This is a genomic window from Phenylobacterium sp. (assembly GCF_004299445.1).
Lineage (GTDB): Bacteria > Pseudomonadota > Alphaproteobacteria > Caulobacterales > Caulobacteraceae > Phenylobacterium.
Window position 1 is genome coordinate 1 of record NZ_SCTC01000032.1, and the last position, 56,743, is coordinate 56,743.

Consider the following 56,743-nt stretch of genomic DNA (forward strand, 5'->3'; position numbering starts at 1 on the left):
CGGGCTGGCGCTCGACATGCTGCCGGTGGCCGATGGCAGCGACTATGGCGGCAGCCTGCGAAACCCCGCGGGCTGGAACAACGTCTACGGCTTTCGGACCACCATCGGCCGGGTGCCGGTGGCGGGCCGCGAGGTCTGGCTGCCGTCGATGGGCGTGAACGGGCCGATGGCGCGCAATGTCGGCGACCTGGCGCTGCTGCTGTCCGTTCAGGCCGGGTTCGACCCTAGGGCGCCGCTGTCGATTGACGGCGCCGGCGACGTCTTCCGCGCCTCGCTGGCCGGCGACCTCAAGGGCAAACGGATCGCCTGGCTGGGCGACTTCGGCGGGGCGATTCCCAACGATCCCGGCGTTCTGGAGCTGTGCCGCGGCGCGCTCAGGACGTTCGAGGCGATCGGCTGCCACGTCGAAGAGGCCTTCCCGGACTATCCCGTCGAGCCGGTCTGGCAGGCGTTCATCCGACTGCGCGGCTGGCAGTCGGGCGGCAACCTGCTCGAGATCTACAACGATCCCGCGCGCCGCGACCTGCTGAAGCCCGAGGCGGTGTTCGAGGTCGAGACGGGCGCGAAGCTGTCGGCCTACGAGGCCACGGCCGCCTCGCTGGTGCGCAGTGAGTGGACGCGGGCGGTCGCCAGGCTGTTCGAGCGGTTCGACTACCTGTTGCTGCCGACCGCCCAGGTGTTCCCCTTCCCGGCCGAACAGCACTGGCCAAAGACGGTGAGCGGGCGGAGCATGCGGACCTACCACGAGTGGATGCAGGCGGTGTGCCTGGTCACCATGGCGGGCTGCCCGGCCTTGGCGGCGCCGGCGGGGTTCAGCGCCGAGGGGCTGCCGATGGGCATCCAGATCATAGGTCCCCAGCACCAGGAGTTGGCGTGCCTCAAGCTCGCCGCCGCCTATGAGGCCGCTGCGCCCATCACGCTGAAGCGTCGCGCCCCGGCGCTGCGCGCAGGTGGGTAGGAGTGGATTCGACAAACCTCGTCGGAGGACTAGACTTCCCTGTCCCTCTGAAGACTCGGGACGCATTCATCCTTCATGCCCGCCTCCGCGCCCCCGGCGATCGCCGCTGAGCTTTCCCGACTGCTGGCCCACAGCCACGCCCCCTATTCCGGCGTGCGCGTCGCCGCGGCGGTGGAGTGCGGGAGCGGCGACATCCACTACGGCGTCAACGTCGAGAACGCCGCCTATCCGCAGGGTCTCTGCGCCGAGGCCAGCGCGATCGCCGGCGCGGTAACCCGAGGCGAGACATTGGTGAAACGTGTCTGGGTCGCCTCCTCGCTGCCCGGCCACATCTGGCCCTGCGGCGGATGCCGTCAGAAGATCTGGGAGTTCGCCGCGCCGGGTTGCGAGATCGTGAGCGTCGCCGAGGGCGGCGCCTGTGAGATCCACACGATCGAGGCGCTGCTGCCACTGGGCTTCCGGCTCGACCCCCAGCGCTGATGCCGCCCGAAACGAAGCTCGAGTGGGAGACGCCATTCGGACCGATCTGGTTCTGGCGTCGCGATACCGGACAGCCGGTGCTGCTCTTGATCACCGGGACCTTCGCCAACGCCAATGTTCTGGACCAGTTGGACGAGACCCTGGTGGGCGTCGACGTCTGGCGCGCCCATCTGCCCGGCAACCACTGCCCGCCGCTGGCGGTGAACACCGTGGGCCTGTTCGCCGCGGCCTACGGGCATGCGATCCGCGACGCGCTGGCCGGCCGCGACGTGGTGGTGGCAGGGCTGTCGGTGGGCGGGCTTGTCGCCCTGGGCCTGCGGGCGGCCAACATCCGAGGGCTCGTGGTCGTCGAGCCGCCGCTGCTGACCGAGGGTGTCTGGCCTCTGCGCATCGTACGCGAGCAGGCCCCACCCGGGCACGACGACTTCCTCTGGCAGGTGCTGGGCATCGCGCCTGACCGGCTTGAGCCGCGCGATTACAGCGCCTTGCTCGCCAACCTGGAGCTGCCCACCCGCATCCTGGTGGGCGGTGAGATGGGCCCGCCGCGGCGCGATTTCGACATCATGCCCAGCCTCGTCTCGCCGGCCTGCCGCGCGTTGCTGGAGGCCCACCCGAAGGTGACCGTGATCGAGGCGCCCGGCGCCGGCCACAACGTGCCGGCGCGCGCCGTCCTCACCTTCGCCCACGCCCTCGAAGCCGCCTGCCGCGACGCATTCGGCCCGCAGGTGCGCTTCCAGCCGGCGAACCGACCCCGCGGCTAGGCCTTCGTCGCCGCCACGTAGCGATCGATCACGCTCTCCAGCACCGACAGCGGCGTGCCGCCTGTCGTCACCACGGCGTCGTTGTAGTCGCGAAGGTCGAAGCGCGGCCCCAACGCGGCCTTCGCCTTCTCGCGCAGGCGGACGATCTCGTTGTGGCCGGTCTTGTAGGCGCAGGCCTGGCCCGGGCTCGCGCAGTAGCGGTCCACCTCGCTGGTGCAGGCGCCGACCGAACGTCCGGTGGCCGCGGCCAGCACCTCGATCGCCTTCTCGCGGCTCCAACGCAGGTCGTGCAGGCCGGTGTCGACCACCAGGCGCGCGGCGCGGAATCGCAGCGCCTGCAGATAACCCAGCCGCCCCATGGGATCGTCGGCGTAGAGGCCAACCTCGTCGGCCAACTGCTCCGCGTACAGCGCCCAGCCCTCGGTAAAGGCGCCGAAGTTCATCAGCGACGCGATGGTGTGCACCTCGCCCGACCGCTCGGCGAGGTAGGCGCCCTGCCAGGCATGACCCGGCAGCGCCTCGTGCATCGACAGGCTGGCCAGGGTGTATCGGGGCCAGGAGGCGGTGTCCTTGAGGTTCACGTAGTAGATCGCCGGGCGCGAGCCATCGAGGGCGGCGAAGTTCATGTAGCCCAGCCCCGCCCCGTCCTGGATCTCGGGCGGAACGCGGCGCACCTCGACCGGCGCTTTCAGGCCCAGCTTCGAGAACTTGGGGATGAACGGCCGGATGGCGGCGATCGTGCCCTCGATATAGGCGATCAACTCGCGTCGGCCCGCGTCGGTATTGGGATACACCAGCTTGGGATCACGGGTCAGCGCGCTCATGCGCTCCCCCACGGTCCCCTGGGTGTAGCCCTGCCCCCTGAGAATGCCGTCCATCAGCGCGTCGATCTGCGCGCCCTGGTCCAGGCCGGTCTTGTGGATCTCGGCCGGGGTGCGGTCGGTGGTGGTGTTGTACTTGAGGCTCCAGCGGTAGTAGTCGGCCCCGTCCCGGAACTTCCACACACCGGCGTCGTGGGTGGCGCGGGGCTGCTGCGACTTCAGCACCGCGATCTGCCGCTCCAGCGCCGGGAACACCTTCTGGGCCACGATGGCCGTGGCGCGGGCCTGCCAGTCGCCGTCGATGCCCTTGGCCTTCGCGCGCTGGGTCAGCGAGGTGGCCAGTCGCGTGGCCGCCGCGTCCTGGGCCCGGAGCTCGGTCCCGGTGCCCAGTGCGGTGGCCAGCAGGAAGTCGGGCAGGATGACCCCCTTGCCGGCCGCGTCCTTGATGCGGTCACTCTCCTGGTCGAGGGCCGCGCCGTACTGTTCCAGCCGCGCCAGGTAGGCCTCGGCGTCGTCGCGGGTCTCGATGGGGTGCTGGCTGTTCAGGAACTCGCCGGTGTTGACCACCGTGCCGTCCTGCTGGCTGACGACGTAGGGGTTCGCGTAGTCGCGGCCATAGGCGAAGCGGCCCCCCTCGGCCCCCACGTCCTGAGCGTAGAGCACGCTGTCGTAGCGGGTGATGTCGCGCCCGGTCAGGCTGGCGCGGGGGATGGCGCGAAGGCGCCGCGCGCGGTCGGCATAACCCGCGAGCTGCCTGGTGCGGCCGCCCGAGGAGACATCGTCCAGGCGGCGGCGCAACGCGGCCCGCGGCCCGTTGTCCTTGCCGATGCCGGTGGCCGTCTGCGGCGCGTCGGCGAGGATCTCCTCCACGAAGGCGTCCAGCAGCGTGGCGAGGCGGGGATCCGAGACCCCCTCGCCGGCCGCGGCGAGCGCGCCGATGGGGGAGGCGGCGGCGCCGGCGGCGAGAGAGGTGGCCAGAAGCCGGCGACGGTCGATCATTGCGCGCTTTCCCGAAACTGAAGGCGGGAACCCTAGCGGGACGCTCGGATCACGCAACGGCCTTGCGGCAGACGGGCGTCGCGGCGAGGCGACCGCCCCTTTGGCGGCGTGGCTCAGAACACCATGGGCGCGACGACCAGGGCGACCAGCATCGCCGAGTTCCAGAACACCATCCGCGCCACCTGGCGCTGGCGATTCGGCGACTTGCGCGCGGGCTGGACGTCCCGCGTGGCGACGACGCGGAAGGCGCCTTCGATGATCTCGGGGGCGGCGGCGGAAGCGGACATGGGGGGCTCCGGGGGGTGTTTCGGTCTCATCACGCCCCTAGGACGTTCGAGAGGTTGGATATGCGACACGCCGGCGCCCCTCAATCAGCGAGATCGCATAGGGGCTATGCGCTTTTCGTGCAGCTTCGAAGGAACCAGTGGGCGTGGAGCGCGTCAGGTCCGTAGAATGAACCCCGGAGGCGACGTTGCCCGCTCATGAGGCGCTTGCCGTGACAGGCCCGCATTCCGCCGCAGCCCGCTTGCCCGACTCTCTTGCGCCACCCACCTTAGTCCCATGAGCGATCGCCCGTCGGGCGCAGCTCCGTCACGGCTCGTGGCGGTGCTGGGGCCCACCAACACCGGCAAGACCCACCTCGCGGTGGAGCGCATGCTGGGCCATTCGTCGGGCATGATCGGCCTGCCGCTGCGGCTGCTGGCGCGCGAGATCTATGATCGCATCGTCAAGGTCCGGGGCGCGCGCTGCGTCGCGCTCATCACCGGCGAGGAAAAGATCGTCCCGCCGCGGGCGCAGTATTACGTCTGCACCGTCGAGGCGATGCCTCTGTCGGTCGAGGTGGAATTCCTGGCCGTCGACGAAATCCAGCTGTGCGCCGATCCCGAGCGCGGCCACGTCTTCACCCACCGCCTGCTGCACGCGCGCGGCAAGTACGAGACGATGCTGCTGGGCGCGGGCACGATGGCGCCGCTGGTCCGCCGCCTGCTGCCGCACGCCGAGATCCAGACCCGCGACCGGTTCAGCAAGCTCATCTACGCGGGCCCGAAGAAGCTCACCCGCCTGCCCCGCCGCTCGGCCGTGGTCGCGTTCAGCGCCGACCAGGTCTACGCGATCGCCGAACTCATCCGCCGCCAGCGCGGCGGCGCGGCCGTGGTCATGGGCTCGCTCAGCCCCCGCACGCGCAACGCCCAGGTCGCCCTCTACCAGTCGGGGGAGGTCGACTTCCTGGTGGCCACCGACGCCATCGGCATGGGCCTGAACATGGACGTCGACCACGTGGCCTTCGCCGGCCTGCGCAAGTTCGACGGCCGCCGCACGCGCTTCCTGCATCCCCAGGAGGTGGGCCAGATCGCGGGCCGAGCCGGCCGCTACCAGAAGGACGGCACATTCGGCGTCACCGGCGAGGCCGACGAGATGGACCCCGACCTGGTCGAGTCCGTCGAGAATCACAGCTTCGAGCCGGTTCCGGGGGCCGAGTGGCGCAACTCCAGGCTCGACTTCGGCTCGCTCCCGGCGCTGCTGAAGAGCCTCGAAATGCGTCCCGATCGGCCCGGCCTGACGCTGTCGGCCGAGGCGCTCGATGAGATCACCCTCAAGGCGCTGGCCGAGGACGAGGTGATCCAGACGCGGGTACGCGACCGCACCAACCTGGCCAGGCTGTGGGACGTCTGCCAGACGCCCGACTTCCGCAAGGTGGCGCCCGACGAGCACCGGGCCTTGGTGCGGGCCTTCTTCCTGCAGCTCACCGAGAAGCGCCGGCGGATCGGCGACGACTGGATCGCGCGCCAATATGAGCAGCTGAACCGCACCGACGGCGAGATCGACACCCTGGCCAGCCGCCTCGCCAGCGTGCGGACCCTGGCCTATGTCGCGAACCGGCCCGACTGGCTGGTCGATCCCGGCGCGTGGCAGACCCAGACGCGCGGGCTGGAAGACCGCCTCTCAGACACCCTGCACGAGAAGCTGATGGCCCGGTTCGTCGACCGGCGGACCAGCGCCCTGATGCGGGGCCTGCGGGTGCGCGAGGAGATGCTGGCGGGTGTCGGCGCGGACGGGGCGGTGACGGTCGAGGGGCACTACGTCGGCCGCCTGTCCGGCGTGAGCTTCGAGCCGGCGAAGGGCTCAAACCTGCTGGAGGAAAAGGCGCTGCGCGCCGCCGCCCAGCATGCCGTGGGCCCCGAGATCGCCCGGCGGCTGGGCCAGCTCGCCGCCGAGCCCGACGAGGCGTTCTCGCTCAGTCCCGACGGCGCGGTCCTGTGGCGGGGCGAGATCGCGGGCGTCCTGGCCGGCGGCGAGCCGTTCCGGCCGCGCGTGCGGCTGCTGGGCGAGCTGGGGCCCGAGCCCGCCCGCCAGCGCGCGGGCCAGCGGCTGGAAGCCTTCGTGGCCGGCGAGGCGGGCCGACGTCTGGGGGCCCTGCGCAAGCTGGAGGCGGCTGTGGCGGAAGGGCGCATCAAGGGCCTGGCCCGGGGGCTGGCGTTCCAGCTCGCCGAGGCGGGCGGCGTGCTCGACCGCGCCGCCGTGCGCGCCGAGGTGCGGGCCCTGAGCCAGGTCGAGCGGCGCGTGCTGCGGGGCCTGGGCGTGAAGATCGGCGCCTTCTCGCTCTACCTACCCGGCCTGCTGCGGCCCGAGGCGCGCGCGCTGACCGAGGCCCTGGCGCGCCGCGAGGCCGCCGGGTGGCGCCCCGCCGCCGACAGACCGGGCCACCTGCCCCGGCCCGCCCCTGCGCCGCGCGCGCTGGCCGCCTTCGGCCTGCGGGCCGTGGGCGCGCTGGCCGTGCCGGTGGAGCAGTTGGAACAGCTGGACGAGATCCTGCGCGGCGCGACGAAGGCGGGCGGCGGCGTCGTGTTGCCCGACGCCGCGCGTGAGGCCCTTGGGTGGAGCGTCGAGGACACGGCGGCCATCCTCAAGGGCCTGGGCTTCGCGGCGATCCGCAGGCCCGGCGAACCGGTCGCCTGGCGCCGGCGGGGCGAGCGCGAGTTCGCCGTCGAGCGTCGCCCGGTCGCGCCCCATTCGCCGTTCGCCGCCCTGGCCGCGCTGAAGGACGCGCCCGCCCCGCCGCCCACGCGGAGGCGTCGCCGCAGAGCCGCCTCCAAGTGACCCTCCTTCGCCGAGGCTACGGAGGGTTCGCGCCCGTCCTGCAAAGCTCCGCGAGGCGCGAAGCAGGATGAGCGAGGGTCCGTTCAAGGAGGTTGGGGCCTGCCGCGCCGACGTCTGGCTCTGGCGCGCCCGCTTCTTCAAGACCCGCGCGCTGGCCGCCAAGTTCCTCGAGGGCGGCCGCGTGCGCCTGACCCGGCCAGGCCTCGACGCGCACCGAATCGACAAGCCCGCCCGGCCCATCAAGGTCGGCGACCAGCTGGTCTTCGCCCTGGGCGGCCGCCTGATCGCCGTGCGCGTGGAGGCCATGGGTGATCGCCGCGGCCCCGCAGCCGAGGCCCGCGCGCTCTACTCGACGTTGGAGGAGAGCTGAGTCGCGGAAGCGCCGCCCGCCCGCGTCGGACCGCGCGGCCTATCCACGCTGAGAGAATTCCTGCGCACCCGTCGCATTGACAAGAGACGGTCGCACCGTGAAAAACCGGCGCCCCGAACCGGGGACCGCTGCCGGAGCTTCAAGCCCACGCCATGACCTACATCGTGATGGATCCCTGCATCAAATGTAAGTTCATGGACTGCGTGGAGGTATGCCCCGTCGACTGCTTCTACGAGGGCGAGAACTTTCTGGCGATCAATCCGGACGAGTGCATCGACTGCGGCGTCTGCGAACCTGAGTGTCCTGTCGACGCCATCAAACCCGATACGGAAGATGATCCCGACGGCAAGTGGCTGCGGGTGAACAGCGAATACTCGCGCGTGTGGCCGAACATCACCGTCAAGGGCGAACCGCCTGCCGACGCAGAAGCTTTCGAGCGCGAAACGGGCAAGTTCGAGAAATACTTCTCCGAGAAGCCGGGCCGCGGCTCCTGAGCGCGCCTCCGGCCGGCCGCGTCCGGGGTCGGTCCAACCCTTTCATTCCGCACGTTTTTGTGTTAATGTCTCCGACGACACGACACGAAGGCTTCGCCCGGGTCGGTCTGTAACTAGAACAGCCGACCGGCGTCCTAAGCCGGCACGGGCGAAGGGTCGTCTTAAGAGGTCAGCTTCCGTTTCACAGTAACGACGCCGCCGCGAACTGTTCCGCGGGAGGGGTGGTTTTGTGCATTCCCGGAAGCCGCGACCAGGAGTTCCGCGCCCAGCGCGGACGCATATGAGAGGTATCTCGGATGAGCAAGAGCGGTCACGAATTCTCGGTTGGCGATCACGTCGTCTACCCGGCCCACGGGGTCGGCCAGGTGCAAGGGATCGAAACCCAGGAAGTCGCCGGTCTGAAGCTTGAAGTCTACGTCATCACCTTCGACCACGAGAAAATGACGCTGCGTGTTCCCACCGCCAAGGCCAAGACTGCGGGCCTGCGCTCGCTGGCCGAGACCGGCGTGGTGTCCAAGGCGCTGACCACCCTGAAGGGCCGCGCCCGCGTGAAGCGCACCATGTGGTCGCGCCGCGCTCAGGAGTACGAAGCCAAGATCAACTCGGGCGACCTGATCTCGATCGCCGAGGTGGTGCGCGACCTGCACCGCGCCGAGAACCAGCCCGAGCAATCCTATTCCGAGCGCCAGCTCTATGAGTCGGCCCTCGACCGCATGGCCCGCGAAGTCGCCGCCATCGAGCGCATCGACCGCGAAGCGGCGATCGCCATGCTGAACAAGTCGCTGGTGAAGACCGCCGCCGTCGCGGCCTGATCGTCCCGACAAAACCAATCGCAAGACGCCCGGCCTCACCGCCGGGCGTTTTCGTTTGAGGTTTAGCGCGGCCCTGCGCTACCAACCGCCGGCGCGGGCCTCGTAGCTCAGCCGGATAGAGCAGGGCTTTCCTAAAGCCAAGGTCGGGGGTTCGAGTCCCTCCGAGGCCGCCAGCGCAACCTCCGAACCGTCCGTCAGGCCGTCTTGCGCGGCGTCATCACCAGCCAGGGCGTGAGCCGTTCGCGCCACTCCCAGGTCGCCAGCAGGATGTCGAGCTCGCTCAGATCGTCCAGCCAGGGCGGCGGGTCGAACGCCTTCGGGCGCGTGCGGACCTCCACGATCTCGTGGGTCGGCTCGAACCGCTTCAGCATCGTCGCGCGCGCCGAAGCCCGGAAGAGATCGTGAGTCTCCACCACGATCTTCATGCCCGCCAGCGCGGGGCCGAGGGCCGGATCGAGGATATCCACCTCGGCGCCCTCGGCGTCCACGAGCACCAGCGTGTTGCGCCCGGCGAACGCCTCGAAGTCACGCGGCCCGAACTCGCCCCCGATGATGACGCGGTCCGATACCTGGTTGCGCGCCGCCAGCTCCGCGCACGCGGCGCGGGCGGTCTCGCTGATGTCGTGCGCGTAGACCTGTAGCGCGGGAAACCGGCGCGCGAGCCCCACGGCGTAGTAGCCTTCCGCGCATCCGACATCGACGACACAGTCGACGCCATCGCCGATCAGCGCCTCCAGATGCGGGTGAAGCTCGGCTTCGTAGACGCCCAGGAGGCGCGCGATGAGGGCGCCCTCCGTCGCAGCCTCCACGTAGCTCATGCCGGCGAAGATCCCGGCCCGGATCGTCGAGCCGTGATACCGCAGGTACGTCCGCTCCAGCAGGTGCGAACGCCACTTCGCCAGGGTGCGCAGGACCTCGTCCAGGTGCTGGATCTCGGCGCCTGCCGGCCAGCCGTCGCACATTTCGCGGACCCGCGCCGCGACGGTCTGGGTGAGCGGACCTGCCATGCCTGTGTTCCTGAGCTGCTTCGCACGTTTGGAAAACGACCCGCGAGTGCGGGATCGTCACGTCCGCGCCGCGCCGACGGCGGGGGCGAGGTTGGTCACTTGCGCGGAGCCCCGTCCGTCTTGGCCCGCCGCGCCTGCTGAGCCTCGAACTTCGCCCGGCTGTCGGGAAAGATGCCGTCCAGCAGGTCGGGATCGCCCGGGCGGCGCATCCACTCGGCCGGGAAGTCGGCGGCCGGCGCCCCATCCGTGCGGCGGAAAACCACGCCCGGACCGGCGCGCTCTCCGAACGGGATCGCGTGGCGCCCGCCCGCGGCGGCGAGGCCAAGGTAGAGCCGCTTGCGCAGGTCGAGCTTGCGGTCGAACTGGGCCGGGTCATCGATGAGGTTGGTCATCTCGCCGGGGTCCGCTTGGAGGTCGTACAGCTCCTCCAGATCCCAGACGCCGTGATACTGGATGTACTTGTAGCGCCCGTCGCGGATCGCGAACGTCGTTGGCGTCATCGGGAAGTTCCATTCCCAGTAGTACTCGTAGATCAGCTCCTGCGGCCACGCCGCGGTCGCGATCGCGCCCGTCGCCAGCGGCAGGAAGCTGCGCCCCTCGAAGTGCGCGGGCGCGCGCACCCCGGCCAGGTCCAGGATCGCCGGGGCCATGTCCAGGTTGCGGACCATGCCGGGCTCGACCTTGCCTGCCGGCAGCAGGCCCGGCGCCCAGACCACCATCGGCACGCGGATCGAACCTTCATAGGCGTTGCGCTTGTCGATCAGGCCGTGGTCGCCGGTCAGGAAGCCGTTGTCGGAATAGAAGATGACCGCCGTCTCCTTCGCGAGCCCGGCGCGGTCCACCCACGCCAGGACCCGGCCCAGGCTTTCGTCGACGGCCGACAGGGTCCGATAGACCTGCCGGGTGTTCTCCGTGATCGCCCGGGTGCTGTGGTACGGGAAATCGACCCCGTGCCAGCTGTTGCGCTGATTGCGCACCCACATGGGCTTGCCGGCGTAGTTCTCGGGCGTATCGGCGGCGCTGGCCGGCAGGCGGATATCAAGGTCCTTGTACTGGTCGCGGTGGCGCGGCGCGGGCTGGGCATCAGAGTGCACCGCCTTGTGCGACAGGTAGAGGAAGAACGGCTTCTTGGCGTCCCGGCCGTGCTCCAGCCAATCCATGGCGTAGTCGGTCAGCTCGTCGGTGATGTAGCCCTTCTGCGCCACCTCGCGGCCATCGACGTTCAGCCGCCCCGTGGGCGTCGGCCAATAAGTCCCCTGCCCCGGGAAGCTGACCCAGTGGTCGAAGCCCGGCCGCGGCGCGGCGCTGGCCTGGCCCATGTGCCACTTGCCCAGGAACGCGGTCTGGTAGCCGGCCTTCTGCAGGTAGCTGGGGAAGAAGGTCAGGCCCGTCTCCGAGGCGTTGTTGTTGTCGACGATGCCGTGGTTGCGGCTGGACAGGCCAGTGAGCAGGGTCGCGCGGCTGGGCGAGCACAGCGCAGACGTCACCACCGCATTCGGGAAGTAGACCCCCTCGCGGGCCAGCCGGTCGATGTTGGGCGTCTGCAGGCCGGGGGTCAGGAAGCCCATGGCGTCGAAGCGCAGGTCGTCGACCAGCACGAAGATCACGTTGCGTGGCTTGGGCGCGGCGACCGCCGCCCCCACCGACAAAACCGACACCAGGGCGGCGACGCCCAAACTCCGGCGAAGGCGCCTCAGCATACCGCCCAACCTGCCTGCGCCCTCTTCCTGCGGCTTCGACACGTCACCCCTCCCCCTGCCGTCCGGAGCACAGCTTGCCGCAACTTCGAGGGCTCGGCGCGTTCTTCTTGACGCGGCCCGGCGCGGCTCCAATACCGGGCCCATGCCGTTCACCGCTGCAAACGCCCTGGCCGACGCCACCCTGCCCGAGCTGCCGAACCACTATCGGGGCAAGGTGCGGGACAGCTACGACCTGCCCGACGGGCGGCGGATCATGATCGCCTCGGACCGGTTGAGCGCCTTCGACCGCGTGCTGGCGGTCATCCCCCACAAGGGCCAGGTGCTGACCCAGATGGCGCGCTACTGGTTCGACCACACCGCCGACATCTGTCCGAACCACGTGCTGGAGTACCCTGACCCCAACGTCGTGGTGGGCCGGCGCCTGACCATCCTGCCGGTCGAGATCGTGGTGCGGAACTACCTGGCCGGCACGACCGGCACCTCGATCCTGACCCTCTACAAGCAGGGACAGCGCGACATGTACGGCCACACCTTCCCGGACGGCCTGCGCGACAACCAGCGTCTCGCGCAGCCGATCATCACGCCGTCCAGCAAGGCCTTCGACGCCGGCCATGATGAGCCGATGACGCCCGACGAGATCCTGGACCAGGGGCTGCTGACGGCGGCGCAGTGGGAGACCGTGTCGGCCTACGCGCTGGCGCTGTTCGACCGTGGCCAGCGCATGGCCGCCGAGCGCGGCCTGATCCTGGTCGACACGAAATACGAGTTCGGGACCGATACCGACGGCCGGATCGTGCTGGCGGACGAGATTCATACGCCCGACTCCAGCCGCTACTGGATCGCCGAGACCTACGAGGCGAAGTTCGCGGCCGGCGAGCGCCCCGACTCCTTCGACAAGGACTTCGTGCGCAGCTGGGTGGCGGCGCGGTGCGATCCCTACGTCGATCCGATCCCCGAGATCCCGGCCGCGATGATCGAGGAGACGTCGAAGGTCTACATCCGGGCGTTCGAGGCCATCACCGGCCTGCCCTTCGAGCCTCCCGCGGACGAGCCGGTGCTGGACCGTGTCCGCCGCAACCTGGCCCGCTACTTCGCCTAGAGACTGTCCGCTTCAGATGGGATCGTCTGAACCGGATGAACAGGCTCGATCTCTTTGATTCAGAGTGCGTTTCGGGGCGAAACCGGCCTCTGCTTTCGCCAAACGCGCTCTAGGCGCCTTTGCCCCGCTCGGCCGAGGGTTTAATCTGTCCCCGAGCAAGAGGATGAAGGCCATGAGCGACGCTGTCGGCCCCGGCGACCTGGTTCTCTGCGTGAACGCCGCCCCGAACCACGCGACGGGGCGCCCCACGCCCCTTCAGGCCGGAGAGACCTACCGCGTGTACGGGGTCATGGAATTCGGCTGCCCCTGCGGCCGTTCCGACGCCCTGATCGACGTGGGCATCGATTTCGCCTGGTGCCAGACGCGCTTCCGCCTGCTGCCCAAGCCCAAGGCCCAGGCGAAGACCCGGAAGGTTTCTGCGCCCCGGGAAAAGGAAACGATCCGCTAGCCCTAGACGCCCTCGACCGCGCGGCGCCAGCCGTAAGGGTCGGGCGCATTGCCGCGCTGGATGGCGGTCAGTTCCTGGCGCAACGCCAGGGTGGCCGGGCCGTCCTGGCCGTCGGCGATCTTGAACGACCCGCCGGGGAAGCGGATCTCGCCGATCGCGGCGATCACCGCGGCGGTGCCGCAGGCGAAGGTCTCGCGCAGCCGGCCCGACGCCGCGTCCGCCTTCCAGGTGTCGAAGTCGTACGGCGCTTCCGTGACCTTGCGGCCCTGAGCCCGGGCCAGCGCGATGATCGACTCGCGCGTCACGCCCGCCAGGATCGTGCCGCTGAGCGGCGGGGTCTGGATCGAACCGTCGTCGAAGACGAAGAACACGTTCATCCCGCCCAGTTCCTCGACCCAGCGGTGCTGGGCCGCGTCCAGGAAGACCACCTGGTCGCAGCCGTTCCTGGTCGCCTCGGCCTGGGCCAGCAGGCTGGCCGCATAGTTGCCGCCGCACTTGGCCGCGCCGGTCCCGCCGGGGGCCGCGCGGCTGTACTGGTCGGTGGCCCAGACCGTCACCGGCTTGGCCCCGCCCTTGAAGTAGGCCCCCACCGGGCAGGCGATGACGCAGAAGATGTATTCGCCCGCCGGACGCACCCCCAGGAAGGGCTCGTTGGCGAACATGAAAGGCCGCAGGTAGAGGCTGCCCTCGCCGTCGGGGATCCAGTCCTTGTCGATGCGGACCAGCGCCTCGACCGCTTCCAGGAACAGCGCCTCCGGGACCACCGGCATCGCCATCCGCTCGGCCGAGCGGGCGAAGCGTCGCGCGTTCTCTTCCGGGCGGAACAGGGCCACGCCGGCGTTGCCGGTCCGATAGGCCTTCAGGCCTTCGAATATCTCCTGGGCGTAGTGCAGCACCGCCGCGGCGGGATCCAGCTGGAACGGCTCACGCGCGCGGACCTGCGCCTCGTGCCACCCGGCCTCGGGCGTCCACTTCACCGTCACCATGTGGTCGGTGAACACCCGGCCGAACCCCGGATCCTCCAGCAGCGCCGCGCGCGCTTCGGCAGAGGTCGGCTTCGGGTGGGCGAGGGTCGTGAACATCAGGCGCTCCAATCCAGCAGGCGCGCATAGCACAGCGTCGCAGACCGGCAAATTTCACGTGGGGTGAGCCCCCGCTTCAGACGTCCTTCGCGCAGCGGAAGCCCGTGTGCGAGGTCGAGGTGTCGGTCACCTGGGGGTGCCGCGCGGCTGGCCGGTAGCGGCGGCAGTAGCTCTCGGCGCAGAGGTGCGAGCCGCCCTTCATCACTCGGCGCGGCCCCTGCCGCAGCACGTCCTCGCTCTGGGCCGGCCCGCGGGGATTGACCGTCGTGCAGCAAGGGCTCTGCGGCGCCGTGCGCGAGGCGTACCAGTCCGCGGTCAGCTCCCAGACGTTGCCGATCATGTCGTAGAGGCCGTAGCCGTTCGGCGGGAAGGCGCGCACCGGCGACGTGCGCAGCCATCCGTCCGTCTGCAGGTTCTCGAACGGAAACCGGCCCTGCCAGTAGTTGGCCTGCGGACGGCCGCCCGGTTCCAGTTCGTCGCCCCAGGCGAACTCAGCGCCCTCCAGCCCGCCCCAGGCGGCGAACTCCCACTCTGCCTCGGTGGGCAGCCGCTTGCCGGCCCAGGCCGCGTAGGCGGCTGCGTCATCCCAGGTCACGTGGGTCACCGGATGGTCGGGCAGGTCTTCGTGCGTGGTCGCGTCGCCCCAGGGCCTGCGCCAGCTGGCCCCGAAGCAATAGTCCCACCAGCGGCCCGGCTCGTTCAGCGGCACGGGCCCGCGGGTCATCGTGAACACCGCCGAACCCGCCTTCAGCATGGCGGGGTCGGCGTCCGGATAGTCCTCGGCCCGCGGCGCGATCTCGGCCGTCGTCACGTGCCCCGTGTCGGCCACGAAGCGGGCGAAGGCGGCGTTGGTCACCGGCGTCTCGTCGATCCAGAACGGATCGACCTGCACCAGCCGCGACGGACCCTCCTCGGGATAGTGGCGATCCGAGCCCATGCGGAAGACGCCGCCCGGCATCCGCAGCATGCCCGCCTCGTCCGTCATCCCGGTCCTCCGTCTGGTGTTCGTCCGCTGACATACACGACTTCGCCGCTGCGCTGGACTTCGTGCCGCCGGCGCGGCAAGCCCATATCCGAACTTCGCGGGAGGCGGCATGCGGGTCGTAGTGGTCGGCGCGGGAATCGGCGGCCTGTCGCTGGCGCTCAGCCTGCACGCCGCCGGCATCGAGGCCGTCGTCTGCGAGGCGACGCCCCAGATCCGCCCCCTCGGCGTCGGCATCAACCTGTTGCCGCACGCCGTGCGCGAGCTCACCGAACTGGGCCTGGACGCGGAGTTGGCGGCGAACGCCATCCCCACCGGCGCGCTCATGTACGCCAACAAGTTCGGCCAGGAGATCTGGCGCGAGCCGCGAGGCCGCGCCGCCGGCTACGCCTGGCCACAGTACTCGATCCACCGCGGCGTGCTGCAGGGCCTGCTGCTGGAGGCGGCCCGCGAGCGGTTGGGCGCCGACGCCATCCTCGCCGATCACGAGGCTGTCGCTGTCGAGAGCGACGCCACTGGCGCCACGGTCAACTTCCGCAGCCGCACGACCGGAGAGCCCCTGCCCGACCAGCGCGGGGACTTGGTGGTCGCCTGCGACGGCATCCACTCGGCGATCCGGGCGCAGTTCTATCCCGACGAAGGCCCGCCGATCTGGAACCGGCGCGTGCTCTGGCGGGCCACGACGCGGACGGCCCCCTACCTTGACGGCCGCACCATGGTGATGGCGGGCCATCAGGACGTGAAGTTCGTCTGCTACCCCATCGACCCGGCGGCGGAGGCCGAGGGCGAGGCGGTGATCAACTGGATCGCCGAGCTCCGCTTCCCCGACGAAGCGACCTGGCGGCGCGAAGACTGGAACCGGCCGGGCCGCGTGGAGGACTTTCTGCCCCGCTTCGAAACCTGGCGGTTCCCCTGGCTGGACGTGCCGGCGGTGATCCGCGGCGCCGAGGCGATCTACGAGTACCCGCTGGTCGACCGCGACCCCATCGCGCGCTGGACCTACGGTCGGGTGACCCTGCTGGGCGACGCGGCCCACCCCATGTATCCGATCGGCTCGAACGGCGCGTCGCAGGCCATCCTCGATGCCCGCACCCTGGCGTTCGAGCTGGCTGCCGCCCCCGACGCCGACGCGGCGCTCGCGCGCTACGAAGCGGCGCGGCGGCCGCCCACCAGCGCGCTGGTCCTGGCCAACCGCGGCAACGGGCCCGAGCAGGTGATGCAGCTGGCCGAGACCCGCGCACCCGACGGTTTCGCCCACGTCCACGACGTGATGAGCCCCGCCGAGCTGGAAGAGGTCGCGTCCAACTACAAGCGCCTGGCCGGCTTCGACCCCGAGGCCCTCAACCGCCGCCCGTCCCTCACCCCAGCGCGGCCGACAGGCCTAGGCTGAGGCCACGAACGTGTCCGCGGCGTGCAGGCTGGCGTCAAACAGCACACCCGCCGCCGTCTCGACGTCCTTCAGCGCGACCTGGTAGCGCGAAAACCGTCCCGGCTCGAACCGTTCGATCCCGAAGCGGTCGACCACGTCCTTCTGATTCAGGATGAAGGCGTAGACCTTCAGCACCTTCGCGCCGACCGCGCCCTCGGCGACGCAGACCACTTTGAAGAAGCGCAGCGGATACTTGATCGGCCCCTTGCCGAAATCCGCCTCGGGATCGTCGGCCGCCAGGATCGGGCCCGCGAGCAGGCAGGCGCGGGTGTCGCCGTCTTTGCGGCTGCGCTGGATGTGGTTCTCCAGAGAGCCCCAGATCCCCTTGATGCCGCGATAGGTGGGATCGTTGCGGGCCGGGTCCGACTGGTTGAACGCCTCGTGCTGGGGCGTGCAGTTCGTCCAGTGGAAGGTGTCGGAATTGGCGAATTCGATCTCCAGCTCGCTGTCGCCCCACTCGTTGTCCTCGCGCCGCACGATGTGTCCACGATCGATGTTGCCGGCCGGCTTGTAGAAATCGGCATCGAAGATCTGGTCCACCGCCTTCAGCCTGGGATCCGGGATCCAGCGGTCGTCGCCCCAGGACTTCCGGTCGCCCTTCGTCTTGCGCGAGGGCGCATAGTCGATGTTCGCCGCCGACCACATCTGCAGCCTGCGCGTCCGGTTCATGACCAGCTCGAAGTGGTGATACTTGAGCACCAGCGGCGCGCCATCGTCGCCCTTCACCAACTCGCCGACCCGCCCGGCCGCCACCGTCGGCGTCGGGACGCGGAGGTTCCCCATCGGGTCCAGGAACGCCGGGTCATAGCCCTCGCGGGCATCGTAGTCGGGGTCGAAGCGGATCGATTTCTCGACCGCGATCGTCCGAGGCGGCGATGCCGCCTCGACCGCCGTCGGGTCCGCCGCGCTGCCGATGTTGATCGTCACCGGGCCGGTAAAGGTCATCTGTACGTTCGACATTCCGGGGCTCACTGCGATGGTCGTGGGGGGCGATGCGACGCCGGGGATACGCTCCCGCGCCTGAGGGGCTGCGCCGACCAGCGCGATGCCCTCGGCCACGGGATCGATGGACGACGCCGCGAGACGGCGGACGATCTCCTGTTCGCTGGGATTGGCCAGCTGCATCGCGGCCAGCTTCGCCACGATCGCGCTGATCCGCACGCCCTCGTTGGCCACCCAGCGCACCGCATCGTCGCCCATCGTCTCGTTCCAGACCGAGCCGTCGCGGGCGATGACGTCCGCCCCCCGCATCTGCGGGATCGACGCATGATGCAGCGCCACCAGCTCCCACAGTTCGCTGAAGGCGGGCGAGCCGGACGATCCCTCCAGGGTGTCCGTCTCGTAGTGAAGGAAGCCGGTCTCCTCGAGGATGTCGATCAGCCGGTTCTGGGCGACGGCGTACTGTTTGGGCCCGCCCTCCGGATGCTGGATGATGTTGACCGGGTGGCCCTTGAGGATCTTCGGGCGCGCCTCAATGAGCGTGATCTGACCGAGGTCGGACAGCGTCTCGCCGGTGACCGCCAGGGGTGCGACCGCAACAATGGCGAAGTCCAGTGTGTCGTCGCTCACGAAGAACCGCTCCGGCTCGAGCTCGAACACGATCCCCTGGGCGATGCCGCGTTCTCCCTGCTCGTGCAGGAAGTTCGCGCCGCGTCCGACGGCGTCCGAGCGCGTCGGAAAGACGTGCCAGTTGGTCATCAGCAAGTCGGGCGCGATGAGGAACCCGGTTCCGAACCCCTGAGGCACCAGGCCAGGACTTGCGTTCTCGATGATGCGCGCGACGGGGCGGCCCGCGGCCCGCGCCTGCTCGCTCGGCGGCAGGCCGATGAAGTCGAGCGTCGCGCCCATCCGCCGCTCCAGCCCCAACGGCAGCCGCACCGAGCCGGCAGCCACGTTGTGCAGGTAGGAGACGTCGCGCACCCGAGCCTTGTAGAGCGCCTGCCGCTCGGGCGAGTCCGCCGCGCCGGGTCCCTGTTGGGCGACCACGCGGCGGGTTTCGGATCGGACCTCCTCGCGGGCCTGCCATCGCGCAATGGCGCCGGTCTGGATGATGCGACGCGCCTCGCGCAGGCGATTCAGATCACTCACGGCCGCGCCGCCCAGGGCGCAACGGCACGACTGTGTCCGACACGGAGTCCCCTCCTCGCGCGAAGATCGCGCGTCGGCACAACTATCACCTGAATATGACAGGCTCGCAACCAGCGAGCCGCCACGGCGCTACCGCGGCAGCTTCGACGACCCCATCAGGAACTCGTCCACCGCGCGGGCGCACTGGCGGCCTTCGCGGATGGCCCAGACCACCAGCGACTGGCCGCGTCGGGCGTCGCCGCAGGCGAAGATGCTGGGCTGCGAGGTCTGGTAGTTGGCCACCGTGGCCTTCACATTGCCGCGCGGATCCAGCGCCACGCCGCTCTGCTCCACCACCCCGGCCTTCGTCGGACCCACGAAGCCCATCGCCAGGAACACCAGGTCGGCCTTCAGCTCGAAGGTCGAGCCCTCGATCTCGCGCATCTGCAGGCGGCCGTCGTCGCCGGCGACCCACTCGACGCGGGCGCACTCCAGCGCGGTCACCTGGCCGTCCTTGCCGATGGCGCGCTTGGTCACCACCGCGAAGTCGCGCTCGACGCCTTCCTGGTGCGAGGACGAGGTGCGCAGCTTGAGCGGCCAGTCGGGCCAGGTCAGCGCCTTGTTCTCGTGAACGGGCGGCTGCGGCATGATCTCCAGCTGGGTCACCGAGGCCGCGCCCTGGCGGTTGGAGGTGCCGATGCAGTCCGAGCCCGTGTCGCCGCCGCCGATGACGACCACGTGCTTGCCCTTGGCGTTGATCGTGCCGGTGGGCGCGGCCTGGGCCTCGTCGTCGCCGGCGTTGCGCTTGTTCTGCTGGGTGAGGAACTCCATGGCGTAGTGCACGCCCTTGAGCTCGCGGCCGGGCACTTCCAGGTCGCGCGGATCCTCGGCGCCGTTGGCCATGACCAGCACGTCGTAGTCGTCCAGCAGGCGCTGGACGCTCACCATCGACCCCACCTCGAAGTTGGTGCGGAAGATCACGCCCTCGGCCTCCATCTGCCGGACGCGCCGGTCGATGAGGTGCTTCTCCATCTTGAAGTCGGGGATGCCGTAGCGCAGCAGGCCGCCGACCCGGTCGCTCTTCTCGAACACCGTCGTGGCGTGGCCGGCGCGGGCCAGCTGCTGGGCGCAGGCGAGGCCCGCCGGGCCGGACCCCACGATCGCGACCCGCTTGCCGGTGCCGCGCTCGGACGGCTCAGGCTTGATCCAGCCCTCTTCCCAGCCGCGATCGATGATCTGGCACTCGATCGACTTGATGGTGACCGGCGTGTCCGGGATGTTCAGCGTGCAGCTGGCCTCGCAGGGCGCGGGGCAGATGCGGCCGGTGAACTCCGGGAAGTTGTTGGTGGACAGCAGGTTGTCCAGCGCTTCGCGCCACTGGTCGCGATAGACCAGCTCGTTGAAGTCGGGGATCTGGTTGTTCACCGGGCAGCCCTGGTGACAGAACGGAATCCCACAGCTCATGCAGCGCGACGCCTGAGCCTGCAGCTCGGACTTCGGCAGCGGAACGACGAACTCGTTCCAGTGCTTCAGGCGCTCGGCGACGGGCGCATAGCCCCGGTCGTGGCGCTCGATCTCCAGAAAGCCGGTCGGCTTACCCATCTTTGGTCCCCAGCAGTCTGAAGCTATTCGGCCGCGACGGCGGCCGCGGCGCGGCGCTCGGCCGCCATATCGGTCAGCGCACGGCGGTAGTCGCGCGGCATCACCTTCACGAACGACGGCAGCACGGCGTCCCAGTTCTCCAGGATCTCGGCGGCGCGGGCGCTGCCGGTGTGCAGATGGTGGCGTTCGATCAGGATGCGCAGTCGCTCGACGTCGTGTCCCAGCAGGTCGCCCATGCCGGCGTTCTCCACCGACACCGAGCGCTGGCTGGGCCTCAGGGCCTCATCGCCCAGCGAGTTGAACTCGACGGGGTCAAGGTCGACCATGGCCTTGTTGCACAGCGGCTCGAAGCGCTTGCGCGGATCGTAGACATAGGCGACGCCGCCGCTCATGCCCGCCGCGAAGTTGCGGCCGGTGTCGCCCAGCACCACCACCACGCCGCCGGTCATGTACTCGCAGCCGTGGTCGCCCACGCCCTCGACCACCGCCACGGCGCCCGAGTTGCGCACCGCGAACCGCTCGCCCGCCACGCCCTCGAAGTAGGCCTCGCCCGCTATGGCGCCGTACAGCACCGTGTTGCCGACGATGATGTTGCGGGTGGGATCGCGACGGCTTTCGGCCGGCTGGCGCACCACGACGCGGCCGCCCGACAGCCCCTTGCCCACATAGTCGTTGCCGTCGCCGATCAGGGTCAGGCTGACGCCGCGGGCCAGGAAGGCGCCGAAGCTCTGGCCGGCGGTGCCGCGCAGGGTGAGCGCGATGGTGTCCTCGGGCAGGCCGGCATGGCCGTAGCGCTTGGCCACTTCGCCCGACAGCATAGCGCCGGCGGTGCGGTTGACGTTGCGGATCGTGTACTCGGCCCGGACCGGTTCGCCCTTCTCCAGCGCCGCCTTGGCGTCGGCGATGAACTGGTGGTCCAGAGCCTTGTCCAGGCCGTGGTCCTGACGGTCCTTGTTCCAGAGGCACGCCTGGCCCTCGGCCGGCTTGGCGTACAGCAGGCGCGACAGGTCGACGCCGTGGGCCTTCCAGTGGTCGACCGCGTGGGCCATGTCGAGCCGGTCGACGCGGCCGACCATCTCGTTGAGCGTGCGGAAGCCCATCTGGGCCATGATCGCCCGCAGCTCCTCGGCCACGAAGAAGAAGTAGTTGATCACGTGCTCGGGCTGGCCGGTGAAGCGCGCGCGCAACACCGGGTCCTGCGTGGCCACCCCCACCGGACAGGTGTTGAGGTGGCACTTGCGCATCATGATGCAGCCGGCCGCGATCAGCGGCGCGGTGGCGAAGCCGAACTCGTCGGCGCCCAGCAGCGCGCCGATGGCGACGTCACGGCCCGTGCGCAGACCGCCGTCCACCTGCACCGCGATGCGGGTGCGCAGGCCGTTCAGCAGCAGCGTCTGCTGGGTTTCGGCCAGGCCGATCTCCCAGGGCGAACCGGCATGGGTCAGCGAGGTCAGCGGGCTGGCGCCCGTCCCGCCCTCGAAGCCCGAGATGGTCACATGGTCCGCGCGCGCCTTGGCGACGCCGGCGGCCACGGTGCCCACGCCCACTTCCGAGACCAGCTTCACCGAGATGCGGGCGCCCGAATTGACGTTCTTCAGGTCGTGGATCAGCTGGGCCAGATCCTCGATCGAATAGATGTCGTGGTGCGGCGGCGGGCTGATCAGGCCCACGCCCGGCGTCGAGTGCCGGACCTTGGCGATGTTCTTGTCCACCTTGTGCCCGGGCAGCTGGCCGCCCTCGCCGGGCTTGGCGCCCTGGGCCATCTTGATCTGGATGTCGTCGGCGTTGACCAGGTACTCGGCGGTCACCCCGAAGCGGCCCGACGCCACCTGCTTGATGGCCGAGCGCATGGAATCGCCATTGGGCAGGCGCACGAAGCGGTCGGGCTCCTCGCCCCCCTCGCCCGTGTTCGACCGGCCGCCGATGCGGTTCATGGCGATGGCCAGCGTCGTGTGCGCCTCGCGGCTGATCGAGCCGAAGCTCATCGCGCCCGTGGAGAAGCGCTTCACGATCTCGGACGCGGGCTCCACCTCGTCCAGCGCGATCGGTGTCTCGGCGAGCTTGAAGCGCATCAGGCCGCGAAGCGCGAGCACGCGCTCGGACTCGTCGTTGATGGCCTTGGCGAACTTCTCGTACTCGGCCGGGATGTTGCCGCGCACCGCATGCTGCAGGCCCGAGATCGATTCCGGGGTCCAGGCATGCGCCTCGCCGCGCAGGCGCCAGGCGTACTGGCCGCCGACGTCCAGCATGGTCTTGTAGATCGGGTTGTCGCCGAACGCGTCGCGGTGACGGCGCACCGTCTCCTCGGCCACCTCGGCCAGGCCCACGCCCTCGATGGTCGTGGCGGTCCCCGTGAAGTACTTGTCGATCAGCGCCGACGAGAGCCCGACGGCGTCGAAGATCTGGGCGCCGCAGTACGACTGGTAGGTCGAGATGCCCATCTTGGACATCACCTTCATGATGCCCTTGCCGACGGCCTTGATGTAGTTCTTGCGCACGTCGTAGGCCGACAGTGACAGGCCGTTCTTGACCCGCAGCTGCTCCAGCGTCTGGAACGCGAGGTACGGGTTCACCGCCTCGGCGCCGTAGCCCGCCAGGACGCAGAAGTGGTGCACCTCGCGCGCCTCGCCGGTCTCGATGACCAGGCCCGTCTGCATGCGCAGACCCTGGCGGATCAGGTGGTGGTGAACCGCCGCCGTGGCCAGCGCCGCCGGGATCGGGATCCGCCCCGCCGACACCTCCCGATCCGACAGGATCAGGATGTTCATGTCGGCCAGCACGTTGTCGGTGGCCTCGCGGCACACGCGGTCCAGCGCGGCCTCCAGGCCCGCCGCGCCTTCCTCCGCCGGCCAGGTGATGTCGATCGTCGCGGTGCGGAACGCGCCGTCCAGCAGCTCGCTCACCGCCCGGATCTTGGCCAGATCCTCGTCGGTCAGGATCGGCTGGGCCACTTCCAGCCGCTTGTGGGTGCCGGCCTGGCGGCCCAGCAGGTTCGGCCGCGGCCCGATCATCGAGACCAGGCTCATCACCAGCTCTTCCCGGATCGGGTCGATGGGCGGGTTCGTGACCTGGGCGAAGTTCTGCTTGAAGTACTCGTAGAGCAGCTTGGCGCGGCCCGAGAGCACGGCGATGGGCGTGTCGTGCCCCATCGAGCCGATCGGGTCGTCCCCGTCGCGGCCCATCGGCTCGAGGAAGAACTGCAGGTCTTCCTGCGTGTAGCCGAACGCCTGCTGGCGATCGAGCAGAGTGTCGGAATCGTTGGGCTGGGCCTCGGCGGCGACGCCCTCCAGCTTCAGCTCCTCCAGCTTGAACTGGGTGTCGGCCAGCCACTCCTCATAGGGCTCGGCCTCGGCGAGGGTCCGCTTGATCTCCTCGTCCTCGATAATGCGCCCTTCTTCCATGTCGATGAGCAGCATCTTGCCGGGCTGGAGGCGCCACTTGCGCACGATGCGCTCCTCGGGAACGTCCAGGACGCCCACCTCCGAGGCCATGATCACATGGTCCTGGTCGGTGATGACGAAGCGCGCGGGACGCAGGCCGTTGCGGTCCAGCGTGGCGCCGATCTGCCGGCCGTCGGTGAACGCCACGGCGGCCGGGCCGTCCCACGGCTCCATGAGGGCGGCGTGATACTCGTAGAAGGCCTTGCGCTTGGCATCCATCAGGGGATTGCCGGCCCAGGCCTCGGGGATCAGCATCATCACCGCCTGGGCCAGCGGGATACCCCCGGCGACCAGCAGCTCGAGCGCGTTGTCCAGGCACGCGGTGTCCGACTGCCCATGCGGGATCAGCGGCCACATCTTGTTGAGGTCGGGACCGAGGAGATCGCTCTCCAGCGTGCGCCGGCGCGCGTTCATCCAGTTCACGTTGCCGCGGACGGTGTTGATCTCGCCGTTGTGGGCGATGAACCGGTAGGGGTGCGCCAGCTTCCAGGACGGGAAAGTGTTGGTCGAGAACCGCTGGTGGACCAGGGCCAGCGCGCTCTCGCAGCGCTCGTCCCTCAGGTCCTTGTAGAAGCTGCCCACCTGCCCCGCGAGCAGCAGGCCCTTGTAGACCACCGTCCGGGTCGAGAACGACGGCAGGTAGACGTTGACCAGGTCAGGCAGGCCGCGCTTGGCGGCCACGTCGGCCAGCGGGTTCTGGAACTGTTTGCGGACGGCCAGGATCTTCCGCTCGTGGGCGTCCTGGTCCTTCACGTTCGGGCCGCGGCCGACGAACGCCTGGCGGATTACCGGCATCGACGCCAGGACGGCGTCGCCCAGGCCCGTGGTGTCCACGGGCACGTCGCGCCAGCCCAGCAGCGGCTGCTTTTCCACCTTCAGGAAATGCTCGAACTGCTCCAGCGCCGCCGCGCGGGCCAGGGCGTCCTGCGGCAGGAAGCACATCGCCACCGCGTACTCGCCCAGCGGCGGCAGCTCGACGCCCTCCTCCTGCGCCCACGCGCGGTAGAGACCGTCCGGAATCTGAATCAGAATCCCGGCGCCGTCGCCCACCAGAGGGTCGGCGCCCACGGCGCCGCGATGGTCGATGTTGACCAGGATCTGCAGGCCGGCCTGGATCACCTCGTGCGATTTGCGGCCTTTAATGTTGGCCACAAAGCCCACGCCGCACGCGTCGTGCTCGTTCCGGGGATCGTAGAGTCCTTGCCGTTCAGGCAGAGCCATCGTCGTCGTCTTCCAATCAACCACGCGCAAGCACGGCCCCACGTCTCGAACGAGGGGTCGCGCGCGCACCTCACCGCGCCTTTAAGCGGCAAGATCGTGCCTTGTCGATAGTTGGGCCTGCTGCCCAAGGGTAAACTTTTCTAATCCCTGGATCAGAAGGCGGTGATCGGCAGGGCGGCTGTCTGGGAGAGCGGGGAGCCGCCATGGGCAGGCGCGGCGTTCCGTCGCGAGGGGTGCGCCGGCGCCTTGGTCCCGCCGCACGCGCCTGGGCTCAGGCGATCAGCAACCCTTCGCCGCCGCGACGCGCCATCAGCTGATCGATCGTGCCATAGAGGCTGGTCATCGAGACCGGCTTCTGGATCACCTCGTCGGCGCCGGCTTCCCGGCAGTCGGCGTCGATGGTCGCGCCGGAGTCCGCGGTCACCACGATCACCGGCAGGTTCGCCTTGCCGTCGTCGCGGGCGCGGATGTGGCGGATGGCGGTCATGCCATCCATCCCCGGCATGCGCAGGTCCATCAGGACCAGGTCGTACTCGTTGGCCTCGATCATCGCGAGGCCCGCCGGACCGTCCTCGGCCTCGGTCATCTCGATCCCGCCGGCGGTCAGCATCTCCTTCACGACGCGGCGGTTGATCTCATTATCCTCGACGAACAAGACCCGCATGCGGGGAGCTCCAGATGTGTCGGGAGCCCGACGCCCGACAGCCTACGCCTCCACGGTCAAGGTTAACATCGCCTGGGCGGCGCAAGTTTTCGATCCGGACATGTGGTCGCGCTCAGCCTGACCCGGGTCCGCAGCCTTCAAGCTTGCGTGAGACCGATGCGCGTGCCGCACAGCACGACCTCGCCGTCGGCGCCCAGGCGACCGCGCGCCTCGGCTCGAGCGCGCACGGCGTCAGGGTCGCGCACCGCGACGTCGAAGGCGGCCACGCCCTCGCCCCGTCCGTCGGTCGCGCGGGTGAACCGGATCTCGCCGTCCTTCAGGGGGATCGACCAGGTCTCGCCGCCGCCGGTCCGCTCGCGGCCCAGCACCTCGGCCCAGCGCTTCGACATCGCATCGGGGTCGTTGGCCTGCACCTCGGCGGCGACGATCTTCGTCGAGACGTCGGTCTTTACATTGTCCTTCCATTTCGGACCGCCCCACTCCCAGCGGTCGTAGGGGACCATCTCGTCCAGCGACAGGATCGCCCCGCCAACGTCCTTCGGGTGCAGGTGGGTGAAGTGGACGCCGTCGCCGTCGAACACATCGGCGAAGCGCACGCCCTTGGCCGTCGCCAGCTCGCGTGACGCCTTGATGTCGTCCACCTGCAGAATGACCATGTAGCCGCCGTCACCGCCGCGCTTCTCCAGCAGCCGTCCCGCCGTCGTCCCGGCCTGGGTGGGCGAGACCACCTCCAGGAAGGTGTCGCCGATCGGCCAGACGGCGTTGTGCAGGCCGTACTTCCTCACACCGGGATCGGCGTAGTCGCCGCCCAGCCCCAGCACGTCGACGATGTCGGCCTTGGCCGCGGCGAGATCCTCGCCCACCAGGGCGATCTGACGGATGCGCATGCTCTTCCTCCCACCTTCGTCGTTGGGAGCAGACTACCGAGCCGCGGGCCTCGGCGTCGAGCCTTACGGGGCGGCGCCTTCCGCCTGCGCGGCCGCAAGCCTATCGTCCTGGCCAAGAGGAAGGGAACGAACACCATGGCCGACATCGACACCGGGACCACCGACCTGCTCGCCCGCCAGGACGGCGGCGTGCTGACGCTGACGCTCAACCGCCCCGAAGCGCGCAACGCGCTGTCCGGAGACATGCTGGCGGCCCTGTCCCAGCAACTGGCCTGGGCCGAGCTCGAGCCGTCGGTTCGCTGCATCGTGGTCACGGGCGCTGGCAAGGGCTTCTGCGCCGGCGGCGACGTGAAGGGCATGGCCAGCCGCAACTCGGGCGGCGAGCCCCAGAGCCTGGACGACCGCCTGCAGGGCCAGCGCGTCAGCCAGCGCGCCACCTCGGGCAAGCTGTTCAAGATGGCCAAGCCCACCATCGCCGCCCTGCCCGGCGCCGCGGCCGGCGCGGGCCTTGGCATCGCGCTCGCCTGCGACCTGCGGATCATGGCCCGCTCGGCCGTGCTCACCACCGCCTTCGCCAAGGTGGGCTTCCCGGGCGACTACGGCGCGGGCTTCTTCCTCTCCAAGATGGTCGGCGCCGCCAAGGCCCGCGAGCTCTTCTACTTCTCCGACCGCGTGAGCGCCGACGAGGCCCTGGCGCTGGGCCTTGTGAACTGGGTGGTCGAGCCCGAGGAGCTTGAAGCCAAGACCAAGGAGATCGCCCAGAAGCTGGCCTCAGGGCCCTCGGTCGCCTTCCGCTACATGAAGGAAAACCTGAACCGCGCGCTCATGGGCGCCGACGTGGACGAGTACCTCGATATCGAGACCACCCACCAGGTCCACTGCAGCCAGACCCACGACCACCAGGAAGCCGCCAAGGCCTTCGTGGAAAAGCGCGATCCGGTATTCCTGGGGCGGTAACGCCCTTCTGAACGTCGTGGCCGGGTGGGGCTAGAATACGCTCCACCCCATGCGCGCCGCCAGCCGCTCCAGCGCCAGCGTGCCCACCTGGGAGTTGCCCACCTCGTTCAGCCCGGGCGACCAGACGGCCACCGCCGCCTTGTCGGGCACCACGGTGAGGATGCCTCCGCCCACGCCGCTCTTGCCGGGTAGGCCTACCTGGAAGGCGAACTCGCCTGAGGCGTCGTAGTGGCCGCAGGTCATCATGATCGCGTTGACGCGCCGCGCATGCTCGGGCGACAGGATGCGTTCGCCGGTCAGCGGGTCCTGCCCCTCCTTGGCCAGGAACAGCCCCGCCCGCGCCAGCTGGCGGCAGGTGATCCGCAGCGAGCACTGGTGGAAGTAGGTCTGCAGCACCTCCTCCACCGGGCTGTGCATGTTGTCGAAGCCGCGCATGAAGTTCGCCAGCGCGTAGTTGCGGAAGCCCGTGGCCGCCTCGGAGCTGGCCACCTCGCGATCGACGTCGATGGTCTCGTTGTCGGCCAGCTTGCGCAGGGTGTCGCGGATGTCGGCGATCGCCTCGGCCGAGGTCCGGCCCGCCAGCACCGCGTCGGTCACCACGATGGCGCCGGCGTTGATGAAGGGGTTCCGCGGCACGCCCTTCTCGGCCTCCAGCTGCACGATCGAGTTGAACCGCGACCCCGACGGCTCGCGCCCCACCCGCCCCCACAGGCTCTCGCCGATCCGGCTGAGCGCCATGGTCAGTGTAAAGACCTTCGAGATGCTCTGGATCGAGAACGGCATCCAGGCGTCGCCATACTCGGCCGTCTCGCCGCTCGTCGTGATCACCGCCATGCCGAAACGATTGCCGTCCACGCGGGCCAGGGCCGGGATGTAGTCGGCGACCTTCCCCTCGCCCCGATGGGCGTCCATCTCGCGCCCGACGGCGGCGACGGTCTCTTGCAGGTTGGGCGCGGGGTTCGGAGCTTCGGTCATGCCGAAGGCTAGAACGTCACCTTCGCGCTGAGAACCACCCGGCTGTCGTAGGTCTTGCCCAGGCTATGCTTGTCAGTGTCGTGATAGCGAAGGTCCAGGCCCAGGTTGTCGGTCAGCGCATAGCCCATGCCGACGTTCCAGGTGGTGTAGTCGCCCGCGCCGTCGAACGTCTGGCGGCCCAGCGCCCCGCTGAACGACAGCTTGTCGGTGGCCGAAAACTCGCCGTTGATCTCGTAGTACATCGACGTGTCGACGTGGGCGTAGCTGTCGGGCACGTAGTACAGCCCGGTCCCCAGGGTCACCGGTCCCAGCGGGATCGTGGCCTTGGCCTGCAGCTCGATGTAGTCGGCGTCCGCGCCCGACGGGGCGTCCACATAGCCATAGTACAGCACGCCCAGGTCCAGCGAGACCGCGCCCAGGGTCGGCGCGACGCCGGCGTAGAGGTCGAACTCGGCGTCGGTGGAGTCGTTGTAGTCGACGTTCGACACCCAGACCCCGGCATAGAACAGGCCCGAGCTCACATCGACGCCGCCGAACACCTGCGGGTTCTCGTCGGTGTTGCTGACGCCCCGGAACACGTAGTCGGTGGCCGCGCCGACATTGAAGTCGACCGACAGGCCGTCGTCCTGAGCCAGCGCGGGGCCGGCGGACAGGGCGGCCGCGGCGGCGGCGAGGAGAAGGGTCTTGCGGAGGCTCATGCCGAATCCTGCGGAAGCGAGGGACACACTCAGCACGCAACACACTTAACGGAAGCTTGGCGGCCTCCGGCAAACAGATCCGGCCGCAGCCGTCACCCGTCCAGCAGCACCTCGCCGAATTCCCCGCGCATGCAGTGGTTCGAGCTCATCGAGGCCGCGTAGCCGCCGGCGTTCAACAGCGCGATCCGGTCGCCCTCGGCCAGCGGCGGCATCGACTTGCCCGTGGCCCAGGTGTCGAGCGCCTCGTTGATGTTGCCGGCGATGGTGACCGGCCGCCAGGGTCCGTCCCGCAGTGCGCAGGCCGCCGGCTCGCACGGCAGGTCGTAGTAGGCCGGCTCGGGCGCCAGGTTGAAGCCGCCGTCCACCGCCACGAACGTCACGTCGCGCTTGGGCTCCACGTCCACGACCCCCAGCACCAGGACGCCCGCGTCCTTCACCAGATAGTCGCCGGGCTCCACCGCCACGGTCACGTCGCGGCCCGCGAAGCGCCTCTGCAGGATCGCCGCCCACCGGCTCAGGTCCAGCGGCCGGTCGCCCTCGCGGTGCGGCAGGCCCAGCCCGCCGCCCACGTTCACGGTCCGCACGTCCGGCGCGTCGTCCAGAAACGCCAGCCCCGCGCCCACCGCGGCGTCCCAGGCGTCGAGCTCGGCGGTCAGGTAGCCGCAGCCCACATGGAAGTGCAGCGAGGTGATGCTCAGCCCATGCGCCCGCGCCATCGCCAACGCGTCGGGCCATTGCTGGCGATAGATACCGAACTTGGTCGCCTCGGCGCCGGCGTAGGTCAGCCGCTCGCTGCTCCCGTAACCCGTTCCCCGCTCGGGGTTCACCCGCACGCCGATGGCGCGGCCCGGCGCCCGCTCGCCGATCCGCCGGATCTGGCCGACGCTGTCGCAGTTGATGGTCAGGTCCGGATGCTTCAGCAGCCGGTCCAGGTCGCGGTTCGATACCGCCGTGCCCGTGAAGCTGATGTCCCGCGCGGCGAACCCCGCCGCCAGGGCGCGATCCACCTCCTCGGGCGAACAGACGTCGACGCCGCTCCTGCCCCACTGCGCCATCGCCTCCAGCAAGGGGACGAAGCGGTTGGCCTTCATCGCGTAGTACACCCGCGTCGGCCGGCTCACGGTCGCCAGCGCCGCCTGCAGCCGCGCCAGGTTCGCCGCCACCCGCTCGGCGCTGTAGAGGAACAGCGGCCCCTCGGCCTCGTCGGCCATCGCCGCCACGTCGCGCCCGGCGAACATCAGCCGCCCGTCCACATAGTCCAGGTCGTCGCGCGACCACCAGAACCCGGGCTCGGCCCGTGCGGCCGGCCGCCCGCTCACGACGCGTCCAGCGTGGCGAGGTAGGCGCGGCCCTCGGCGTTGGCCCCCTCGGCCCGGCCGGTGATCCAGCGGCGGCAGCTGGACGCGCCGCACTGGCAGGCGAACTGCCGGTAGAGCACGTCCTCGGTGGCCGCGTAGTCGATGGTCAGCAGCCCGCCCGCATCGATGTCCCTCAACGCCTGGAGCTCGAACCTCGACATGTCGAGCCGGCAGTTCGGGTCGCAGGCGTGCGACAGGAAGCCGATGTATTTGGTGTCGGCGATGTGCAGCGTGTCGGTCACCTGCAGGCTGTGCAGCCGCAGCTCGGGCGTGATCAGGCCGGTGAAGTGATGCACCACGTCGCCCGCCTGGCGCGCGACCAGGGTCTTCACGCCCAGCCCGTGCTCGGACGAGGTGTCCAGCACCTCGAGGGCTTCGTCCTGAAGGGCCCAGGATTCGCGTTGCGTCGACATCACAAGCCCAGGATGCCCTATTCGCCCATGGGACGAGAAGGTGACACGAGGTCGTAAGACCTCGAAAAGCGAAGCCTGTTGCGCCCGCCGTCACGGGCATAGCCGACCTCGTCCATCAGCTTGCGCACCAGCAGCACCCCCAGCCCGCCCACCGCGCGGTCGTCGACGTCCAGGCTGGTGTCGGGCGCCGCCGCGGCGGTGGGGTCGAACGGCGCGCCGTCGTCCGCCACCTCGACCGCCACGCGGCCGTCCTGCGCCGTCGCCGCCACGTCCACGCGGGCCGCGCCGCTGTAGTCCAGCACGTTGCTCAGCACCTCGTCGGCGGCGATCATCACGGCGCTGGCCGCGGCCATGGGCACGCCGGCCCCGTCGAGCCAGACCTCGAGCGCGTCCATCAGGTCGGGAAGGCCTGCCCTGCCGCTGGAGAGCGTATGGGAGAAATCAGCGTCCATATCGCCCTTGCGGGGACTCACCTGCCCCACTCTAGTCACGTGGCCAATTATCGCAAACTGCCCGATACTGGCCATCGCAGGATCATGAGACGAGCCGATGCAGATCAGTGAACAGACCCGTGACGGCGCGCTGGTGATCCAGGCCTCCGGGCGGCTCGACTCCAGCTCGGCAGGCGCCCTCGAGGCCGTCCTGCCCGCGCGCATCCAGACCCATGATAAGGTGGTGCTGAACCTGACCGACGTGGCCTATGTCTCCTCCGCGGGCCTGCGCGTGCTGCTGATCGGCGCCAAGGCGGCCCGCGCCGGCGGCAAGAAGCTGGCCCTGGCCGGCCTGTCGGAGTCGGTCCGCGAAGTCTTCGACATCTCGGGCTTCACCAGCCTGTTCACCATCGCGCCGGACGTGGACGGGGCGATCGCCGCGCTGGGCTAGCGCCTCTCCCGGGCGCCGCCGCGCCTGGGCTACCCGACCGCCCCCACGAATCCCGGCCCGCTCAGCAGGGCGCCGAGATCCTCGACGATGTCGGCCGCCGCCACGCCTTGGGCGCGGGCCACATAGGCCTCCGCCCGCGCGGCATCCCCAGGGTCCAGCAGGCTGACCGCCGCAGCGGCCACGGGTTCCGCCATCGACCATGTCCGCCACGCCAGCCGCACAGCCCCGAACGCCGCCTTCGCTTCGGCGATGCGGTCCTCGGCCTCGCCCTCCAGCAGGTGCGTCTCGAAGTAGCGTTGCGCCGCCAGCGCCTGGGCCAGCGCCGCGGCCGGGGTCTCACCCGCGCAGACGCCCATCACCAGCCCGGCGCGGTCGCCCTGACTGGCCACAGCGTAGAAGCCCCCCGCCGGCGGACGGCCCAGCCGGCGGATCGCCACCGTCGCCCCGCCCGCGTCGACCGTCAGGGCCGGGAAGGCCGTCTCGTGGAAGGCCGCCGCGCTGGCGGCCTCGTCGCGTTCGCGGTCGCGGCGGGCCAGTTCGTGGCGGCCCCGCGCCAGACGGCCCTGCACGCTGGTGCGCATCAGCCGCACCGCCAGCGCCAGGTCGCGGGTCTCGCGGATCCGGAAACCCTCGATGTCGGCCGCCGGCGCGTCGGTGCGGATCGCCTCGATCATCGCGCTGGAGCCGGCCAGCTCGCGCACGATGCTGCGCGCGATCACCAGCGCCAGCACCAGGCCCACCAGGCCCGCGCCCGCCACCAGAACGACCAGCAGCCGCAGCAGCCCCGCCATCCGCTCGAAAACCGGCTGGGCGTCGATCCGCGCCACCACGAACCGCCCCTCCGCCGCCGGCGCCAGTCCGGTCACCCGGTGATGGCCGTGGGTGTCGATCTCGATGGGCAGCGCTGTGGGCCGGGTCGGCCGCGCGAACGGGGTGCGCCCGCCGGGCGGCGGATTGCCCGCCAGCTGCCAGAGCCGCCCGTCTGGTTCGACCAGGTAGAGGCTGGTCAGCCCGGTGACATGGCGCGCCGCGTCCTTGATCCCGGCGTCGCGGACCGGGTCGGCCAGGGCCGCGCCCAGGTCCTGGGTGTCGGCGAAGGCGGCGACGGTGACAGCCGCGGCGATCGCCTGGCGTTCCAGCCCCCGCTCGGCCTCGGCGCGCTCCCAGAAATAGACCAGGCCCGCGTTGACGCCGGCCAACAGCAGGAACAGCGGCACGACCAGGAGGAGGAAGGCGCCCCGGATGCTCATCGCGCGGCCCGCTCGGCCAGGTCGCGCAGGCCCACCACGAACTCGGGGCACTCGCGGGCGATGGTGAAGACGTGCGGCTTGGCGATGACCAGGGCCTCCAGTCCCTCGGGCCCCGCCGTGTAGTCCGCCGTCGTCGCCAGGCCGAACAGGAGGCCGGGCGCGTCGAACACGACCGGCGCGGCGACGCCCTCGACCTGCGCGCCGCCCGCGATCACCACGAACAGCGCCTCGGCCACCAGTCCAGCGGGCAGCACCAGCTTGCCGGCCTCGAACCGCCGCGACCGCGCATGCCGCGCGATCAGCAGCAGCTCGGTGTCCTCCAGCCGCTGGAACGGCCCGATCTCGCGCAGCGCGAACAGGCGGTGGACCACCTCCGGCCCGATCATGCCTGGGCCTCCTCGGCCACCACGCCATGCCGCGCCACGGCCAGCGCGGCCCAGCGGGCGGCCAGCTTGCGGTCCCTGGCGAAGCGCGCCGCCAGCTCGGCCATCGCCCGGCGCTCCAGCCGCGCGTCCAGCCCGTCGTCGGCCGCCCGCCAGACCACCTGCCGGGCCTTGTCGCGCAGCAGCACCACGGGATCGGCGGGCCCCAGCGCGTCAACCAGAAGCCGGGCGTTGCGGTCGCGGTCCTTGGCCAGAGTGTCAGTCCAGGCGGTGCGCATCATCGCCACCAGGTCGCTGGCCAAGTCGCCCAGCGAGGTCCGCAGGCGGCGAACTTCCCTCGGAGCGGCGGTCTCGGCGGGCGGCGCCCGGTCGCCGGCGGCGATCCGCAGGGCCTCGGATTTCAGCGCTTCGATGGGGCGCGCCACCCAGCGCAGGATCAGCAGGGTCACCAGCGCCGAGGCCAGCAGCGAGGCCACCCCGATCAGGGCGCTGACCAGCAGCGCGTTCTGGGTCGCCACCTCGATCACCGAGATGTTCACGTCGGCCCCCGCCGTGGCGACGATCCGGCCCTGCTTGTCGCGCACCGGCGCTGCGGCGGTCTTGAGCAGGCCCCACTGCTCCTGGAACTCGATGGGCGAGATGTAGAGGCTGCCGTCGGTCTGGGTCCTGCGCAGGCCGGCGCGGGTCTCGGGCGTCAGCTCGTCTTCCGAGCCGATCGTCGAATGCTCGTCGCCGACGGTGGCATCCAGCACGTAGATCACGTCCTGCGTGCCGCCCAGCACCTGGGAGTACAGGTAGGTCAGCCCCAGCTCGCTGCGGATACGGCGCATCGGCAGCACGTTTCGTCGGTACTGGGCCATCTCCTCGACCGCCTCGGCCGGCGCGCGCACCTGGGCCGCCCGGATCAGGAAGTCGTGGTCGTTCGGGTCGAGCAGCGCGCCCGTCAGCGCGCTGGTGGTCACCAGCTTGCGCGAGAAGCCGTCCAGGATCGTGTCGTAGAGCCGCGTATAGGTCAGCGCGCCCAGTCCGATCGCCAGTACGACGATGGCCGGGGTGAAGGTGCGCCAGAGCAGCGCCTGGATGGGAATCCCGTCAGGCCGCATAGGCGCGCGTGTCCTGGGATTTCAGCATGGCCAGGGCCAGGTCGGGATAGCGGGCCGCCACCTCGTCGATGTCGGCGCGCGACAGCCACCATGAGCCGCCCGCCAGGGTCAGTTCGACCGGCTTGCGCGCCGCCGGCGTCGCCGTCACGCGCTCGGCCAGCGCCACCTGGGCCTCGATGGAGGCCTGCGCCAGTTCCGGCCGCGCGCGGATCGCCGCCACCAGGTCGACCACCGTCGGGTGGTTGTCCGGGTCGAGGCCCAGCAGGGTCATGAAGCTGTCGCGGAAGATGGCCGGCATGCCGGGCTCGATCCCGCCGCGCAGATATCCCGCCAGCTCGGCCGCCGGGACCAGATCGCGCAGGGCCTGCGCCGCCGCCGCGGCCTCGAATCCGTGGGCCGTGTCCACCGCCGTCTTGAGCAGGGACAACAGGTCGCCGTCCGCTCCGCCGGCCGCGACGCCGTGGCGGGTGATCAGCGGCTCCAGCTTCCTCCAGGTGGCGTGGTCGACACCCGCGGCGACGGCCTCGATGGCGTTGCCCCGCACCTTCGGGTTGGCCGAGTGCAGCGACACGATCAGCAGGTCGAAATCCGGCAGCCGGCCGCCCAGGGCCAGAAGCTCCAGCGTGAAGTCCACCGACTCGGCGATCCGCTGGCGATAGGCATGCGCCAGCAGCGAGATGGCCGGCGAGCGGTGGGCCTCGGCCTCCAGGCGTTCGGCGACGGCCAGCCGGGGGCCCGTCTCGCCCAGCTCCTCGCTGACCAGCCGGTCCAGCTGCGACAGGAACTGCGCATGGCTCAGGGTCGACAGTGCCCGGGCGGCCACGGCGCGGGCGCGATAGGGCGTCAGGTACTGGCCCAGCGCCTGCATCAGCCGCGGGATCGCCGCCTCGCCCAGCCCGGCCAACATCGCCTCGACGGCGCGCAGCTCACGCGGACTGAGGCGCGCGGCGGCGTTCAGCAGCGGCGGGATCGCCTCGACGTCGCCGATCGCAGCCAGGATCTCCAGGATCGTGCGCCGGCTGGCGCGGTCCATGGTCGGCAGGTTGGCCACGAGCGGGCCCACCAGCCCGATGTCGCCAGGACCCACCACGCTCACCAGCGCCGTGAGCGCGTACTTCCGCACAGAGGGCGACGGGTCGCTGAGCTTGGCGGCGAAGGCCTTGGTGGCCCCCGACTCCTCCTCATCCCCGTCCGAGCGCTCGGGGGGACGCGCGGCGTGGGCGTGCAGCAGCCAGCGGGCGGCCGCCGCGGCGCCCGAGTCGGGCTCGGCGGCCTTGGCCTTCAGCGCCTCGGCGGCGGCCGGATCGAACACCGGACGGGCCAGATCCGGGTCGCCGAAGTTCAGCCAGCCGCGGCGCATATTGGCCTCCATGGCCCCGGGGTAGAAGTGACGCAGCGCCATCACCACGCCCACCAGCACCGCGCCCAGCACCACGCCGATCCCCGACAGCTCGCGCATGTCGGCGGTCTTGGCCGCCATCAGCAGGAAACCGCCCGCCAGCAGGCTGGCCAGTGGTTCGGCCAGGCCCTCGACCATGGTGCGGAACGGCCGCTTCACCGCCGACGGCGTCGCGTTGAACAGCAGGTTCTGGTTGTTGTACTCGATCGACGTCAGCACGCCGTGATAGGCGAAGAAGGCTGCGAACGCCGCCCACTCGCCCCCCGCCACGAAGAAGTAGGCGAACACCGCGAAGTAGCTCAGCGGCAGGATCAGCGCCACGTTGCGCACCCCCGCCCGCGTCACCAGCCGGTTGAACACGAACAGGCAGATGACGAGGTTGAAGATGTTGGTGGCCGCATAGAGCTGGCCGAACAGCGCCGCCAGCTCGGCCTCGCCCCGGCCCTTCTGCAGCACCGTCGAGTACTGGTACTCGGCCAGATTGGTCATCAGGAGCGTGACGAACAGGGTCAGCACCAGCGTCACCGCATAGGGCGAGCTCTTGAACGTCTGGGCCACGCGCAGGAACTGGGTGCGCACGTCGCCGGTCTCGCCGTCGAGGTCGGCGTCGCTGTCGGCGATCCGCGTCCAGCGCCGGCGCAGCATCGCCGCCACCGGCGCCGTCGCCAGCGCCACGCCGGCCCACACCAGCATGAACGCGTGCATCGGCACCACCGCCGCCAGCAGGCTGACGATCAGCGCCCCCAGGGTGGTCCCCAGGGCGCAGAAGGCGGCGAACAGCGGGAAGAGGCGCTTGGCGTCCTGGATGTCGAAGTAGGTGTCGGTGAAGTTCCAGAACAGCGTGTAGAGGCCGATGTACCACATCGCGAGGTACAACTTCAGCGCGTAGTAGAGCCAGGTGTCGAAGGGCTTCGGCAGGCCCACCTCGATCAGGCCCCACAGGATCGCCCCGCCCGCGATCAGCAGGCCCAGCGTCACCTCGACCACCCGGTCGATCGAGAAGCGCACCAGCAGGTAAGAGAAGAGGGCGGTGTAGACCAGCATCACCGCGGGCGTCAGGAGGAAGATCACCGGCAGCTTGCCCGCGCCCACGTGCGTCAGGAACGCCGCATCGCCCGCCGCGAAGCCGATACCCATCCCGGTCTGCAGCATCAGTCCAAACAGCCCGAACTGCAGGAGCTTCGGCCACTCCCCCGGTTCGACCTTGAACAGACGGTTGACCAGGTCCCGCAAAATCTTCCCCGCGCCCGATGGGCCGCGTTAACGACCGGTGGGTATTTCTCTATAGACTAGCTTCCAAATTCCGAACGAACGCCACGGGCCCCAGCCGCGATGACAGATCCCGCTGCAGACGCGCCCAAGCGACGGCGGCGATTCCGTCTCAAGACGCAACTCTTGCTGCTGCTGGGCGTGCTGAATCTCGTCGCGGCGGCGGCCTATTCGTTCGTGCTGTACGAAGTCGACCGCGCCGCGATCATGGCCGGCATCGACGGGCGGCTGCGGACCGCCGTTCTGGCCGTCAACGAGATGGCCTCCGACGAGTACCATGCCCGCATCATCGGCCCGGACTCGATCCCGAAGGAGGAATACCGCCGCCTGCAGTACCGCATGTCGCGGTTCGCCGACGGCGCGGGGCTGGCCTATGTCTACACCTACATGCGCTTCGGCGACGAGATCCGCACGGTCTCGACCAGCGCCACGCGCCGCGAGATCGAGACGCGCCAGGAGGTGCCGTTCTTCGCCCTCTACGACACCGCCCCCGTCGAGCTCGAAAAGAGCTTCGAGGACGGTCAGATGAGGTTCGACGAGTACCAGGACGAGTTCGGCCGCTTCCGGTCGCTCTACATGCCGGTCACCGGGGTGGATTCACGGCGGTACGTGATCGGCGCCGACATCGACCTGCGCATCGTGCGCGAGCGCCTCGCCGGAGCGCTGCGCACCGCGATCAACGTCGGCATCGGCATCTTCGCGCTGTCGATGGCCATGGGCTGGCTGCTGGTCGACCGGATCGTCCAGCCGCTGATGCGGCTCACCGACTTCACCCGCAACATGGGCCAGCGCAACTTCGAGCCCGACCCGCGCGAGATCGCGGCGATGAACGCCATCAGCCACCGGCGCGGCGACGAGGTGGGCAGCCTGGCCGAGGCGATGACCGCCATGATCGCCCGCCTCCAGCGCTATCTCGTGGAGATGGCGGCGGCCACCGCGGCGCGCGAACGGGTCGAGGGCGAGCTGTCGGCCGCGCGCGACATCCAGGAAGGCATGTTGCCGCGCACCTTCCCACCCTTCCCCGAGCGCCACGACGTCGACGTCTACGCCATGCTGCAGTCGGCCAAGCAGGTGGGCGGCGACCTCTACGACTACGTCTTGCTCGACCGCGACCGGCTGTTCTTCGTGGTGGGCGACGTCTCGGGCAAGGGCGTGCCGGCGGCCCTGTTCATGGCCATGACCATGACCCTGTTCAAAGCCACGGCGCTCGCCTCAGAGGCCGGGCCCGACGAGATCATGGCCCGCGTCAACGCCGAGCTCAGCCGCGACAACGCCGGCCAGATGTTCGTCACCGCCTTCTGCGGGATCATCGACCTCACCACCGGCGCCGTCGCCTTCGCCAACGGCGGCCATGAGGCCCCGTTCGTCCGCACCGCGGACGGGACGGTCACTCGCCTGGAAAAGACCCGCGGCATGGCGCTGGGCGTGTTCGAAGACGCCGAGTTCCAGCTGGCCCACCGCCAACTGGCCCCGGGCGAGGCCCTGATCCTGTTCACCGACGGCGTGTCCGAGGCGGCCAACGCCGACGACGATCTCTTTACCATCGCCCGCATCGAGACCGCGCTCGCCTCCGTCAGCCGCGGCGCCTCGGCCCGCGGCCTCGCCGAAGGCCTGGCCGACGACGTCCGCGTCTTCGTGGGCGAAGCCCCCCAGTCCGACGACCTCGCGATCCTGGTGGTGCGCTACGAGGGCTGAGGCGCACACTGCGGGAGCAGCTCCCGCCACACGCGAATCGTGTTGTGGCCAATTTCGGATCGCATAGATTGCGGCTCGATTTCGAGTCGGGGGACCATCATGAAGCGTACGAACATGCTCGCCGCCACCGCGGCGATGGCCTTGTTGGCGGCTGCGACGCAGGCTGCCGCCGCCACCTACACCCTCACCTACGAAGGGCTTGTCACGTCGGGCATGGATACCGGTACGTTCGGCGTGATCGGTGACTTGGCGGGCTACCGCTACACCGCCGTCTTCACGGTCGATACGGCTACGCCGGGCGCGTCGGTCACCAGCTTCCCCGGGTTCGCAAATATCTATGGCGAGGGCGCGGCCAGCCCGGTCTTCGCGACGCTGACGATCAACGCGATCACCCGCAGCTACGGCAGCTTCAGCGGCCAGGCCACCGATATGGACGGGGTCGTGACGGGCTTCGGCGACGACAGCCAGGCAGCGCTTGCCTACTCCCAGGAAGAAATCTGCGGTGGTGTCGGCGAAGACTGCCTCATCTACGATCTCGGCGTCTATCACGCGGCCGCGAGCAAGACGAACGACCTCGCTGACGGCGATCTCGAAACAGCGCCGCCGAGCCACATCTACGGCCCCAACGACTTCACGTTCGCGGGCTTCCATGATCGCCGTACCATTGATCCCTGGGCGGGCATTTTCGAGTACCGGGCGCAGGGTAGGTTCCTGGTTGAGAAGCTGACGGTCACATCCGGCGCGGTGCCCGAGCCCACGACCTGGGCGCTGCTCATCCTGGGCTTCGGGATGGCCGGCGCTGGCCTGCGCCGACTCCGGCCTCTTCACGCGGCCTAGCCAACGCCCCCTCTACCGCTTGCGGGGAGGGGGACCACTAAGCGGTGGAGGGGCCGCTTCCGGCTCGGTCCCCTAGCCCCCCACCGCCCGCCAGCCCCCGATGGGCTGCAGTGTCGCGCACGCCGGACCGCCGTCCTTGTCCCGCCCGGGCAGGTTGGCTTCCAGCACCTTGCCCGCCAGCGCCGCAGCGATCAGCTCCGTGGGCAACAGGTGGATGTCGACCTTCACCCGCCGGCTCCAGTGCATGCCGGCCTGCCCCGCCTGGCCGCCTATGGCGATGTAAACGAACCGCCGCTCCGGCCCCTCGCTGCGCACGAACTCGCCCAGGAACCTGGGTCCATCGGCCACGCGCGCCGGCACGTCGAACGTGACCGGGCCGTCGCCCGCGATCATCGCATCGACCGGTCGGCTTTTCTTGTCCTGCAGGCTGTAGGCCACCCCGGGCACGGGATCGGAAATGCGCAGCCGCAGCATGATCGTCTTCCCGGCCGGCATCGCTAGCCCAGCGTCACCGGCGGCCGGTCGCGGCCGTGCATCTTCTTCAGGAACAGGCGCATGTTGTCGATGACCTGCTTCAGCTCGGCCGGCGGGGTCGGGCCGCTTGCCGCCATCGCCGCCGCCATCCGCGGATCAGCCTCCGCCTCCCAGGGCAGGAAGTCGAACCGGTCCTCGGCGCCCAGGATCCACACGATCGGATAGGGATAGCCGAACAGCACGCCCTTCAGCGGCTCGCGACCGGCCAGGTGGAACGCCACTGACGCGGCGTTCTCCGCCCCCATGATCGCTTCCAGCACGTCCAGCGAGATCACGATCGTGCCGGGCCGGGCGAACTTGGCGATGCGGAAGCCCAGGTCGATGTCGGGGCCGATGTAGTCCAGGTGCGCGCCCTGCCCGCTGGACAGCTCAGGGATCTCGATCTCGATGTTCGGCCCGCCCACGTCGGCCAGCCACGCGGTGCCCTTCAGCCGCAGGGGCAGCTCCTGGAAGTGCTTGTCCTCGTACATCCGCATGGTGCGCAGCAGCGCCAGCAGGATCGAGGTCACCTCCTCGGGGCTCTTGGGGTCGACCTGGAACAGCACCTCGTCGCCCGACACCTTCCAGACGCTGATGTCGGGCGTGTGGTCGTCGTCCAGGAACTCGAACCCGATCTGGCCGGCGACCATGAGCGGGAAGTTCGTGAAGAAGGCCTTGAAGGTGGCGAGCCACGCCTCCGAGCCCTGGCCGGTGAAGCGGGCCTTGAACTCGGTCGAGCCCGTTATGTCGACCGACAGGAACAGCCGCGGCATCCACATCCCCTGCTGAGCCGACGCGCCGGCCCGGAGCCGCCATACTACCGTGGATCGACCGCTATGCTACGGTCACGCAAGGGGCGCGTCGGACGTCGAGTCGAACCGACGCCAGGAGAGGGAACGCCGTTGGCAGCCGACACCGCAGCGGCCGCGCGCAACAAGGCCGGCGCCGAACCGGGCGCGGCAGCACGCCTGCGCGAATGGCTGCGCGGCTACGAGTCCCTGCCCGGCACGCCCGACGAGCTGTTCGATCCCAAGGGCCGGCCCCGCGACCACTGGCTGGACTTCCTGGGCCACTTCGCCGCCTTCCCGGCCGGCGACCCCGGCAACCGCTTCGGCCTCTCGGCCCGCCACCTGCGCGACTCGGGCGCCTCGTACCGCGCCGGCGGCGAGACCGCCGAGCGCACCTGGCCGCTCAACCCGCTGCCGCTGATCCTGGCCCAGTCCGAGTGGGACGAGATCTCGGCCGGCGTCGAGCAGCGCGCGCGGCTGATGGAGGGCATCCTCCAGGACGTCTATGGCGAGGGCCGCCTGGTCGCCGACGGCCACCTGCCCGCCGCCGCGCTCACCGGCAGCCGCGACTACCTGCGCGCCATGCGCGGCGTCGCCCCGCCCGGCGGCCGCTTCACCCACCTCTACGCCGCCGACCTGGGCCGCGGCCCCGACGGGCGTTGGTGGGTGCTGGGCGACCGCACCCAGGCCCCCTCGGGCGCGGGCTATGCGCTGGAGAACCGGCTCATCGTCAGCCGCGCCTTCCCCAACCTCTACAACACCATGAACGTCCACCGGCTGGCGCCCTTCTTCGACGCCCACCGGCGCGGCCTCGCCGCCGCCGCCGACCGGTCAGACCCGCGCATCTGCCTGCTCACCCCCGGCAAGTTCAGCGAGACCTACTTCGAACAGGCCCACCTCGCCCGCTACCTGGGCTTCCTGCTGGTCGAGGGCGACGACCTGGTGGCCCGCGACGGCAAGGTCTACGTCCGCACCATCGCCGGCCTGAAGCGCGCCGACGTCATCCTGCGCCGCGTCGACGCCGACTTCATCGACCCACTGGAGCTCAACAACGCCTCGCGCCTGGGCACGCCGGGCATGCTGGAGGCCATCCGCGCCGGCGGGGTCACCGTCCTGAACATGCCGGGCTCGGGCGTGCTGGAGAGCCGGGCCCTGATGGGCTTCCTGCCACGCCTCTGCCGCCAGGTGCTGGGCGAGGAGCTGCGGATGCCCCACGTCGCCACCTGGTGGTGCGGCCAGCCCACCGAGCAGGCGCTGGTCCAGAGCCGCCTGGACGAGCTGGCCATCGCGCCCGCGTTCAATACACCCGGCGGCGACGGCATCCTCTCGGCCTCGCGGCTGGTTTCCGAGATGTCGCCCGACGAGCGCCAGGCCCTCGTCGAGCGCATGCGCGACCGCCCCGCCGACTTCGTGGGCCAGGAGGTCGTGCGCCTGTCGACCATGCCGGTGCTGCGCAATGACCGGCTGGAGCCCGCGCCCTTCGTCCTGCGGGTCTTCGCCGCCGCCACCCCCGACGGCATCCGCGTCATGCCCGGCGGCTTCTGCCGCACCTCCGACCGCGCCGACGTCCGGGCGCTGTCCATCGGCGAGGGCGCCCGCACCGCCGACGTCTGGGTGATCGGCAACAAGCCCGTCGAGCGGATGACCCTGATCGCCAGCGCCGAGGACGTGCAGGTCCGCCGCATCATGGGCCACCTGCCCAGCCGCGCCGCCGACAACCTCTGCTGGCTGGGCCGCTACCTCGAACGCTCCGAAATGACCCTGCGCGTGGTCCGCAGCCTGTGCACCAGCAGCATCGCCGCCGAGGCCGCCGCCCGGGGCTCGGGCGAGAGCTTCGACAACCTGCGCACCCTGCTGCAGGAATGGGGCGCGATCGGAGACGGCGTGGCGGCCGACGACGCCGTCGCCACCGCCAGCGCCGCCCTGCTCGACACCGCCGCCTGGGGCTCGGTGATCTGCAACGTCCGCGCCGCCATGCGCACCGCCTCGTCCATGCGCGAGCGGCTGTCGGCCGACTTCTGGGCGCTCCTGGCCGGCATCGAGAACGGCCTGGCCACCGCCGAGACCCTGACCTCCGAGGCCGAGGTCCTGCGCCTGGTGAACCGCGCGCTGCAGACCATGGCCTCGCTCTCGGGCCTGGCGCAGGAGAACATGAACCGCGTCGCCGGCTGGCGCTTCCTCGACATCGGCCGGCGCATCGAGCGCGGCATCACCACCTGCCGCCTCACCCGCATGCTGGCCCACGACGAGGCCACCACCGACGACCTCGACCTCCTGCTCGACCTCAACGACAGCCAGATCACCTACCGCGCCCGCTACCTGATCGGCCTGGCGCTGACCGCGGTGCGCGACCTGGTGATGCTCGACCCCTTCAACACCCGCTCGCTGGCCTTCCAGCTCAACACCCTGCGCGAACACCTGGCCGTCCTGCCGACGCTGCACGAGGACGGTATGATGGAAGAGCCCAGCCGCATCCTCCTGTCGCTGTCGGCCGACGTCGACACCGAGGAGGCCAGGAAGCTGACCGAGGACAAGGCCCACCGCTTCGAGCGCGCCCTGATGCGCTTCTCCAACGCCGTGGCCGACCGCTACTTCCTGCAGGGCGCCAGCGCCGTGCCCACCGTCAAGCTGATGGGGCTGGCGTGATCTACGACCTGCGCCACCGCACCACCTACAGCTACGGCGACTCCGCGGTCAGCTACGCCCGCTGCGTGCTGCGCCTGACGCCGGTGTCCAACAGCCACCAGAGCGTGATCGACGCCGACCTGAAGGTCACGCCCCGGCCGTCGGTCTCGGTGGAGCGCATCGGCCCATTCGGCGAGCGCATCCTCACCGTCATCGTCGACAAGCCGCACAACACGCTCGTGATCGACGCGACGTCGCGGGTGAACGTCCACTCGCCCCGCCCGCCCAGCGCCGCCGACAGCCAGCCCTGGGAAGAGGTGCGCGCCGCCGTCATGGCCGCCCCCTCGCTCGAGGCCGACGGCCCGGCGGTCTACGTCTATCCCACCGAGCGGACGCCCATCACCGCCTCGATCACCGACTACGCCCGCGAAAGCTTCGCCCCCGGCCGCCCGATCATCGAGGCCTGCTCGGAACTGAACCGCCGCATCCACGCCGACTTCCGCTACGACCCCGGCGCGACCGAGGTCTCGACCCCGGTGCTGGAGGCGTTCAACGCCCGCCACGGCGTCTGCCAGGACTTCGCCCACATCATGATCACCGGCCTGCGCGGCTTGGGCCTGTCGGCGGCCTATGTCTCGGGCTACCTGCGCACCGTGCCCCCGCCCGGCCAGCCGCGCCTGGAAGGCGCCGACGCCACCCACGCCTGGATCACCGTCTGGTGCGGCGCCCGCGACGGCTGGATCGGCTTCGACCCCACCAACGCCATCCTGGCCGAGGACGACCACATCATCCTGGCCGTCGGCCGCGACTACTCCGACGTCGCCCCCATCGACGGCATCATCCTGGCCTCCGGCGGCCAGACCCTGAAGGTCGAGGTCGACGTCATCCCCGAGACCGAGGAGCGCCCGCAGGCGGCGCGGTAGGACGGCGCCATGGCCCGTTATGTAGTTTGACCACATAACGGGACTCGATATGTACTCTCACTGCATATCGGGGACGCCACATGCGATACCTCTTGCTGGCGTCCGTGCTCGGATCGGCCCTGGCCGGCGGGGCGGCGTCCGCCGCTGAGGACGCCTCCGGGGCGCCGGGCGCAGCCGACGTCGCGGAGGTGCTCGTCACCGCCCGCCAACGCGAGGAAAGCCTGCAGAAGGTCCCGATGGCGCTGTCCGTCGTCTCGGGTGAGACGCTCGACAGGACCTATACGGTGAACACCCAGTCGCTCGCGCAGCTGGTTCCGAGTCTCTATTTCAACTCGGCGAACCCGCGAAACACGGCCTACACGATCCGCGGCCTGGGCTCGAACACGCTCTCGGTCAGCGCGGCGAACGACGGGATCGAAGCCGGCGTGGGCTTCTATGTCGACGGCGTCTACCATGGCCGGCCGGCCACGGCGGCGTTCGACTTCACCGACATCGCGCGCATCGAGGTCCTGCGGGGACCGCAGGGCACGCTGTTCGGCAAGAACACGACCGGCGGGGCCATCAACATCATCAGCCGCGCGCCGACGTTCGAGCCCGAGGCCAGCGCCGAGGTCTCATACGGCGACTACGAATTCTTCCAGGCCAGGACGACCCTATCCGGCCGGATCCTGGACAAGGTCGCCGGCCGTCTGTCGGCGCAGGTGACCAGGCGCGACGGCTTCGTCACCAACGTGGTCACCGGCCGCAAGCTCAACGATCAGAACAATATCGCCCTGCGCGCCCAACTGTTGTTCCAGCCCGACGAGAGCCTGACCTTTCGCCTGATCGGCGACGTCTCAAACTTCGAGGCGGACTGCTGCACGCAGACCTATCTGCGCGTCGGAACCAGCCTGCGCAGCGCGGCGCGGCAGTTCGCAGGCCTGGCGGCCGGTCTGCCGGCGCACGGCCTGCCCGCGTATGTCCCGCCCAGCACCAACGTCTACGATCGCCTCAGCGACATCGATGCGCCGCTGCACGTGGACACCCAGGACGGTGGGATCTCCCTGAACATCGACTGGAACCTCGGTCCCGTCACGCTGACCTCGATCAGCGCCTGGCGATACTGGGACTGGGATGTCGCCAACGACCGCGACTACATCGGCGTGCCGATCCAGCGGGTGCAGCGCATTCCGTCGCGCCAGGACCAGTTCAGCCAGGAGCTGCGCGTCGCCTCCAACGGCGACGATCGGCTGAGCTACGTGGCCGGGCTCTATGTCTACAGCCAGACGATCAATGGCCGACCGACGAGCGTCTATGGACCGGCGTCCGCCTATTGGCTCATCAGCACCACCAACTTCGTCGCCGCCGACCGGCCGGACAACCTGACCGACGGTTATGGCCAGTTCGGCCGTTCCTATTTCAAGGCCGACAGCTACGCGGCCTTTGGAGAGGTCAACGCCCGCATCCTCCCGCAGCTCACCGCGACCGTCGGGCTGCGCTACACCTACGAGGACAAGAAGGGCGACTACGCGACCACCGTCAGCGGCGGCGCGCCGTTCTCCACGCTGCGCGACCCCGTCACCTGCACGGCGCTGACCGGCGCGGTGCTCAACGGTCGCGACAACGCCAAGCTCTCGCTGTTCCGACCGCAGTGCTACACGGCCAAGGATAGCGGCGGCAGTCTGTCGGGACGCGGCAACCTGGCCTGGCAGGCCGCTGAGGGGATGCTGATCTATGCCTCCTACGCCCGCGGCTACAAGGGCGGCGGGCTCAACATGTCGGGCCTGCAGCTGACCGGCGGCAGCGGCCCGGGCGCCAACCAGCCGGCGCTCGATACGGCGGTCATCGGCGACGAGAAGAACACCACCTTTGAAGCCGGCCTGAAATCCACCCTGTTCCGCGGCCGGGCAACGTTGAACCTGGCGGCCTACAGGACCGTCGTGAAGAACTTCCAGGCGAACATCGCCGCGCCGGTCACCGCCAACAATGCCGCGCCCTTGCGGACCTTTCCGGCCAACATCCCCGAAGTGCAGGTCAAGGGCCTCGAGGCCGACATTGCGGCACAGCTGTTCCAGGGCTTCTCCGTCCGGGCCTCCGCCGCCTACGCCGACGGCGAATACACCGACTACCCCGCCGGGCCGTGTCCGCTGGAATGGCAGAACCCGAACGCCGCCGGAGGGTGCCAGCCGCTGACGCCGCCCGCGAGCCTGGCCAGCCAGACGTCGAACCCGCGGGGCAATCCGACGATTCCAGGGGCCTATGTGCTCACCGGGCTGTCGCTCGCGGGGCTCTCGAGGTGGGCCGGCGCCGTCGGCTTCGACTACGTCGCCCCGCTTGGCCCGGGCGAGGTCGTCCTGCGCGGCGACTGGAACTTCCGCTCCCACTACAACGCCGACACCACCAACTCGCGCTTCACCCGGATCGGCGGCTACGGCGTCGTCAACGCCAGCGTCGGCTATCGCGTCGGCTACGCGTGGGAGGTCGCCGTCTTCGCCCGGAACCTGTTCGACGAAAACCACGTGACCGCGCTCACGATCCAGACCGGCAACTCGGGGCTGATCCTGGGCCAGACCGGCGATCCCCGGCTCGTCGGCGTCACGCTACGTCTGAGGCGTTAGAACCGGCGCCTTGCAGCGAGGGCGCCCGTCCATCCCTCCCCGCCAGCCTCGCGAGCCCTTGCCTCCCACGAAGCGGCTGGCGCCGCCGCCGACCCGCCGAACGTCAGAGATGGGTGATGGGGTGGACGCCGTGCCGCCGGTCGGGCTGCGCCGGCAAAAAATGGATCCGCGCGTCACGGCCACAGTTAAGCTATGAACTTAAAGGGGGGCGACCAGGCCTGGCGCGGCAGGGTTTTCCGAGGCCGTGGGGGCAGATGGACGACCAAGCCAACAAGCCACAGACAATCGGAGTCTGGATGACCACCGCGCTGGTGGTCGGGACGATTATCGGGGCCGGGATCTTCATGCTCCCGGTCAGCCTTGCTCCGCTGGGCCGCAACGTCCTGATTGGCTGGCCACTCAGTGGTTTCGGCGTGCTGTGCGTCGTCTTTGCACTGGCGCAACTCTCAAAGCTTGGCGGAGACGGCATCCAAGCCAATATCGGGCGCGAGTTCGGTCCGACGGTCGCCTTCCTCGTGGCCTGGGCGTTCTGGGTGTCCAACTGGGTCGCGCAGGCGTCGGTCGCAGTCGGGGCCGCTGCGGCGCTGTCCTTCGCCGGACCGCAGCTCGTCGGACCGGATCTCATCGTTCCCGTCGCCATCGGCCTGGTCGTCCTCCTCACCGGCCTAAACGCGATCGGCGTGCGTGCGGCCGGCGGGTTCTCCGTCGTGACAGTGGCGATCAAGCTGTTGCCGCTACTGGCGGTCGTCTGGCTGTTCCTGGAGCGCGGCGCCAGCGGCGCCGAGTACGAACCGTTCCCGACGACGCCGATCACCATCGCCAATGTCGCGGCGGCCACGGCCTTGACCTTCTTCGCGTTCACCGGCTTCGAATGCGCCACGACGCCGGTCGGCAAGGTCCGTGATCCAGGACGCACGATCCCGCGCGCCCTCCTCGGCGGTACGGCCTTCGTTGTCGTCCTCTACCTCGTCGCGGGGGTCGGCATTCAGATGCTCTTGCCTGCCGACGTTGTCGCGGCTTCGCCGGCCCCGTTCGCAGATGCCCTGGTCTCCCGATGGGGAAGCGGCGCCGCGACCTTCGCCGCGCTGACGATCGCAGTCGCAGCGATCGGTTGCCTCAACGGATTGATCCTCGCGACCGGCGAACTCGGCTACGCCATGGCGCTGCGCGGCGACCTGCCGGCTGTCATGGCCAAGACGCGCGGCGTCAACACTCCGGTCGTGGCGCAAGTCGTCGGGTCCGGCCTGACGATCCTGCTGCTGCTCGCCAACAGCAGTCGCGCCACCGCCAATCTGTTCACGTTCGTCGTCCTGCTGTCGACCGCCGCGGTCATGGTCGTCTACTTCACGAGCGCATTGGCGGCCTGGAAGCTCAGCCCGAAGCTCATGCCCCGCGCAGTCATCGCAATGGGCCTCCTGTTCATGGTCTTCGCAACGTACGGGATCGGTCTTGAAGCCGGACTCTGGTGCCTCGTACTCCTCGCGATCGGACTGCCCGTCCGCATCGTCATGCACCGACTCAAATCAAGAGCCAGCAGACGGCCCGCAGCAGAGACTCAAGGCTAGCTTCGGCACGTAGCGACCGACGCTGTTCTGCATGGCCATGGCGGCTGGCTCAGGAGCCAATTTGCATGTCCGCTAAGACCCGCCATTGCCTTGGCGCCGGAAGCGGACGCCACGAACGTCAGAGACGGGTGGGTTGCTGACCTTGGCTCATTTGGTGAGAGCGGCGGCGGCGGCCGAGATAATCTGCTCCACGAGATGTTCGGTGTTGGTGCCGATGTAGGCGTCCATGCGCCAACGAGCCTCTAAAAAGTGCTGTCCGCTCGGGCCTTCCAGAAACGGCACGATTTCCTCGAGTTCGGCCTCGGTGAACTCCCAATTGATGTGGCTTTCGTACTCCTCCTGCCATGTGAGCCGATGAGGTTCGTAGGCGACCCGCAGCGCGTCTAAGGTCTCGCTGATGCTCGCTCCGGCGGCAGTGAGAAGGGGCGAACCACCGAGGGCGTAGCGCTCCAAGAAGCTGCCGCCCTCGATCCGCGCTTGGATGCCACTCGCAGCCATGAAGCGCACGATGAGCGCATCCTTGGCTGCGTTTGGAGGTTCATCGATCTGAGCGGAAGTCATGCCCGTGCCGGTCCCAATGTTGGCTGCACCGTAGCGTGACCTTGAAGGTCTGCAACCGGTCGAACGCGGACATCGACCCCAGCGCCCGAAGCGTAACTTTACCTCCCCCGCGAAGCGGCGGGAGGTGAGGGATCGATCCAACATGTTCGTGTGGTTCGTGGACCCTCCCACCCGAGCGCCGCCGCCCACCGCCCTCACCCCCCGCGCACGATCTCGTCCGCCGCCTGCGCCGCGATCGCGTCGGCCTCCGCCGACGGCACGCCTAGCCCGCGCAGGATCAGCGTGCACACCTGCTGCGCCAGGCTGACCGCCGCCGCCGGCTGCGGGTCGGCGGATGTGCGCGCCATAGCCGCCTGGGAGGCGCCCATCGCGAACACCAGCGCCGCCTCGGTGGTGGCGATCGTGAACCGCCCGGTGGCCAGACCGGCCGAGATGTCGTCGAACGGCCCCTGGTTCAGCGGCGAGTTCGGGCTGGCCAGCCCCGAGTGGACCCGGATCAGCACGCGTGCGTCCCGGGGCGCGTCCAGGGCGTAGCGCTGGTAGACGCAGATGGCCCGCGCCATCCGCCGCGCCGGGTCCTCGACGCCGGCATTCACCTCGCCCACCCGGGCCTCGACCTGCGCGCGCACCTGGCCCACCACGGCGCGGACCAGGTCGTCGCGGTCGGTGAAGTGGTTGTAGAAGCTGCCCTTGGCCACGTCGGCGGCCCGCACGATGTCGTCGATCGCCACGGCGTCCACCGCCCGCTCCGAGAACAGCTCGCGCCCGGCGCGGATCAGCGCCTCGCGGGTGCGCTGGGCGCGGCCCGTTTTCGCTGGACCGGTCTTGGCGGGCTCGGGAGGGTTCATCGTCGCCAGTTAAGCCGCTTCGGCGCGCCGGCGCATCTGCGCTCTCCGCGCGATCAGGCCACGACGCGGCGCTCGAACGGCGCGCGCCAGGCTGCGATCAGGGCGGCCGGGTCGCCTGAGCCGAACACATAGCGGTCGGGCCGCACCAAAACGGCCGGGACGCCGCGGGCGGCCAGCCAGGCGCCCAGCGCCTCGCGGTGACCGTCCAGCCGCGGGTCGGCCAGCGGGATCACCTCGACGCCGGGCGCTTGGGGGACGCCCGCCGCGCCGGGAACGCCGTCGCGGGCGATCAGCCAGGGCCCGGGGCCCAGCACGTCGTCCAGCCCGCGGCCCTCGGCCCAGGTCTGGAGGAACAGCTCGCCCGCCGCCGGCGTCCCCGCCAGCACGTGTCCGGGTCCGATCGGCGGCGCGGCCAGGGGCGGAGGTCCCCCGACCCCGGCCTTCATCGCCGCGTCGCGCGCCGCCGCCGCGGCCGGGTCCAGGGTGCAGACCACCCGGCCCATGTGGATCGCCAGCTCGATGAAGCTCCGCACATGCGGCTCGCGCTCGGTCTGGTAGGTGTCGAGCAGGGCCTCGTCGGCGCCGCCGAGAACCGCCGCCAGCTTCCAGGCCAGGTTGGCCGCGTCGCGCAGGCCCGAGCACATGCCCTGCCCTGCGAACGGCGGCATCTGGTGGGCCGCGTCGCCCGCCAGCAGCACCCGGCCGCTGCGCCAGGTCTTCGCCACCAGACCGTGGAAACGGTAGACCGCCCGCCGCTCCAGCTCGACGGGTCCGCAGTCCCACGTGGCGATCAGCGGCTGGATGAAGGCGTCGCTGACCGCCTCTTCCGCCGTCTCGCCGGGCTTCAGCATGAACTCCCAGCGATGCCGGCCCGGGCCCATCAGCACGCAGGTGGTCGGCCGCTCGGGATCGCAGATCTGCAGGTTCACGTCGGGCGTGCGGGCGAACTCATTCACGCGGGCGTCCACCACCAGCCAGGGCTCGTCGAAGCCATAGTCGAACAGCTGGCCGTCCAGCGCCGCGCGCACGGGGCTGGAGGCGCCGTCGCAGCCCACCAGATAGCGGGCCCGGACGCGTTCGGCGCCGCCCGGCCCCTCGATCACCGCCTCGACGCCGGCGGCATCCTGCGCCAGCTCGACGAACCGAGAACCCAGCCGCACCTCGACCGACGCCTGCGCCGCCAGCCGCGCGCGCAGCGCCAGCTCCAGGCCCGGCTGGTGGAACATGTAGCTGGCCCGCCAGCCCGACGCGGCGGTCTGGGCCGGCCCGTCGAACTTCATCAGGAGATCGCCGTTGGCGGCGCGGAACTCGTAGGCCGGCGCCGGGCGCGCGTGCGCCATCACCGCCTCGGCGATTCCCAGTTGCTGGAACAGCCGCATGATCTCGTGATCGAAGTGGGCCGCGCGCGGCAGCGGATAGACCTGTGGGTCACGCTCCACGACCAGCGTGCGCACCCCCTGGTCGCCCAGCAACGCCGCCAGCGTCGCGCCGACCGGCCCCATTCCCACGATCAGGACATCGACGTCCATTGCCGCCTCGATTTGACTATTTGGTCACATCATTTCCCAAAACAGGGCTTCGCAGTCAAGAATATTGTTGACCGTTTCGTCATCTTTTGGAGCGACGCGATCACCTGACGCCCGTCCGACCGGTCGCTTCCTCGGCGTGACCCTGGCCGCGACGCCGGGCTTGGCCTAGCGTCGCGGCCTTGGAATCAGGGGCGCCCACATGCTGACCGTTCACCACCTGGGGATTTCGCAGTCCGAGCGGATCGTCTGGCTCTGCGAGGAGCTGGGGATCGACTACGCGTACAAGCGCTACGACCGCCGCGCCGACAACCGCCTGGCGCCCGACGAGTACAAGGCCCTGCATCCCATGGGCATCGCGCCGGTCATCACGGACGGCGACCTCGTCCTCGGCGAGAGCGGCGCCATCTGCGACTACATATGCGGCAAGTACGGCGATGGCCGCCTGTCGCCCGGCCCGGCCGACCCCGACTTCGCCGACCACCTGTTCTGGTTCCACTGGTCGAACGGCACCTTCATGGCGACGCTGATGATGCAGCTGGTGCTGGCCGGCGGAGGCGGCGACGCCAACCCCGCCGCGGTGTTCGTGAACGACCGCAGCCGCCGCGGCTGGGAGATGGTGGAAAAGCGCCTGGGCGAGGCGCCCTTCTTCGGCGGCCGCAACCTGACCACCGCCGACATCATGATGGTCTACTGCCTGACCACCAGCCGCGCCTTCCGCGGCACGCCGCTGGACGGCTTCCCCAACATCCGCGCCTACCTGGCCCGCATCGCCGAACGCCCCGCCTACCGCCGCGCCATGGAAAAGGCCGAGCCCGGCTGGACGCCGATGCTGGGGTAGCTCAGCGCTCGGTCAGCCCGCGCTGCCCGAGCCGCCAGATCAGGGTGTCGATGCGGTCCTGGCCGAAGAACGGCTCGTTCTCGAACACGAAGGTGGGCACCCCCCAGTGGCCCACCTGGTCCATCCGCGCGTGGCTGGCCTGGATCGCGGCCTCGATGCGCTCGGCCTCGGCCAGCGCCTGGGCGTCCAGCGGGGCCAGGTCCAGGCCGGCGCGTTCCGCCGCCTTGGCCAGGTGGTCGCCCTGGTCCCAGCCGGGGGTCTCGCCGCCCCAGATCGTGCGGCTGACCTCGCAGATGAAGGGGATGCCCCGGCCCTGCTCGGCCGCCAGCTGGCCCAGGTGGGTCAGCCGCCGGATGTAGGGCTGCTCCTTGGCGATCTCGCGGGTGGCCATGTTCATGACGATCGGGTCCGGCCGCGGCGGGCCGAAGGTCATTCCCAGCCTCTGCGCCTCGCGGAAGACGTCGCGGACCACGTACATCGGCCAGCGCGGATCCTGCCGCTCAAAGAAGCCGTCGACCCGCACGGCGAGCGGATAGACGGGCCGGATTTTCAGGTCGAGATCGTAGCGGGCGGCCATCTCCGCGATCCTGGGCGTGGCCAGGTACGAGTACGGACTGCGGAAGGACCAGAAGACCTCGACCTCGAGCGTCATGAGCGGAACTCCCTTCGGCGGTGCTTGCGTTTCTGACTTTTTAGTCTAATAATGACGGTCCGGTCAATGAAGATCGTGTGGCCAGTGCAACATGACCGAGCCCAAGCCCCAGCGTATTGATCGCCGCCGCGTCCGCACCCGCGCCGCCCTCCTCCGCGCCGGCCAGCAGCTGTTCTCCGAACGCTCCGTTGACGGCGTCAGCATCGACGACATCGTCGCCGCCGCCCAGGTCGCCAAGGGCAGCTTCTACAACCACTTCCCCGACAAGGACGCCCTTGCGCAGGCCCTGGCCGACCAGGCGCGCGCCTCAGTCGAGACCACCGCCGCCGTGGCCGGGGCCGGCGTCGCCGACCCGGCCGAGCGCGTGGCGCGCGCCCTCTGCGTCTTCGTCCGCCAGGCCGTCGAGCACCCTGAGTCCTCCCGCCTGATGCTCCGCCTCTTCCACGGCGCCGCCGTCCCCGATGCGCCCATGAACGCGGGCGTCAGGGCCGACATCCAGGAAGGCCTGGCCGCGGGACGCTTCTCGGGCATCGGTCTCGAGGCGGCGATCCTGCTCGCGGTGGGCGCCGTGCAGATCGCCGTCGCCCGCGCCATCGAGCGAGAAGCGACGAACACCGACGCGCTGGCTGCCGACCTGGCGCTGGGCCTGCTGCGCGGCCTGGGCGTCGCCGACGCCCCCGCCGTGGCGACCCGGGCCGCATCGGGCGTCTTCAAGGCACATACCGCCGCAAAGCCGCAGGGGAAGCTTGCATGATCGTGATCACTCGCATCCTGGTCGCCGTCTACGGCGTCTTGTTCGGCGTCATGGGCCTCGGCTTCTGGCTCGCGCCCGATCGGCTAGGCGCGCGGTTGGGGGTGTCGGCCATCGACGTGGCGGGCGTCTCGACCCTGCGCGGCGACTTCGGCGGCGCGTTCCTGCTGCTCTCGGCCCTGTGCCTGTTCGGCCTCTGGCGGCGCAGCCGCGTGCTGCTGGGCCTGGGGGCAGCTCTCCTGGGGCTGATCGTGGCCGGCCGCCTGCTGAGTTGGGCGGCCACCGGCGACCCGGCGGGCCTGGTTCCAAACCTGCCGATCGAACTGGTCGGCGCTCTGTCGCTGGCGCTCCACGCCCGCGCCGTGGGCGACGGCGCGGGGCCCCGGCGGCCCTGGCGCGCCGCGGCGGTGTCCGTCCTGGTTGTGGCGGGTGTCGTTGTCGCAGGCGCGATGGCGCTGAACACCCCCGCCGTCCAGGACCGCCTCCTGGCCACCTTCGTGCATCAGGCCGTGGCCAAGGACACCGCCCCGCTGATGAAGGACGACGCCCTGCGGCTGGCGCTCTGCGGCACCTCCGCGCCGCTGCCCAGCACGCGCCGCGCCAAGGCCTGCGCGGCGGTCATCGCCGGCGGGCGCATCTACATGGTCGACGTGGGGCCGGAGTCGGTCGAGAACCTCATGCTGTGGGGGCTGCCGCTGGACCGGGTCGACGGCGTGCTGCTCACCCACTTCCACTCCGATCACATCGGCGACCTGGGCGAACTCAACCTGCAGACCTGGGCCCAGGGCCGGCCCGGCCCGCTGGCCGTCTATGGCGGTCCCGGCGTGGAGCGCGTCGTCGCGGGCTTCAGCGAGGCCTATGCCCTGGACCAAGTCTACCGCACCGCGCACCACACGGCGCAGCAGATGCCGCCCCAGACCTGGCCGCTCCAGGCGCGCCCAGTCGCCATGCCGGTCGGCGTCGCCGCGCCCACCGCGGTCGTGCTTGACCGTGACGGCCTTCGGATCACCGCGATCGAGACCAACCACGACCCGGTCCGACCGGCCTACGCCTACCGCTTCGACTACAAGGGCCGTTCGCTGGTCATCACCGGCGACACGACGGCCGACCCGCGCCTGACCGCGGCCGCCCGCGGCGCCGACATCTTCATGTCGGAAGCCCTGAACCGAGAGATGATCCGCACGCTGGAGTCCGCCGCTCGCGACACCGGGCGCGAACGGGTCGCCCACATCATGCGCGACATCCAGAGCTACCATATATCGCCGACCGAGGCGGCCGAGGCCGCCAACACGGCGGGCGCCAAGCTGCTGGTGCTCTACCACCTGTTGCCAGCGCCGGATAATCCCTTGCTGCAGGCGACCTTCCGTCGAGGCCTGCGCGACGTCCGCAAGGGCCGTTGGGACATCGCGGAGGACGGCAGCCTCTATACTCTCCCGCTCGGAACCGACGAAGTCAGGATCGGACGCGTCCCTTAGGTCTTCGTGGCCCCGGCGGCGCGGTCGCAACGAGGCCACGCTCGCTGGTCGACGTAGATCTGGCGAAGGCGCCGCAGCTGCGGCAGTCAAGGGACACTCGGCCCGGACGCGCTTCCAAGGAGACTCAAGTGAGCCCGCTTCTCATTCAGCGCCTGATCGCATTGCCCTTCATTGTGCTGGGCGGCTGGTGCCTGTTCTTCCCAGGGATGGTCGAGCAACTGACCCTCACAGCGGCCTATCAGCACAACAGCGCCACCACCTCTCTCCTGATCGGATGCTTCGGCGCCCAGGCGGTGCTGTCGGGACTGTTCGCCGCGTTCAGCCGGTTCACGAAGACGACGTTCCTGGTCTACGCGATCGCGCTGCTGCCCTTCTTCTGGTTCAACTACTGGTTCGTGTTCGTGGTCCCGATGTTCAACGCCTGGCTCGCGCTGGACTTCGTGTCGAACCTCGTGATGCTGGCCCTCTGTGTGCTGGGCTGGCGCAAATCAGCCCGCCTGGCGTGACACCGGCGCGGTGCGCCCGCGGATCATCAGCATCTGCCCCCGCTCCTCGATTTCCATGGCCGCGTCGTAGGTCGCCGCCTCAAGCGAGGCGTCCAGCGTGCGCTTTGTGATGCGCAACGCGTCAGGCGCGGCGCGGGCCATGTCCTTCGCCAACGCCAGCCCCTTGTCGTCCAGCTCGGCCTCGCTGGTGACCTCCGAGATCAACCCCGCCTCCAGCGCCGCGGCCGCCGGCAGAGGCCGCCCGGCCAACAGGATCTCCCGGGCCTTCGACAGCCCCATCATCCGCTGCAGCCGCCAGCTTACGCCCAGCTCGGCGCCCGACAGGCCGATGTTGATGAACGCCGAATGGAACGCCGCGCTCTCGCTGCAGAGGATGACGTCGCAAGCCAGCGCCACGGCGAACCCGCCGCCGGCCGCCGGCCCACGGACGGTGGCGATCAGCGGCTGCGGACACGCGCGCATGGCCTTCATGAGGTCGCGCAGCACCCAGTCGCCGTTGGGTCCGTCACGCAGCGCGTCGGGCGTGCCGCCCGCCTTGAGGTCGGCTCCCGACGAGAACGCGCGACCGGCGCCGCGCAGGATGACCACCCGGACGGCGGTGTTTCGCCGCAGCCCCTCGAAGTGCGCCAGCATCCCCTCCGCCACCGGATGGTTCATGGCGTTCAGCCGGTCGGGGCGATTCATGGTCAGGCGCTGGATGCCGTCACCCAGGTCCTCGGCCACCAGGATTTCGCTGCTCATATCCGCCTCCACGTTGCTGCTGGAGCATGGGCGGACTGCCCTGGCGTCAGCCTAGCGGCCGCAGTCCAGAGGCCGCCGCTGTCGTGAAACGACAACGCCGGTGTCATACGCCGGTAAACGAACCGGGTCATCTCCGGCCCTGCCCGGACAACAGTCGAAAAGACATCGGGCTGCGCTTGAACAACGCTGG

49 protein-coding genes and 1 tRNA gene are annotated in these 56,743 nt (G+C 70.0%); 23 read left to right on the forward strand and 27 right to left on the reverse strand.

The genetic code is table 11. The features are described 5' to 3' along the window. The 3 genes from EPN98_RS07270 to EPN98_RS07280 all read left to right on the forward strand — a co-directional run. Positions 1 to 958 (forward strand): amidase family protein (locus EPN98_RS07270; RefSeq protein WP_293362010.1); only part of this gene is annotated, 958 nt, incomplete at its 5' end. A gap of 75 nt (positions 959 to 1,033) precedes the next feature. Next, positions 1,034 to 1,438, forward strand: coding sequence for a cytidine deaminase (gene cdd / locus EPN98_RS07275; protein WP_293362011.1), 405 nt, complete (start codon positions 1,034 to 1,036; stop codon positions 1,436 to 1,438). Then, positions 1,438 to 2,199, forward strand: a complete 762-nt coding sequence (locus tag EPN98_RS07280; protein ID WP_293362012.1) for an alpha/beta hydrolase — start codon at positions 1,438 to 1,440, stop codon at positions 2,197 to 2,199. The genes cdd and EPN98_RS07280 overlap by 1 nt, the downstream gene beginning before the upstream one ends. Here the strand turns inward: EPN98_RS07280 and EPN98_RS07285 are convergent. Then, positions 2,196 to 4,019: a DUF885 family protein gene (locus tag EPN98_RS07285; protein WP_293362013.1), complete on the reverse strand. Its 1,824-nt coding sequence runs from the start codon at positions 4,017 to 4,019 to the stop codon at positions 2,196 to 2,198. The two genes, EPN98_RS07280 and EPN98_RS07285, sit on opposite strands and share 4 nt — an antisense overlap. A gap of 113 nt (positions 4,020 to 4,132) precedes the next feature. Then, positions 4,133 to 4,306, reverse strand: a complete 174-nt coding sequence (locus EPN98_RS07290; protein WP_293362014.1) for a hypothetical protein — start codon at positions 4,304 to 4,306, stop codon at positions 4,133 to 4,135. Between the two features lie 274 nt (positions 4,307 to 4,580). Between EPN98_RS07290 and EPN98_RS07295 the strand changes: the two genes are divergently transcribed. The 5 genes from EPN98_RS07295 (at position 4,581) to EPN98_RS07315 (ending at position 8,967) form a co-directional block, all read left to right on the forward strand. After that, positions 4,581 to 7,118 (forward strand): helicase-related protein, encoded by a 2,538-nt coding sequence (locus EPN98_RS07295; RefSeq protein ID WP_293362015.1) that lies wholly within the window; start codon positions 4,581 to 4,583, stop codon positions 7,116 to 7,118. Positions 7,119 to 7,185: 67 nt separating this feature from the next. Continuing rightward, positions 7,186 to 7,488 carry an RNA-binding S4 domain-containing protein gene (locus EPN98_RS07300; RefSeq protein ID WP_293362016.1) on the forward strand — a complete coding sequence of 101 codons (303 nt, stop codon included), beginning with the start codon at positions 7,186 to 7,188 and terminating at the stop codon, positions 7,486 to 7,488. 152 nt (positions 7,489 to 7,640) lie between these two features. After that, entirely contained in the window at positions 7,641 to 7,982 is a 342-nt protein-coding gene (fdxA, locus tag EPN98_RS07305; RefSeq protein WP_293362017.1) for a ferredoxin FdxA, read from the forward strand. A gap of 296 nt (positions 7,983 to 8,278) precedes the next feature. Beyond that, positions 8,279 to 8,794, forward strand: a complete 516-nt coding sequence (locus tag EPN98_RS07310) for a CarD family transcriptional regulator (protein WP_293362018.1) — start codon at positions 8,279 to 8,281, stop codon at positions 8,792 to 8,794. A gap of 96 nt (positions 8,795 to 8,890) precedes the next feature. Further along, a tRNA-Arg gene (locus EPN98_RS07315) sits at positions 8,891 to 8,967 on the forward strand. A 21-nt stretch (positions 8,968 to 8,988) separates the two neighbouring features. On the opposite strand, the gene EPN98_RS07320 is transcribed toward EPN98_RS07315, so the two are convergent. Together EPN98_RS07320 and EPN98_RS07325 are read right to left on the reverse strand one after the other, a co-directional pair. Next, positions 8,989 to 9,801, reverse strand: a complete 813-nt coding sequence (locus tag EPN98_RS07320; RefSeq protein ID WP_293362019.1) for a class I SAM-dependent methyltransferase — start codon at positions 9,799 to 9,801, stop codon at positions 8,989 to 8,991. Positions 9,802 to 9,896: 95 nt separating this feature from the next. After that, on the reverse strand, positions 9,897 to 11,543 hold the full coding sequence (locus tag EPN98_RS07325) for a sulfatase (protein WP_293362020.1): 1,647 nt from the start codon (positions 11,541 to 11,543) through the stop codon (positions 9,897 to 9,899). Between the two features lie 100 nt (positions 11,544 to 11,643). Here EPN98_RS07325 and EPN98_RS07330 point away from each other — a divergent pair, with 100 nt between their 5' ends. Both EPN98_RS07330 and EPN98_RS07335 read left to right on the forward strand, forming a co-directional pair. After that, complete coding sequence (locus tag EPN98_RS07330; RefSeq protein WP_293362021.1) at positions 11,644 to 12,600, forward strand: phosphoribosylaminoimidazolesuccinocarboxamide synthase; 957 nt, start codon at positions 11,644 to 11,646, stop codon at positions 12,598 to 12,600. A gap of 172 nt (positions 12,601 to 12,772) precedes the next feature. Continuing rightward, positions 12,773 to 13,048: a hypothetical protein gene (locus EPN98_RS07335; RefSeq protein WP_293362022.1), complete on the forward strand. Its 276-nt coding sequence runs from the start codon at positions 12,773 to 12,775 to the stop codon at positions 13,046 to 13,048. A gap of 2 nt (positions 13,049 to 13,050) precedes the next feature. On the opposite strand, the gene EPN98_RS07340 is transcribed toward EPN98_RS07335, so the two are convergent. Both EPN98_RS07340 and EPN98_RS07345 read right to left on the reverse strand, forming a co-directional pair. After that, the gene (locus tag EPN98_RS07340) at positions 13,051 to 14,130 is read right to left on the reverse strand and encodes a branched-chain amino acid aminotransferase (protein WP_293362023.1); all 1,080 of its coding nucleotides are present in this window, start codon (positions 14,128 to 14,130) and stop codon (positions 13,051 to 13,053) included. 76 nt (positions 14,131 to 14,206) lie between these two features. After that, complete coding sequence (locus tag EPN98_RS07345; protein WP_293362024.1) at positions 14,207 to 15,115, reverse strand: formylglycine-generating enzyme family protein; 909 nt, start codon at positions 15,113 to 15,115, stop codon at positions 14,207 to 14,209. A 109-nt stretch (positions 15,116 to 15,224) separates the two neighbouring features. On the opposite strand from EPN98_RS07345, the gene EPN98_RS07350 reads away from it, so the two are divergent. Next, positions 15,225 to 16,502: a flavin-dependent oxidoreductase gene (locus EPN98_RS07350; protein ID WP_293362025.1), complete on the forward strand. Its 1,278-nt coding sequence runs from the start codon at positions 15,225 to 15,227 to the stop codon at positions 16,500 to 16,502. On the opposite strand, the gene EPN98_RS07355 is transcribed toward EPN98_RS07350, so the two are convergent. From EPN98_RS07355 to EPN98_RS07375, 5 genes are all read right to left on the reverse strand, one after another. Next, positions 16,494 to 18,629, reverse strand: a complete 2,136-nt coding sequence (locus tag EPN98_RS07355; RefSeq protein WP_293362026.1) for a DNA/RNA non-specific endonuclease — start codon at positions 18,627 to 18,629, stop codon at positions 16,494 to 16,496. The two genes, EPN98_RS07350 and EPN98_RS07355, sit on opposite strands and share 9 nt — an antisense overlap. A 129-nt stretch (positions 18,630 to 18,758) precedes the next feature. Continuing rightward, the gene (locus EPN98_RS07360; RefSeq protein ID WP_293362027.1) at positions 18,759 to 20,210 is read right to left on the reverse strand and encodes a glutamate synthase subunit beta; all 1,452 of its coding nucleotides are present in this window, start codon (positions 20,208 to 20,210) and stop codon (positions 18,759 to 18,761) included. Between the two features lie 23 nt (positions 20,211 to 20,233). Beyond that, positions 20,234 to 24,871, reverse strand: a complete 4,638-nt coding sequence (gene gltB / locus EPN98_RS07365) for a glutamate synthase large subunit (protein ID WP_293362028.1) — start codon at positions 24,869 to 24,871, stop codon at positions 20,234 to 20,236. 271 nt (positions 24,872 to 25,142) lie between these two features. Continuing rightward, a complete protein-coding gene (locus EPN98_RS07370) occupies positions 25,143 to 25,535 on the reverse strand; it encodes a response regulator (RefSeq protein WP_293362029.1) in 393 nt (130 codons plus the stop codon). Between the two features lie 137 nt (positions 25,536 to 25,672). Beyond that, positions 25,673 to 26,422 carry a VOC family protein gene (locus tag EPN98_RS07375; protein ID WP_293362030.1) on the reverse strand — a complete coding sequence of 250 codons (750 nt, stop codon included), beginning with the start codon at positions 26,420 to 26,422 and terminating at the stop codon, positions 25,673 to 25,675. A gap of 135 nt (positions 26,423 to 26,557) precedes the next feature. Between EPN98_RS07375 and EPN98_RS07380 the strand changes: the two genes are divergently transcribed. Beyond that, complete coding sequence (locus EPN98_RS07380) at positions 26,558 to 27,379, forward strand: enoyl-CoA hydratase-related protein (RefSeq protein WP_293362031.1); 822 nt, start codon at positions 26,558 to 26,560, stop codon at positions 27,377 to 27,379. A gap of 30 nt (positions 27,380 to 27,409) precedes the next feature. Here the strand turns inward: EPN98_RS07380 and EPN98_RS07385 are convergent, their stop codons facing one another. From EPN98_RS07385 to EPN98_RS07405, 5 genes are all read right to left on the reverse strand, one after another. Next, positions 27,410 to 28,354 (reverse strand): glutaminase, encoded by a 945-nt coding sequence (locus EPN98_RS07385; RefSeq protein ID WP_293362032.1) that lies wholly within the window; start codon positions 28,352 to 28,354, stop codon positions 27,410 to 27,412. Between the two features lie 8 nt (positions 28,355 to 28,362). Then, positions 28,363 to 29,052, reverse strand: coding sequence for a TorF family putative porin (locus EPN98_RS07390; RefSeq protein ID WP_293362033.1), 690 nt, complete (start codon positions 29,050 to 29,052; stop codon positions 28,363 to 28,365). Between the two features lie 92 nt (positions 29,053 to 29,144). Further along, positions 29,145 to 30,371: a diaminopimelate decarboxylase gene (locus tag EPN98_RS07395; protein WP_293362034.1), complete on the reverse strand. Its 1,227-nt coding sequence runs from the start codon at positions 30,369 to 30,371 to the stop codon at positions 29,145 to 29,147. Next, entirely contained in the window at positions 30,368 to 30,823 is a 456-nt protein-coding gene (locus EPN98_RS07400) for an SET domain-containing protein-lysine N-methyltransferase (protein ID WP_293362035.1), read from the reverse strand. Before EPN98_RS07400 ends, EPN98_RS07395 begins: the two co-directional genes overlap by 4 nt. A 17-nt stretch (positions 30,824 to 30,840) precedes the next feature. Continuing rightward, complete coding sequence (locus tag EPN98_RS07405; protein ID WP_293362036.1) at positions 30,841 to 31,296, reverse strand: ATP-binding protein; 456 nt, start codon at positions 31,294 to 31,296, stop codon at positions 30,841 to 30,843. A 76-nt stretch (positions 31,297 to 31,372) separates the two neighbouring features. Between EPN98_RS07405 and EPN98_RS07410 the strand changes: the two genes are divergently transcribed. Next, positions 31,373 to 31,705, forward strand: coding sequence for an STAS domain-containing protein (locus tag EPN98_RS07410; RefSeq protein WP_293362037.1), 333 nt, complete (start codon positions 31,373 to 31,375; stop codon positions 31,703 to 31,705). 29 nt (positions 31,706 to 31,734) lie between these two features. On the opposite strand, the gene EPN98_RS07415 is transcribed toward EPN98_RS07410, so the two are convergent. The 4 genes from EPN98_RS07415 to EPN98_RS07430 are packed head-to-tail and all read right to left on the reverse strand — an operon-like array spanning position 31,735 to position 37,073. Next, positions 31,735 to 32,955, reverse strand: coding sequence for a hypothetical protein (locus EPN98_RS07415; RefSeq protein WP_293362038.1), 1,221 nt, complete (start codon positions 32,953 to 32,955; stop codon positions 31,735 to 31,737). Then, positions 32,952 to 33,341, reverse strand: a complete 390-nt coding sequence (locus tag EPN98_RS07420) for a hypothetical protein (RefSeq protein ID WP_293362039.1) — start codon at positions 33,339 to 33,341, stop codon at positions 32,952 to 32,954. The genes EPN98_RS07415 and EPN98_RS07420 overlap by 4 nt, the downstream gene beginning before the upstream one ends. Further along, a complete protein-coding gene (locus EPN98_RS07425; protein WP_293362040.1) occupies positions 33,338 to 34,441 on the reverse strand; it encodes a HAMP domain-containing protein in 1,104 nt (367 codons plus the stop codon). The genes EPN98_RS07420 and EPN98_RS07425 overlap by 4 nt, the downstream gene beginning before the upstream one ends. Next, the gene (locus tag EPN98_RS07430; RefSeq protein ID WP_293362041.1) at positions 34,431 to 37,073 is read right to left on the reverse strand and encodes a hypothetical protein; all 2,643 of its coding nucleotides are present in this window, start codon (positions 37,071 to 37,073) and stop codon (positions 34,431 to 34,433) included. The genes EPN98_RS07425 and EPN98_RS07430 overlap by 11 nt, the downstream gene beginning before the upstream one ends. Before the next feature lie 162 nt (positions 37,074 to 37,235). Here EPN98_RS07430 and EPN98_RS07435 point away from each other — a divergent pair, with 162 nt between their 5' ends. Continuing rightward, positions 37,236 to 38,804, forward strand: a complete 1,569-nt coding sequence (locus EPN98_RS07435) for a SpoIIE family protein phosphatase (RefSeq protein WP_293362042.1) — start codon at positions 37,236 to 37,238, stop codon at positions 38,802 to 38,804. A gap of 99 nt (positions 38,805 to 38,903) precedes the next feature. Then, positions 38,904 to 39,641 (forward strand): PEPxxWA-CTERM sorting domain-containing protein, encoded by a 738-nt coding sequence (locus EPN98_RS07440; protein ID WP_293362043.1) that lies wholly within the window; start codon positions 38,904 to 38,906, stop codon positions 39,639 to 39,641. Positions 39,642 to 39,713: 72 nt separating this feature from the next. On the opposite strand, the gene EPN98_RS07445 is transcribed toward EPN98_RS07440, so the two are convergent. After that, complete coding sequence (locus EPN98_RS07445) at positions 39,714 to 40,115, reverse strand: DUF5990 family protein (protein WP_293362044.1); 402 nt, start codon at positions 40,113 to 40,115, stop codon at positions 39,714 to 39,716. A gap of 23 nt (positions 40,116 to 40,138) precedes the next feature. Then, positions 40,139 to 40,927 (reverse strand): hypothetical protein, encoded by a 789-nt coding sequence (locus EPN98_RS07450; protein WP_293362045.1) that lies wholly within the window; start codon positions 40,925 to 40,927, stop codon positions 40,139 to 40,141. A 129-nt stretch (positions 40,928 to 41,056) separates the two neighbouring features. On the opposite strand from EPN98_RS07450, the gene EPN98_RS07455 reads away from it, so the two are divergent. The 4 genes from EPN98_RS07455 (at position 41,057) to EPN98_RS07470 (ending at position 48,652) form a co-directional block, all read left to right on the forward strand. Continuing rightward, positions 41,057 to 43,588: a circularly permuted type 2 ATP-grasp protein gene (locus tag EPN98_RS07455; protein ID WP_293362046.1), complete on the forward strand. Its 2,532-nt coding sequence runs from the start codon at positions 41,057 to 41,059 to the stop codon at positions 43,586 to 43,588. Further along, positions 43,585 to 44,490, forward strand: a complete 906-nt coding sequence (locus tag EPN98_RS07460) for a transglutaminase family protein (protein WP_293362047.1) — start codon at positions 43,585 to 43,587, stop codon at positions 44,488 to 44,490. The genes EPN98_RS07455 and EPN98_RS07460 overlap by 4 nt, the downstream gene beginning before the upstream one ends. Positions 44,491 to 44,570: 80 nt before the next feature. Further along, entirely contained in the window at positions 44,571 to 47,087 is a 2,517-nt protein-coding gene (locus tag EPN98_RS07465) for a TonB-dependent receptor (RefSeq protein ID WP_293362048.1), read from the forward strand. Positions 47,088 to 47,383: 296 nt separating this feature from the next. Then, the gene (locus tag EPN98_RS07470; RefSeq protein WP_293362049.1) at positions 47,384 to 48,652 is read left to right on the forward strand and encodes an amino acid permease; all 1,269 of its coding nucleotides are present in this window, start codon (positions 47,384 to 47,386) and stop codon (positions 48,650 to 48,652) included. Between the two features lie 147 nt (positions 48,653 to 48,799). Here the strand turns inward: EPN98_RS07470 and EPN98_RS07475 are convergent, their stop codons facing one another. The 3 genes from EPN98_RS07475 to EPN98_RS07485 form a co-directional block, all read right to left on the reverse strand. Further along, entirely contained in the window at positions 48,800 to 49,213 is a 414-nt protein-coding gene (locus EPN98_RS07475) for a hypothetical protein (protein WP_293362050.1), read from the reverse strand. 194 nt (positions 49,214 to 49,407) lie between these two features. Next, entirely contained in the window at positions 49,408 to 50,061 is a 654-nt protein-coding gene (locus EPN98_RS07480) for a TetR/AcrR family transcriptional regulator (RefSeq protein WP_293362051.1), read from the reverse strand. Between the two features lie 53 nt (positions 50,062 to 50,114). Next, the gene (locus EPN98_RS07485) at positions 50,115 to 51,590 is read right to left on the reverse strand and encodes a bifunctional 3-(3-hydroxy-phenyl)propionate/3-hydroxycinnamic acid hydroxylase (RefSeq protein ID WP_293362052.1); all 1,476 of its coding nucleotides are present in this window, start codon (positions 51,588 to 51,590) and stop codon (positions 50,115 to 50,117) included. Positions 51,591 to 51,789: 199 nt separating this feature from the next. On the opposite strand from EPN98_RS07485, the gene EPN98_RS07490 reads away from it, so the two are divergent. Beyond that, on the forward strand, positions 51,790 to 52,428 hold the full coding sequence (locus tag EPN98_RS07490) for a glutathione S-transferase family protein (protein WP_293362053.1): 639 nt from the start codon (positions 51,790 to 51,792) through the stop codon (positions 52,426 to 52,428). A 1-nt stretch (position 52,429) separates the two neighbouring features. Here EPN98_RS07490 and EPN98_RS07495 read toward each other — a convergent pair whose 3' ends face one another. Continuing rightward, on the reverse strand, positions 52,430 to 53,080 hold the full coding sequence (locus tag EPN98_RS07495; RefSeq protein ID WP_293362054.1) for a DsbA family protein: 651 nt from the start codon (positions 53,078 to 53,080) through the stop codon (positions 52,430 to 52,432). A gap of 91 nt (positions 53,081 to 53,171) precedes the next feature. On the opposite strand from EPN98_RS07495, the gene EPN98_RS07500 reads away from it, so the two are divergent. From EPN98_RS07500 to EPN98_RS07510, 3 genes are all read left to right on the forward strand, one after another. Next, on the forward strand, positions 53,172 to 53,834 hold the full coding sequence (locus EPN98_RS07500) for a helix-turn-helix domain-containing protein (RefSeq protein WP_293362055.1): 663 nt from the start codon (positions 53,172 to 53,174) through the stop codon (positions 53,832 to 53,834). Then, the gene (locus tag EPN98_RS07505; RefSeq protein ID WP_293362056.1) at positions 53,831 to 55,306 is read left to right on the forward strand and encodes an MBL fold metallo-hydrolase; all 1,476 of its coding nucleotides are present in this window, start codon (positions 53,831 to 53,833) and stop codon (positions 55,304 to 55,306) included. Before EPN98_RS07500 ends, EPN98_RS07505 begins: the two co-directional genes overlap by 4 nt. A 128-nt stretch (positions 55,307 to 55,434) precedes the next feature. After that, the gene (locus tag EPN98_RS07510) at positions 55,435 to 55,812 is read left to right on the forward strand and encodes a hypothetical protein (RefSeq protein WP_293362057.1); all 378 of its coding nucleotides are present in this window, start codon (positions 55,435 to 55,437) and stop codon (positions 55,810 to 55,812) included. On the opposite strand, the gene EPN98_RS07515 is transcribed toward EPN98_RS07510, so the two are convergent. Further along, the gene (locus tag EPN98_RS07515) at positions 55,795 to 56,553 is read right to left on the reverse strand and encodes an enoyl-CoA hydratase-related protein (RefSeq protein ID WP_293362058.1); all 759 of its coding nucleotides are present in this window, start codon (positions 56,551 to 56,553) and stop codon (positions 55,795 to 55,797) included. The two genes, EPN98_RS07510 and EPN98_RS07515, sit on opposite strands and share 18 nt — an antisense overlap. Positions 56,554 to 56,743: the final 190 nt, after the last annotated feature.

Bases quoted from the DNA above. Each gene is read 5' to 3' on its own strand.
- cdd (WP_293362011.1), top strand. From the start codon at position 1,034: ATGCCCGCCTCCGCGCCCCCGGCGATCGCCGCTGAGCTTTCCCGACTG.
- EPN98_RS07280 (WP_293362012.1), top strand. From the start codon at position 1,438: ATGCCGCCCGAAACGAAGCTCGAGTGGGAGACGCCATTCGGACCGATC.
- EPN98_RS07285 (WP_293362013.1), bottom strand. From the start codon at position 4,019: ATGATCGACCGTCGCCGGCTTCTGGCCACCTCTCTCGCCGCCGGCGCC.
- EPN98_RS07290 (WP_293362014.1), bottom strand. From the start codon at position 4,306: ATGTCCGCTTCCGCCGCCGCCCCCGAGATCATCGAAGGCGCCTTCCGC.
- EPN98_RS07295 (WP_293362015.1), top strand. From the start codon at position 4,581: ATGAGCGATCGCCCGTCGGGCGCAGCTCCGTCACGGCTCGTGGCGGTG.
- EPN98_RS07300 (WP_293362016.1), top strand. From the start codon at position 7,186: ATGAGCGAGGGTCCGTTCAAGGAGGTTGGGGCCTGCCGCGCCGACGTC.
- fdxA (WP_293362017.1), top strand. From the start codon at position 7,641: ATGACCTACATCGTGATGGATCCCTGCATCAAATGTAAGTTCATGGAC.
- EPN98_RS07310 (WP_293362018.1), top strand. From the start codon at position 8,279: ATGAGCAAGAGCGGTCACGAATTCTCGGTTGGCGATCACGTCGTCTAC.
- EPN98_RS07320 (WP_293362019.1), bottom strand. From the start codon at position 9,801: ATGGCAGGTCCGCTCACCCAGACCGTCGCGGCGCGGGTCCGCGAAATG.
- EPN98_RS07330 (WP_293362021.1), top strand. From the start codon at position 11,644: ATGCCGTTCACCGCTGCAAACGCCCTGGCCGACGCCACCCTGCCCGAG.
- EPN98_RS07335 (WP_293362022.1), top strand. From the start codon at position 12,773: ATGAGCGACGCTGTCGGCCCCGGCGACCTGGTTCTCTGCGTGAACGCC.
- EPN98_RS07340 (WP_293362023.1), bottom strand. From the start codon at position 14,130: ATGTTCACGACCCTCGCCCACCCGAAGCCGACCTCTGCCGAAGCGCGC.
- EPN98_RS07345 (WP_293362024.1), bottom strand. From the start codon at position 15,115: ATGACGGACGAGGCGGGCATGCTGCGGATGCCGGGCGGCGTCTTCCGC.
- EPN98_RS07350 (WP_293362025.1), top strand. From the start codon at position 15,225: ATGCGGGTCGTAGTGGTCGGCGCGGGAATCGGCGGCCTGTCGCTGGCG.
- EPN98_RS07360 (WP_293362027.1), bottom strand. From the start codon at position 20,210: ATGGGTAAGCCGACCGGCTTTCTGGAGATCGAGCGCCACGACCGGGGC.
- gltB (WP_293362028.1), bottom strand. From the start codon at position 24,871: ATGGCTCTGCCTGAACGGCAAGGACTCTACGATCCCCGGAACGAGCAC.
- EPN98_RS07370 (WP_293362029.1), bottom strand. From the start codon at position 25,535: ATGCGGGTCTTGTTCGTCGAGGATAATGAGATCAACCGCCGCGTCGTG.
- EPN98_RS07375 (WP_293362030.1), bottom strand. From the start codon at position 26,422: ATGCGCATCCGTCAGATCGCCCTGGTGGGCGAGGATCTCGCCGCGGCC.
- EPN98_RS07380 (WP_293362031.1), top strand. From the start codon at position 26,558: ATGGCCGACATCGACACCGGGACCACCGACCTGCTCGCCCGCCAGGAC.
- EPN98_RS07385 (WP_293362032.1), bottom strand. From the start codon at position 28,354: ATGACCGAAGCTCCGAACCCCGCGCCCAACCTGCAAGAGACCGTCGCC.
- EPN98_RS07390 (WP_293362033.1), bottom strand. From the start codon at position 29,052: ATGAGCCTCCGCAAGACCCTTCTCCTCGCCGCCGCCGCGGCCGCCCTG.
- EPN98_RS07400 (WP_293362035.1), bottom strand. From the start codon at position 30,823: ATGTCGACGCAACGCGAATCCTGGGCCCTTCAGGACGAAGCCCTCGAG.
- EPN98_RS07410 (WP_293362037.1), top strand. From the start codon at position 31,373: ATGCAGATCAGTGAACAGACCCGTGACGGCGCGCTGGTGATCCAGGCC.
- EPN98_RS07415 (WP_293362038.1), bottom strand. From the start codon at position 32,955: ATGAGCATCCGGGGCGCCTTCCTCCTCCTGGTCGTGCCGCTGTTCCTG.
- EPN98_RS07420 (WP_293362039.1), bottom strand. From the start codon at position 33,341: ATGATCGGGCCGGAGGTGGTCCACCGCCTGTTCGCGCTGCGCGAGATC.
- EPN98_RS07425 (WP_293362040.1), bottom strand. From the start codon at position 34,441: ATGCGGCCTGACGGGATTCCCATCCAGGCGCTGCTCTGGCGCACCTTC.
- EPN98_RS07440 (WP_293362043.1), top strand. From the start codon at position 38,904: ATGAAGCGTACGAACATGCTCGCCGCCACCGCGGCGATGGCCTTGTTG.
- EPN98_RS07445 (WP_293362044.1), bottom strand. From the start codon at position 40,115: ATGCTGCGGCTGCGCATTTCCGATCCCGTGCCCGGGGTGGCCTACAGC.
- EPN98_RS07450 (WP_293362045.1), bottom strand. From the start codon at position 40,927: ATGCCGCGGCTGTTCCTGTCGGTCGACATAACGGGCTCGACCGAGTTC.
- EPN98_RS07465 (WP_293362048.1), top strand. From the start codon at position 44,571: ATGCGATACCTCTTGCTGGCGTCCGTGCTCGGATCGGCCCTGGCCGGC.
- EPN98_RS07470 (WP_293362049.1), top strand. From the start codon at position 47,384: ATGACCACCGCGCTGGTGGTCGGGACGATTATCGGGGCCGGGATCTTC.
- EPN98_RS07475 (WP_293362050.1), bottom strand. From the start codon at position 49,213: ATGACTTCCGCTCAGATCGATGAACCTCCAAACGCAGCCAAGGATGCG.
- EPN98_RS07480 (WP_293362051.1), bottom strand. From the start codon at position 50,061: ATGAACCCTCCCGAGCCCGCCAAGACCGGTCCAGCGAAAACGGGCCGC.
- EPN98_RS07485 (WP_293362052.1), bottom strand. From the start codon at position 51,590: ATGGACGTCGATGTCCTGATCGTGGGAATGGGGCCGGTCGGCGCGACG.
- EPN98_RS07490 (WP_293362053.1), top strand. From the start codon at position 51,790: ATGCTGACCGTTCACCACCTGGGGATTTCGCAGTCCGAGCGGATCGTC.
- EPN98_RS07495 (WP_293362054.1), bottom strand. From the start codon at position 53,080: ATGACGCTCGAGGTCGAGGTCTTCTGGTCCTTCCGCAGTCCGTACTCG.
- EPN98_RS07500 (WP_293362055.1), top strand. From the start codon at position 53,172: ATGACCGAGCCCAAGCCCCAGCGTATTGATCGCCGCCGCGTCCGCACC.
- EPN98_RS07505 (WP_293362056.1), top strand. From the start codon at position 53,831: ATGATCGTGATCACTCGCATCCTGGTCGCCGTCTACGGCGTCTTGTTC.
- EPN98_RS07515 (WP_293362058.1), bottom strand. From the start codon at position 56,553: ATGAGCAGCGAAATCCTGGTGGCCGAGGACCTGGGTGACGGCATCCAG.